The following is a 56049-nucleotide window of genomic DNA, read 5'->3' as shown; positions in this document are numbered from 1 at the left end:
GGAAGCTTAGGGTTTTGACGCAATTCGATCGCACTCCCGGTCGAGCCGTTAAAGATTTCTGGGGATTGGATGATCGGAGTGTGCTGCTGGTTGCAGACCCTAGGGGCGGTAATTTGCTCAGCTTCAGCGTTGGCGACGCCCTCTATGAGCTGCTGCCCCGCACCTTCTGGATTGAGCTACAAACTCGATACGGCAACCAGTTTTACGTCCGTGACAATGGCGAAGATGCCTCAATTATTGACACGCTTGGTTCGCTGAAAACCTGCCTACGTCGGGGCGGCTGCCTCGTTGTGCCAGGTCTACCTAGAGAGCAGTGGATTTTAACCTTGATCACTTCGGCGATCGGCGGCTTGGTGTTTGGGTTTGCAGCTCAGCCACGGGACGGCAAAGGCTTTTCGTGGCAGTGGGCGCTGATTTTTTCGCCGCTGTGGGGCATCCTGTTCATTGCTTTTGGCGTAGGACCTGTGGTTACTCGCACTTCGGACTGGTTGCCTCTGGCACGCAACTTTGCAGGCTTTGCGCTAGGGGCGATCGTTGCTTACCTATCGCCTATGCTGAGTTCTAAGCCAACCTCTGAAACTTAGGAATTCTAAATCTCAGGCGTTTTAAAATTTAGCCACCCTGAAACCAGCAATTCTTCTTTTGCCCCAAAGCCCGAAAAAGCCCGCCGCAGGCGGGCTTTTTCGGGCTTTGGGGGGAGTTCGCACTCTGCGGGCGCGAACTCCCCGATATAAAGATTCCGATACAAAAATAATGAGAACTACTGCCCTGAAACTAGATATTACTATCCGATGCTCTAGGAAAGCTATGATGTCCAGTAGCATTCAAGTACTTGGGGTATTCAGTTGGGGTGGTCATGGAGTGGCATGTAACAGACGCTCAGAGTTTGAGGATTATTGACAGCGAAATTGGCGACCACACCTTCTCACCCTCTGAATATGAGATTGTGCGTCGCGCTGTTTACGCAACGGCTGACTTTGAGTACAAATCCCTGATTTGTTTTTCAGACCAGGCTCTACAAGCAGGGGCAGCGGCATTAGCCGCTCGCAGCACGATCGTAGTCGATGTGCCGATGGTTCAGGTAGGCATTGCGCCGACGATTCAAAGCACGTTTGCTAACCCAGTCTATTGCAGCATGGAGGCGCTGACCCGCCCCCAGCGAGACAAAACCCGTGTAGCTTGGGGCATGGAGACGTTAGCTCGGCGCTATCCTGAGGGCATTTTTGTGGTCGGTCAGGCTCAGACAGCGCTGATAGCTCTAGTAGAGCTGATTGAAGCTGATGAAATTAAACCTGCTCTGGTGATTGGTACCCCTGCTGGCTTTGTAGGGGTCGATGTGGCGGTAGAGCGACTTAAAGACTCTCAAATTCCTCATATTCGGATTGAGGGACGCAAGGGCAGTGCCGTTGTAGCGGCGGCGATCGTCAATGGTTTAGCGGATCTGGCGTGGCAAGCCTATGGTCAAGAGGCAAGCGGTTTATAAGTCTTGTCGAAGCGACGAGCGCTTGACTAAACGCCCAACCTCAGCGTCCAACTCATTAACCGTCCTGTATCGGACGGCACGCGATCGCTCACCTGAAGCTGCCACTTACCCTTTGCAGACTGGTAAAGCAGCTTTCTAAGCAATGGCGTTGTCTCCAGAGAATAGGTTTTTGTGAGACTACCTACCCTTCCTAAACTGCGATTTTGCAGCAAGACCGTCTCGCCATTGGGCGCAGTTAGATAAATATGCAGATCGCTAGCAAAACTGTGTTCCAAACTCAGGCTAACCTCAATCTCTAGTACCGAGTCTGGCGCTGAGCGATCGCCTTCCACTGGAATAGTGCTAACCGCGCCCTGAGCCTGAGTTGCCTGAGCCTGAGTTGCCTGAGCCTGAGCGACCTGTGCATCTGGAATCTCGATCGGCTGTGAGTTCTGTAGCTCAATCCACTGAGCAACGAGCGATCGTCTCACCTGTTTCTGAGCCATCTGTAACGCACTGAGGGCATCCCACTCTCCACATTTGGACGAGCTAGACTGAGTGCCCAAAGCGGGAGCAGCAGCAGTTTCTTGCAAAATTTGCTTGACCTCCTCTGCCGTTAAATCGGGATTGACCGACAGCATGAGGGCGGCAACTTCGGCAACGATCGGCTTGATATCGGTAGCTATAGCCATTACGTCCGGATGAACCGCAAAGCCGTTAAGCCAACTTGCCTCAGATAGGGTGTCCTTGGCTGGAGTGCCAGTAGAGAAGACAATCACGCATCCTTTGCCTTGTCTCCCTTGGGTGGCAGCCCTGGCGATCGCTATCCGCTGACGCAAAGACAGCGGAAAGTAGTCTGCTGCCCTCCAATCGCAAGAGATGATATCTGCTCCCTGCTGTGCTGCCCACTCAAACATTTCTTCAACCGACTGATCGTCCAAAAATCCATCCATTTCGATCGGCATCAGCGCACACTTGGGCGCGATTTCTAGACGACTTTTTTTAGTGACAACTTTTTTCTTAGCAGCTGGCGTAAGCAATCGAGACAAATGCGGCAGAGACTGACGCAGCCGGAAAGGTGCAACAATCTTGCCACCGCCCAATTCAGCAGGATTACTGAACTCAGCAGGGCTAAGGGCGGTTGCCTCATCCATAATCGCGATCACAGTTGAGCGATCGCCCTGCGTGATCTGCCAGACTGCCTCTAGATCAATCGGCAAATTTTCTCTAGCGGATCGCTCGTCCAAATGACCGGAGCGCTGAAACGATCGCATGGCGGTCACAATATTCGGCTCAGCCAACCAAACTGCCAAACCTAATTCTGGATCTTGCAGGAGCCGTTCAGTCAGCTTCAGAGGATTTGCCTGAGCCTGGGGCATTACCTGAAATACAAAGCCTTTAACCACGCCTGGGACAAGCTTAAGCACCTGTAGCCCCATAGCGGCAGCAATCTTGCCCATGCGATCGGCGCTAACCTCTTCTGCAAACTGAAGAGTAATCTGATCGGTCAAGTAGAGCAGCGCATCTGAGCTTTTCTCCATTTGGTAAACATGGCTAGCAAAAGCGATCGCCGAATTCGATCGGGCAATCTGCATGGCGACTTCCAGGTGAGAGGCTTCCACCTGAAGTTCTGCCAACTGGACAAAAGGCATGAGCTTGAGGGATTTCACCGCGATCGAGTGTGTCGCCAGCTCTTGAGCCAGACAAGAGAGCAGCCCAACCGCAAAATTAGAAAGCTGAATTGTGAAGCGATCGCCTATTTTTTGCAGCGCTAAAGCTTCTCCGCCTCGCCAAAGTATTCGACCTTCTGGTGTTTTGCCCAGCGTTTTACCTTCTGTCATTCGATTCTGCACGTCCTGCACACTTTGCGCCTTATTTTCGCCTTATTGATTGAGCAGCTCCAGACTCTTTGAAACACGATCTTTCACAAAGATTTCACTTTAATCAAGAGTGCAATGGTAATATACCCCAAGGTTAGAATTGTTTGTTACACAACGTTTCAGAAGTCTTTCATGCTATTGTTCGGCATTAAACGTTCTTTGTCTTTTGTGGGCTTGTTGTCACTTTCAGCAGCCGCAACCCTGATTATGCTTCGCCCAGCGGCGGTTCAAGCACAAACTCCTCCTCCTCCTTCGGAACCAGCGCCCGACAACGCTGATTTGCGCCCTCTGTCTCAAGACGGCACTGTTCTTAGCGTTCAAGGTGGGCAACGCCTGATGCAGGAAGCGGGTACAGCAGCTTCAGCTCAAAACTATGATCTGGCAGTGCAGAAGCTCCAAGATGCTCGTCAGGTCTTTAACCAGCTCTCTAACTTCTATCAAGATCTGGGGGCTAGCTTCGCGGGTATCGATCTTCGGATTGCTGATGCTCAGCGTCAGCAGGCCATTGCCACAGCTCAGCTCCGGGACGAGGCAACCTATCAACTGGCACTGGTTCATAGGGCACAAAATAAGCCTGAACTATCGGTGCCGCTACTGATTCAAATTGTTCGGAGCCAAAATCCAACCCGCGATCTCGGCAAAAAAGCTTATCAGCAACTGTACGAACTGGGATTTGTAGATGCGCCCTACCCCAGAGATCAGGATGCTCCAGCGCCACGTTAGGCGATCGCCTGAACGCTTAACCCAATAACGGTCAACCGTTGAAACTGCTAAATTAGAGCTACGATCTGGCGCAACAGCAAATTTGAGGAGAACAGATGGTTAGCTCAGAGCAAGTCGAGACAATGATCAGGGAAGGGCTACCCGATGCTCAGGTTCAAGTTCAGGATCTGACGGGAACCATGGATCACTATAAGGTTGTGGTGGTTTCTTCTCAATTTGAGGGCAAGCGCTTGGTACAGCGGCATCAATTGGTTTATGGTGCCCTGCATCAGGCGCTTTCTTCAGATGCGATTCATGCGCTAACCATGGAGACCTATACTCCAAAAGACTGGGCAGAACTAGGTCAGGCTTAGCTAGAATCAGCGAAATCAATCTGAAATCTAAAGCCTAGAATTAAGGTAAAACTAGACAGCTATTGTGGTGACTCCTATGACTCCAGAAGTGCAGCAACGCATCGATGATTTGGTTCAGAAGAATAAAATCATGGTTTTTATGAAGGGCAACAAGCTAATGCCCCAGTGCGGTTTCTCCAACAACGTAGTACAGATTCTCAACGTGTTGGGCGTACCCTATGAAACGGCTGACGTGCTTGCAGATGCTGAAATTCGTCAAGGCATTAAGGAGTATTCCAACTGGCCGACGATTCCTCAAGTCTATGTCAACGGCGAGTTTTTGGGTGGGTCAGATATTCTGATTGAGCTTTATCAAAAAGGTGAGCTTCAGGAACTGGTTGAGGTCGCTCTTGCTTCATAGAACTATCTTCATAGAGCTATCTTCATAGAGCTATGGAGTTTCTCTATCTGCAAACCCCAACTTGAGCCTAAAAGTTTTACGCCTTAAAAAATTTCCCTCCATAGCAAGATCTTCTAATGCATGGAGGGAAATTTTTATTGGTGAAGCGTAAACTTTGCGAAGCGTAAACCTGCGGAAGCGTTAGCGGTAGTCAGGTTCGGGCTGAGGTAGAGGTACCTCAAAATTTGACTGATCGTAGAGGAAGCGGGTAACTTCTTCTTCTAGCCTATGGATCAAGTAAGGCTCGATCGCATTAGAATGCCGGAGTGCAGACATATAGCCATCAATGTAGTGCCGGAGTTCATCAAAACGATACCCGCGACTCCATTGCTCCACTAGAGCGTCCGTTACCCTTTGGTAATAACGGATAGTTTGGGCATCTTGCAACATAGATGATTTCCTAAGAATTCGCCTTTGAAGTTGCTACAGCATCCTGAACCAAAGATTGGGCAGTCAGTCACTATAGCTTGTCCTTCAATTATAACTTCAAATTATTAGGGGGTTTACTCATCCTTAAGGAGTCTCTTAATGTACGTTATCTTTTGGGCGTAATTCTGGATGCATTTCTGGGCATTTGTAGCGCGATCGTCCAATTTTGGTGTTGACGCAACAAGTGGGGTTCAAGTAACAGGAGTTACAAAAGCCTGACAAATGCTCTGTTAGGGTGTTGATATCAAAAACTGAACGCGAAGCCGTGATCTCTGTCTGCATCCAAATTGTTGAGGGTAATCCCCATTTGCGATCGCTGCTAGGTTGGCACCTACAGCAGGTTGGTCATTGGGTTCATCAGTCGGTCGATCTTCTGCAAGCGCGTGAGATTTTTCTGGCTCGGCAGCCCAGCCTAGTGATTTTAGACTCTGAGCTGCCGGAAGGCAACGGACTAGAGTTCTGCTACTGGCTGCAACAGCAGCGTCAGGTGATGATTTTGATGCTGTCGTCACGCAGCACTGAGTCGGACATTGTAGCCGGGTTGCGGGCGGGTGCGGATGATTATTTGACAAAGCCTTTTGGGATGCAGGAATTTCTGGCGAGGGTAGAAGCCCTAGCAAGACGCAATCGATCGATCGTCGCTCCAGCCTCGCTAGATTATGGTGACCTCAAGATTGACTTAGTTCAGCGCCGGGTGCGTCTGAAGGAAACCTACATTGACCTGACTCCGCAAGAATTTAGCTTGCTCTATGTGCTAGCCCAGTCGGGAGGTGTTCCTCTTAACCGCACGGAGCTTTTGCGTCGGGCTTGGCCCGATGCGATCGACAATCACCGCACGGTAGATACCCACGTTCTTTCGCTCCGAAAAAAAATTGAGGTCGATCCGCGTCAGCCCAGCCTGATTCAGACCGTACGCAATGTGGGCTATCGCTTCAATATTGAGGTCGTGAATGTGAAGCCATCTGCCACCGATTATGCTAACCAAAAGCTCAATATCAGGAAGCCGCTTCGCCCTTTCTCTCAGGTGGCAGAGAGTTAGCGATAGTTTTTCAAATGTGTTGTTGATTTTTTGAAAGGGGCGCGGAGCGCCCCTTTCAAAAAATCAACAACATGTCTAGAACATCACCAAAGTTAGCCATACCCAGTAGGTCGCAAATTAGGGTTTTGTGGCGCGCGAAGCGCGCCACAAAACCCCAGAAGCTGGATTTCAAAGGCGCTCTGCGCCTTTGAAATCCAGCTTCTGGGGAAAATAGGAAGACTTGCGATCTACTGATACCGCAAGTTATTTTGGGTTGCTGGATCGAAGACAACTAGATGATCAAGGTTTAAATAAAGCGGTAAACGATCGCCCACCTTTAGCCGCATCTCTGGTGCAACTTGAACGTTGACTTGAATAGCTTGGGATTCTGGCATAGCCAGACGAGTACGAACTAAGGTTTCTCGCCCCAGAGGCTCTATGACCGTAATTTCTGCGAGAAGAGACCAAGGGCGATCGCCAGCAATTTCGATATGCTCCGGACGAATCCCTAAATTCAAGCGCTGACCTGAAGTGAGGTGCGATCGCAGCCATTCAGGACAAGGAATCATAGATTCTGCCTGTTCTAGAAGATGACCCGTCAGACAAAAAGATAACCCGTTATAGGTAACTGGCAAAATATTCATGGGCGGATTTCCCAAAAATGTTGCCACCATTTGATTTGTCGGTTGGGCATACATAGTTTGCGGATCGGCAATCTGCTGAATTCTGCCCTGATTTAGCACCACGATGCGATCGGCAAGGGTCATTGCCTCAACCTGATCGTGGGTGACGTAAAGCGTGGTGATGCCAAACTGCTGATGAAGCTGCTTCAGCTCAGCGCGGGTGTCATCTCGCAGTTGGGCATCCAGGTTGGACAGAGGTTCATCCAGCAGAAAAACTTGGGGCTGTCGGGCGATCGCTCGTCCTAGCGCTACTCGCTGCTGTTGTCCGCCAGACAGCTGGCGAGGCTTGCGATCGAGCAGATGGGCAATGTTGAGAGATTGGGCAACCGTTTCTACGCGCGTCTGAATGACCTTGGGTTCAGCCTGACGCATCCTCAAGCCAAATGCCAAATTTTCGGCAACCGTCATGTGCGGATAGAGCGCATAGTTTTGGAAAACCATCGCCACGTCTCGCTGACGAGCTGGAACTTGGTTCACTCGACGATCGCCAATGTACAAATTCCCAGAAGTGGCGCTGTCTAGTCCAGCGATCGTCCTCAGGATAGTGGATTTGCCGCAGCCCGACGGCCCCACCAATACCCAAAACTCTCCGTCAGGTACTTCAAAGGTGATATGGGCGATCGCCGTTGTGGTGCCAAACCGCCGGGAAATATCTTCCAGATAGACTCTTGCCACGGCTGCTGTCTTAATTCATTAGTATCATCTTAAAGGCTGCTCTTGGAGACGAGCTAATATCAGGCTACTTTCTGTCAAGCTACATCTTTGCCAGTGATGCAACCTTGGAGAGTTTCCCTTTCTCCAACCCCTCCAGATCGCTGAGGTGCAGCCATCCCTCTTTGACTAATCCAGCAAAGACAAAGAGCAGACCCGAATATTCGTAGTCGTACTTTCCCTCTACTTCATGTCTTCTGGCACTCAAGAAGTCGTGTAGTCGCCAGAGATCGCCCAATTCCACTAGCGAACTTGCTTCTGCTCGAACTTGCTGAATCAAAGCCTCAATCTCTCGCATATAGGCTTGATCAAAGGCAGTCTTGGCTATATTTTTTTCTACTTCAGTCCACTCAGCTTCACTCACTTGCATGACTCAATCTAAGACTTGTATTAGTAATGAATTGGGTTAATATTATTGCGTTTTCTGAGGGGGCGATCGCCCTAGATTAAAAGAGCGCTCGCCCCGGTCGTGATTCGATTGCCCTAGGCTGCTTATAACAAACCTAGCCCTGGCGAACTCAGCTTTAGCGAACCAGATTCAAAAGCTCTTTAGGGGAAGCCAACAGGTCAATAGCGACGAAAAAGATTTTGCCTTCGGGGTTGATCAAAAACCGCCAAGCCATATTCATACCCACGGCTGCGCCAAACCAGGGGGTCTGAACCTTACCCGTGACCTTGACCTGCGTGTAGCCATCGTCGGCAGGTTCAGCCACACCGCGCTCAGGAATCAAGTTGAGATTCTGGCACTCTTCCCGGAAGAATCGCATGATTGCCTCTTTGCCGATGATCGGTCTTTTGAAGGGAGGCTGTAAAGCACCGTCTTCAACAAAAAGTTTAATCAACTCATCAAAGTCATTGGCATTCAGGTTGTTCATGTAGCTCAGCACCGTTGGGTTGTCGATGCCCTCAATGGTGACTTGAGTACGCTGAGACATCTCTTTGGGCACGACCACAGGTTCAGCGATTGTGGTGTAGCCGCCTAACTTAGCAGTATCAAACCCCATGTCCACCACAGAGTTCCGCAACACGGTAATTTGCTGACCTTGATCGAGTGTTTTAAGAGTTTCCAATACGGCGTTGGCGTTGGCTGAAAGCTTGTAGCCTGTGGGAATAGGCGCAACGATGCCTTGCTCCATCCATTCTCCTAGCTGATTCCAGAAACCTAGCTTGATGTTGGGCGACCAGGTAGCATAGGTGCGGCAAATGGGCGTATCTGCATGATTTGCTAGATCGCACATTACCTGAGTTTGCTCTTCGAAAGACATTTTCTTGACTTGATTCAGCGTTTCTTCAGCAAACTGCATATTGGCTGCGCCCGGAGCGGCAACCGTGATGGTTTTGCCCATTTCCAAGAAAGCGAACCATGTCCATGCCAGCTGATCTTCAGCACTGAGCTGATTGAAACGCGCAGTTAAAGCCGGAACAGCATCAGCAGACAGGGTGCTGGGGAAAATACCGCGTGCGGAATCGATCGTGATTGCCATATAAAAAGTTACCTCACTAAGTTTATAACTAGCTCAAGGCGAAGCAAGATAATCTGGGGATACAAAACTGCCCCGGTCACTAAATTATCACGAAGTGTTGCAAAGATTAGAAAATATTTATGTTCGTCTCAGAAACAGAGTTCTCTCGGCAGATGCTAAGCCTAAAGAATCTACCTCACGCTGAGAAAGATTAAACCTGAAATGCCTATTAGCTGGTCGTCTCAGCCCTCTCAAAATAATTTTCACTAAAGTTTCATTACCTAATCCCTCTCTTAAGAAACACTTTTAGAGGTGAGGGTCGAGGGACTGCGTCAAGAGAGACTAGACTGTTTTCTTGAGAGCTAGTTACAGAACAGATATTTTTTGAGAGCTGCACGAAGGGCAGCTCTCAAAAAATATCTGTTCTGTTTAGAATTTTAAGCGGTACAACCACTGCAATGGCTCGACTGCTGCCGACACTTCAGAGTTCGTGTTCGATCGCTTCATTGAGGAGCAAACGCCTCCTGACGGCGGATTCTCCATACGGGTTTCAAAATGGGGGCGGTGGGACTTGAACCCACACGACTTATAAGGTCAACGGATTTTAAGTCCGCAGCGTCTACCATTCCGCCACGCCCCCGTGACTAAGTTGAAACTGAGTTAAAACCTGCAAATCATTACAAACAGATAAAAACATTGCAGACATCACATTATATCTGCATATGTTCCCTTACAGCCTTAAAGCTTATACTGCATCACTCCTTCACTGAAGTATAAAGATTAGAGCCAGCGTCATGCCCACAAACCAGACTCTATCTTTAACTCGCCCCTTCGTTGACTCAATATGGCCGTAACAGACCATGCCCATAACAGACCGAATTGTGCGTAGCTTAGAATCTTACGCCCAACCCACCTTGAACTGAAGCAGCTGTGCCCCCACCATCTTTGTAAGCGTCAAAAGCAATGATGGCATTTCCAAACAGCACGAGGTTGCTGTAGGGAAAGTTGTAGTCAATGCCGGGTTGAACGACGAAGGCAGTTTGATTGCCCAGCGGTGAAGCGCTGTCGCTGTCCCCTCCTTGAAAGGCAACCCCTGCGCCAATGTAGGCATCGGTCTGCCAATTGAGCGGCACATCATAGGAAACAGTAGGAACGATCGCCGTTCTGTCGCTAATTAATGCCTGAGCGCGAATCGACAGCGGCACCTCTAGCAAACGATAGCGCACAGCCACGACACCACCCGCATTAGTACCTTCGTCGTTTGGGCCACTGGTCAAACCTGCGGAACCGCCTACGCCAATGTAGCTACCGTAGGCAGCTTGAGCAAAGGCTGAAGGTGCAGCCGCTAAACCACCCAAGAGAGAAAACCCACAAAGGGCGATCGCCCTTAAGCCCAAGCTCACAGACTTTTGATATCTGGGGCTATTCATTACAGAAACTCCTCAAAGATTACAGAATGAAACTCAATAATCTCCAAACGATAGCTTAATCGCCAGCAAAATTCCACTGACAACAGTAATCTGATGTTAATAATTCAGCGCTAATTGCGATGATGATTTTAGGAGTGCAATTAGATAACGCTGATAAACCTAGTGGCGATTGGGGCACTCTGAGATAAAAGGAAGTATGCCTTTAAGATAAAAGCTGCCTGATGACTATAGATTTCCACCTCTTTCACCTGCCTGTCATGCTGAAACTGTTTCGACTTGCTTTACTTTTGCCAAGCCTATTTTTGCCAAGCTTAATCTTGCCTTTGATCAGTAGCAGTATTGCACCAGCGATCGCCCAAGAGCGACAGGGTTGCTATATGGTCAATGCCACGGGTCGTTTAATTGATCTGTCAGAGATTTGCCCCTCAGCCGTTCAAGCTCAAGCAAGTCCGCCACAGCTCGGAACAGGAGATATTCAAGTCACGTTGCGGTGGGCAACAACAGATGATTTAGATGTGGCAGTTACCGATCCTAGCGGAGATACTGTCACCTTCGCTAATCCTAATATTGCTTCTAGAGGGCAGCTCGATTTAGATGCCAACGCCAACTGCGTTAATCCGATTCAGGCTCCGATCGAAAACATCTTTTGGCCTCCCTCTCTGGCTCCTCAGGGCGATTATTCAATTACGGTAAATCTTTATGCTCGCTGCCAAGGAGCAGCTCCTGTTTCTTTTACCATAACCCTACTGGTTCAAGGCACGACTCAGACCTTAAACGGCACGGTTGATGAGCAAAATCCTGTTGCAACCTTTCCCTTTTCTCTACCTCAACGACAGCCTTAGTAGTCATCTCAGGAGCCATATTGTTGATTTTCAAGGATGAACCCTTAAAAATTGAACTATCCTTAGAAGCAGGAACATCTTTTGCAGCAGCTGATAGCTTAATTGAGTGTTTGAGCAGTCTGTTTTTAGAGCGATTGGCAAATCTCAGCTACAAAGTTTTGCATCTTGATAAAGACCCATTGAAATCTAGTTGAAAATCAGTTTTTGGAGAAGGAGAATGCGCCAAGTTTCACGTCAAGTTTCATGGATTGCCCTGACCATGGGTTTGGCTTTGGTCGCCACAGGATGCGGTGGGGACGGCAGCACAACCGCCACAAGCCCTACCACTACTGCATCATCACCTGTTCCGGTGGCTTCTCCAACGATCGCCGCCTCTCCCTCTCCAGGACAGCCAGGTAATCCCGCCTTCACAAATCCCACGGTTAGCCCGCAGAATGTCGCACCTAGAGGCATTTTGCCACCCGATCTAATCAGCTCCACAGATCCCAATCAGCGAGTGCGGCAGGTGCAGAGCAGCCGCTCTGACCCCTTTGCCCTACTGCCAACTTCACCCACAGTAAGGCTCCCGCCGCCCCTACCTACGGTTGCTGTAGCGCCACCGAGTGGAGCAGCAGCTAATCCTTTCCCTACCGTAAGACAGACTAGCCCAAATCGCACTACTTCATCAGGTGGGTCAGGCGGGTCTTCGGCGGTTTCTAGGCAGAGCGGTGGCTCTAGCGGATCAGGCGCGTTAGCTCCTATTCCTACGTTGGTGCCTCGTGCGACTCCTATTTTGCCTCCTGCGCCACAGCCTGACCTTGCTAGAGCGGTCATGGTGACAGGCGTTGTACAAGTGGGCGAAACTTTGTATGCGATTGTCAATGCCCCCAACGAACCCAGCAGTCGCTATGTGCAGGCAGGTCAGCGCTTGTCTAATGGACAGATCCTGGTAAGACGAATCGATGCCAATGGAGCAGAGCCTCAGGTTGTGTTTGAGCAGTTTGGGATTGAGGTGGTCAGAGCCGTGGGCGAAGGTGGTGCCCCAACCAGCTCGACTCCAGCGGCTTCGGTGCCGACAGCTGCTACCCGTGGCTAGATCTCGCGCGATCGGCAGCAATAAAACTTAAAGCGCTAAATCAACCGATCGCCCCGCTAGGGTAGTACGCTGAGAAGCGATCATAGTTCTGATCACAGTTCTAAAGCATCCTATTGCAGCCTGCGTAGCGACTTTGGATGGCGAATCCAGAGCTTTGGATTGAGGCAACATATCAGTCTGAGAATCTAGATCTGAAATCTAAAATTGCTCAAGCCGGGTCGCAACAGGGCTGGATTTATAAAATCAGTATCCCTGAAGGAAAATACTCATGGTTCAACGCGGTTCTAAAGTCCGAATTCTCCGGAAGGAATCCTATTGGTTTCAAGACGTAGGAACAGTCGCCTCTGTTGATCAAAGCGGCATCAAATATCCCGTGATTGTGCGTTTTGATAAGGTGAACTACGCAGGTGTAAACGCCAACAACTTCTCTATGGCTGAAGTCGTAGAAGTCGCTCCTCCGACTAAGAAGTCTGCGGCTTCTACAGCAGCTCCAGGCGGCAAGCAAACCACTGTTCAGGAAAGCACTCGCCAGACGGGACAGGGTTCAGCTCAAAAAACTGCCGAGTCTCCCGGCGGAAGCCCCACCTCTCAAGGCGACCCCAACCAAGGAACCGAAGCTCGTTAGAATAGATGTCTTAAATAAGTAATTTATGCTTTGTGCTGGGTGAACGCTCATCACAAAACATAAATTGCAAGTTTAGAACATTATTTCTAAAATTGTGCCGGAATTACCTGAGGTTGAGACTGTTTGTCGTGGCTTAAATCAGGTCACGCTTCATCAAGTCATTTGGGGTGGGCAGGTGCTACTCGATCGCACCATTGCCTACCCCTTTTGCACGGCTGACTTCTTGACAGAGCTAAAGGAATGCGCGATCGCGCAATGGCATCGGCGCGGCAAATATTTGTTAGCAGAGCTAGTCAAGCCCGATCAAAAGCAGGCAGGATGGCTAGGCGTGCATCTGCGGATGACGGGTCAGCTTTTGTGGCAGGGTCAAGAGGAGCCGCTGCAAAAACACTGTCGAGTGCGGCTGTTTTTCCCAAAGGGGCGCGAGCTAAGGTTTGTTGATCAGCGCACGTTTGGGCAGATGTGGTTTGTGCCGTTCGATCGCTTGCCTCAAGAAATTATGTCTGGATTGGCGCGGCTGGGAGTTGAGCCGTTTTCGCCAGAATTTTCGGTGGCGTATCTGGCGGAGTGGCTAAAGAAGCGCCAGCGCCCGATCAAAAATGCCCTGCTGGATCAAACCTTGGTCGCAGGTATTGGCAATATCTATGCCGATGAAGCGCTGTTTCTCAGCCAAATTCGCCCTCAGACCCTATGTTCTACCTTAAGTCTTGAGCAGGTTCAGCGCCTTCATACCGCCATTTTGCGTGTGCTGCAAGAGTCGATCGATGCCAGAGGCACCACCTTCAGCGATTTCCGGGATGTGTCGGGCGTCAACGGCAACTATGGCGGCATCGCCTGGGTGTATAGTCGCGAAGGGCAGGCTTGCCGTACCTGTGGAGAGCAGATTCAGCGGCTAAAGATGGCAGGACGATCGGCGCATTTTTGCCCAACTTGCCAGGTATAGTGCTTCACGGCAATAGCCTTTTGCAATCCAAAATCTAGAATAATGCGGGTTATTGCTGCGTTACCTGCTGCACGATTTCTAAAAAGCGCTGCACCGTTGCAGAAGCGTCCTTACGCCAGGTGACAGCGATCGCCGCCCTTGGAGTTACTTCTACTAAGGGTCGATAGACCACTCCCGTGCGCTGTAAGTTTTGTAAAGAGATGGGGACGATCGCCACACCCATTTCAGCAGCCACCAGGCTAATAATGGTCTGCATCTGGATGGCTTCTTGCACGACATTGGGGCTGAATCCGCCCTGCTGACACAGACTGATAATCTGGTCATAGAGTCCCGGAGCCAGCAAGCGAGGGAAGAGAATAAACGGCTCGCCCGCCAGGGTACACAAAGCCACCTGAGATTGTAGAGCCAGGGTATGGGCTTGGGGCAGGGCAACCACCAGCGGCTCCTGAAAAATCGTGGTGCAGCCAAATTCTTCCGCTTCGATCGGCGGACGGACAAAGCCTACGTCAATGCGCCCTTCTCGCAGCCATCGGATTTGCTGATCGGTCGTCAACTCATGTAGCTCTAAGCTGACCTGCGGCAGGGTAGAGCGAAACGATCGCAAGATCTGAGGCAAAACGCTGTAGGCGGCAGAGCTGACAAAGGCGATCGCCAACTGCCCCAATTCACCCCGGCTGACCTGCTGCCCTGTGCGAACGGCTTGCTCTAGCTGCCAAAAAATCTTTCGGCATTCTCCCCAAAAAATTTGCCCTGCTTCCGTAAGCACCACGCTGCGTTTGGTGCGGTAAAAAAGCTGAAATCCTAGCTCAGCCTCTAACTGGCGAATCTGCTGACTCAGCGGTGGTTGTGCCATGTGCAGTCGCTCGGCAGCGCGACCAAAGTGCAGCTCCTCAGCCACCATCATGAAATAGCGCAAGTGTCGAAGTTCAATCATTCGCACCCCTGCGGTATTAGTATGGGCAAGGATAGAGTCTTCTTATCGCCACTGAATTTATGGTAGTCCTTAAGGGGTAGGGATTTTTTGTTGCGTGGGCTTTGCCCACGCAACAAAAAATCCCTACCCAAATACCAATACCGAATTTATTATGCGATCGTTCTGGTCTGATCCCTACCTCTGGGTACATTTGGCGGGGGCTGCTGCCGTACCGCTCCTTCTAGAGTTTTGCTTGCTAGGTTTGGGCGTGGGGAGTCCGCTACTCCCCGTAGGTCTTGAATTTGCGTTGGTAGGAACGATCGGTGTAGCTCCAGTTCTTTGGATGCAGTGGCAAAAACCCTTCTCCATTTTTAGCTTAGTCGCCCTAGCGCTGAAGCCAGACCGACTAACGATCGATCAGCGACGAATCTTGAAGCTATTCAAAGCGCCTCTAGAGAGAGTCGTGGCGGTGCTAACGGCGATCGCCCTGCTTGCCGTGCTGTGGCAGCTTTACCAAATTGCGCCGATTGCCTCAGAAGTAACGCCGTTTGGGCAGTTTGGACGGTTGGGCGGAGTGTTGGTGGCAGCGATCGCGTTTCTGGGCTGCAACCTGTTTTTGCAGATTCCGGTTAGCGTTTTGCGGGTGCTGTTCACGTCCGAAAAGCAATTTTTTGCTACCGAGCCTTATTCTGTTGAGAAAATAGCGCAGGACTTCACGCTGTTGGGTTTGCAAATTCAGCAAATTTTGCCCAGTATTCAGGCTCAAGCTGAAATTAAGGCTGAAGCCAAGCCAGAAGTTACGCCAGAAGAAGCTACGCCAGAAACCAAGCCAGAAACCAAGCCAAAAGAAGTTACGCCAGAAATCGAAGCGGCTGCACTGTTGGAAGAATTGGCGATCGCTGAGGCAACTCCAACTATGACTTCAGTTGAGCCTGCGGTGGATTTGGAAGACTCTCTAGAAGACCCGTTAGATGAATTTGGAGATGCCCAAGACTTCTCTGAACCTCTCGCCGAGACTATCCCTGAAATTATTCCAGAGATTATCCCTGAAATCACTTCTGAAATCATTCCTGAAGCAATCTCTGAACCTGTTTCTGAGACCATTCACATTATTGAACTTGAGCTAATCGATGACTCAGAAGCGCCCTACGTGGAAGTGATGGCGGCTGAAGAAGAAATAATTGTTGTAGAAGAGCCGATCGAGGAAAAAACGATCGAGATCGAAATTCAATATATCCCTGATGAAATAACGATCGACTCGGCTGAAGGTGCGATCGAAGAATCGAACTGGGAAGAGGATGATTGGGAAGAGTAAAGCCAATTATTCGGTGCCTGTATTCTGAGCGCGCCTGGCAGACAAACTGCAAGACACCCGCCTATCTGGGTGGCGGTTCAACAAAAGGTGGTTGGTGCATAGGGTTTCCCGCTGACTCAATTGCCATCGACCTCACCCATTCCGCTTTGCTGGTTTAGCCTTCCAGCAGAGAAAATTAAAAGCAAACTAAAAAAGATTTGCACACCGCGTTAAGTGGTTTTTCATCCCCTATTAGAGAGGGAACACTCTATGTGATAATCCGTAATAGAGTTTCTAATATTTGAGCTTTTAAGAGATTCCTTATGGATGGGAGCCGCCAGTGAGTACGGAAGCGATCGATCCCAAAACCCTTGATAGCTATGAGTGTGGAGCCTGTGGTTACGTTTACGAACCGAATCGGGGAGACAACACTCAGGATGTTGCAGCAGGTACAGCTTTTGAAGACTTGTCTGAAAATTGGCGATGTCCTGTCTGCAATGCGCGGAAGCCTCGGTTTAGCAATATCGGTTCTATCAACAGTCCTTCAGGATTTAAGGAAAATCTGAAGTACGGTTTTGGAGTCAACACCCTAACCCCAGGTCAGAAGAATCTGCTGATTTTTGGAGCTTTGGGGCTAGGTGTCTTGTTTTTTCTGAGCCTTTACGGGCTGCATTAGGTTTCATTTAGAGTTGCTGTCTTTGTTAAACGCGGGTTTATCAGAAACAGCCTCCATCAAATATTTTGCTCATCAAAGTTTTAGCTAAGTCACCGATCAAAATCCCATGCACCCGATTCTGAAGCCGCTCCGGCAAATTGTTCTTGTTTTAGCGGCAGTCCTGCTGTGTAGCAGCTGCGCCAGAGGCTATCTGCCCTCCGTCAGTGACAACCCCTGGGAGCTTGTGCCTGTTCCGACAGAAGAAACTCTGTCTGATGTGGCATTTATGGACACTCAGCGTGGCTGGATTGTCGGCAAAAACTCGACGCTCCTGGCAACTCAGGACGGGGGTAAAACCTGGGAAGAGCGCAAGCTGGATTTGGGAGACAGTCGCTATACTTTCAACTCCGTCAGCTTTTCGGGTAACGAGGGCTGGGTCGTGGGTCGCCCTAGCATTCTGCTGCATACGACAGATGCGGGTAAATCCTGGTCGCGAATTCCGTTAAGCGAAAAGCTGCCGGGTTCGCCCTATCTGGTGACGGCTTTGGGGAGAAAGTCTGCTGAGATGACAACTGACGTGGGCGCAATTTACCGCACCCAGGACGACGGCAAAACCTGGCAGGCTTTGGTGCAGGAGGCAGTGGGCGTGTCGAGGGACATTGAGCGATCGCCCGACGGCAAGTATGTCGCAGTCTCGGCGCGAGGCAGCTTCTATTCCACTTGGGAACCAGGTCAGACGGCATGGCAGCCCTATAATCGCAATAACTCTCGACGCTTACAGAGCATGGGGTTCAGCAAAGATGGCGATCTTTGGCTACTGGCACGAGGCGGGGTTCTTCAGTTTGGTGCTTTCAAGGACGACGCAGCTCCCCCAGATGCCGAAGCTGAAGTCAAAGAGGTTGAAGATAAGGCTTCTGGTAAGTGGGGAGAAGCGATTACGCCAGAGTTTGCCACAAGCTGGGGGCTGCTAGATTTGGCTTTCCGTACGCCTGAAGAAATTTGGGTGTCTGGCGGCAGCGGCAATCTGCTAGCTAGCTTTGATGGCGGACAAACCTGGCAAAAAGATAGAGCGATCGAAAACGTTCCCTCCAATCTTTACAGGATTGTTTTTGTCACTCCCGAACAGGGATTTGTCTTAGGTCAGAGAGGCACATTATTGAAATATAATGCTGCCTGAGTTGTAGTCAGAAAGCGGCAGAAATGAATGGCAAAATTGCAGCATCTTAGCCCATAGAATTCAAAAAATTCGATTGAAGAAAATAGACCTCTTGCAAATTAGGTTTAGTGGGGGCGCAGACCCCACTAAACCTAATCCTAAAGCTTTAATCTGCAAGAGATCTAATAGAAAAATTGATCATGGCTTGTGATGCCTGACTCATTCTCATATGATGTAAGGTAAAGGCTAAAGTTGTCGTTTCTGAGAGGGGATTAAATGGCTGGTACCACTGGAGAACGTCCGTTTACAGATATTGTTACAAGCATTCGCTATTGGGTGATTCATAGCATCACCATCCCGGCTTTGTTTGTTGCAGGTTGGCTGTTTGTCAGCACGGGTTTGGCTTATGACATCTTTGGTACACCTCGTCCTAACGAGTACTTTACCCAAGAGCGTCAAGAAGTGCCGATCGTCATGGATCGTGACTCTGCTAAACAGCAAATCGACGACTTCATCGGCAAGTAAAATTGACAAGTGAATTGACAAGTAAATTGGCACGCAAGTTGAGCGCAAAGCTATGACTAATTCCACAAATCAGCCCGTTTCCTATCCCATTTTTACTGTTCGTTGGGCGGCAGTTCACACCTTGGCGGTTCCCACCGTGTTTTTCTTGGGGGCGATCGCATCTATGCAATTTATTCATCGCTAGGAGAATCCTGTGGCACCTTTAGATCGGAGTCCTAACCCTAACAATCAGCCCGTAGAGTTAAACCGTACTTCTCTCTACCTTGGCTTGTTGCTTATTTTCGTTCTGGGTATTTTGTTTTCAAGCTATTTCTTCAACTAGAAATTTGGGTCAGGTTTACCGCCTGACTCAATTTGAATTCATTTGAGTTAGGTATTAGGAGATTAAAAAAAATGTTTCAATCTGGCAGAATTCCACTTTGGATGGTTGGTACTGTCGCAGGTATCGGCGTACTGGTGGTTGTGGGTCTATTTTTCTACGGTGCTTACGCGGGTATTGGCTCTTCGGTTTAGGCTGGCGATCGATTGAGAATAAGTTTCTGAAAAAGCCGTTTATTTCTAGCTCTCTGTTTAGCAAAAAAGCCGCGCTGTACACAGCGCGGCTTTTTTATAGGACTTTCATGGAACTTTCGTAAGCGCCTATCTAGAATCTGTTAGCTAATGCCGCTTAGCTAATATTGCCAAAGGTTTGTAGCACCCCTGATTTAACCACCTCGTACACCAAGTAAGCGAACCCAGCGCCGCCAATGCCGCCTACCAGGAAACTGCCCGCAAACTCGCTCCAACCTTCTGAAGTCTCCAAACCTACGGGCGGTTTGGGAGTCGTCACGGTTTTAATGGGTTTGTTGGGTTGTGATCCGGCATAGAGTGACAGGCAAACTGTCAAAATCACGACCAGAATGACGGCTTCAATCAGACCGACAATGTCGCCAACGCCCGTGTCTCGAAACTGGCTGGTGAAGGCAAAAGGCCCAAACAGCAGGTAGCCATGAGCCATACCAATTTCTAGACCTCGGCGTTGAGGAGACAAACCAGCTCGATAGGCGGGCAGGTTGTTGATCAACGCTTTTGTGAAGTCTGAGGAATTAATCGGGGTGGCAAGGTTGCCAATTTGCGGATCTCCAGCGGCTTTAATCACATCTGACATGTTGTTTTATCTCCAAAGTTGTTTTCACCTGTTGCCACCCAATTAGAAGGCTTTGAGGATGAAATGTACCAACACAAGCGATCGCACCTTATAAAGATGCGCAATCTCAAACAGCTCGATCTCAAACAGCTTAATCTCAAGAATAAGAGCTTTGCGAAAGAGTTAAGTCTTGTCTCAAACTCTCCAGACAGCCTTTAGAAGCGATACTGAAATGGCTTAAAGCCCCGCAGCGTCATCACGCTCGATGTAAATGAACAAAAACGCCATTGCCACGGCAGGAAAAACCCATCCGACAATAGGAACAAGAATTGACGGCAAAAATGAAGCTGCCATATTTTGGCTCTCCCTCGCTAAATTAACGAACCTTCAGAGCCAAATTTACTGTGAATTGGGGACTGATTTCTAACTGCTAAGAAATTTTAACAACTGTGTGGCTAGGATCTGCCGATGGCATTGCTCAATCGGGGCACAATTTTTTGTTGGAGAGGGGCGCGGAGCGCCCTTCTCCAACAAAAAAATCCCAGAGATCAGCAACACCCTGCCGACTACAACACCCCTTTAGAGCTAGGAATCAGGTGTGCCCGACGGGGATCAATCTCGATCGCCATCCGAAGCGCACGCGCAAATGCCTTAAAGGTAGCCTCAATAATGTGGTGAGAGTTGATGCCGTCCAGTTGGCGAATGTGCAGCGTCATTTGCGAATGGTTGACCACTGCGACAAAGAACTCGCGCACGAGCTGAGTATCGTAGGTGCCGACCCGCTCCGTCGGAATTTGCAGCCCGTAACTGAGGTGCGGACGACCCGAAAAATCTAGCGTCACCTGCACCAGAGCCTCATCTAGCGGTGCAAAGAAGTGTCCAAAGCGGACGATGCCCTTGCGATCGCCCAGTGCCTTCGACAACGCCTGCCCTAGGGTAATGCCCACATCTTCGTTGGTGTGGTGGTCGTCAATTTCAATATCTCCCGTGGCGTGAACATCCAGATCAACTAGCCCATGAGAAGAAATCTGGTGCAGCATGTGATCGAGAAATGGAATGCCTGTTTGGGTGCTGCATTGTCCCTGCCCATCTAAATTAAGGCTAACCTGCACGTCTGTTTCTCCAGTCGCGCGGTGAACTGAGGCGATCCGCGCCGGAAATTCTAGATTAAGCGGTGAAAATCCGGTGGCTAAATCACGAGTTTGCATGAAGGTATGCGCAAAGACAGCAAAACCATTATCGCTCATCTGCTCTATGGTCGTTTCAAAAAATAGACAGTTCCAGTAGATTGCAAAGTCTTCCAGCTTTTAAGGTTTTGTGGCGCGCGGAGCGCGCCACAAAACCCTAATTTGCGATCTTGCGATCTGCTGAGTCCGGCTAGAACGTCTTAAAACACTGCCGAAACAGCCGTGAGATCAGGCGGAATGACCGATCGCATTACAGAAACTTTGTCGCTCTCAAACTGGGTCGTCATGTCAATGGCGATCGCCTCAAGCTGAACTTCGAGACAGCCAAACGGCACCATGATTTGAGTTTTGCTCACCAGATTACCGAAGCCATCTGGGCTAAACTCCATCAGCCAGTGGGGGCCATCTAGCAGGGAGCGGCTTTGGCGATCGTGAGTCCACAGCTTCACAGAGATGCGGCTATAGGTATCTGGAATTTTGACGGTGATATCGATCGTCTGTCCTGAGACGAGTTCTCCGGTGGGTACGTCGAGTTGGGGGGTCGAGATTGTTTCGGTTGGTGCCAGCACCGTTGTGGAGGAAATAGGCTCTGGAGCAGACTGATAACCCGATCTAGCACCAGCGTGTTGATCTGACGGAGAACGATCGCCCGTAAAAAACGGTTCATCCACAACGATTTCCTGCGCTGCCAAGTCAGCATCTAGCCCGATTGCTCGGTTGTGGCTACGGCGCACAAATAAACCTGCCTCACCTGCCGAACTAGAGTTTTCAGTCGCTTCGGGATCGGCTATGGTGCTGAGCCAGTCAGCTAAATCCGGATCAGAGGCTAATGCCTGCAACCGCTCTAAGAATCGCTCTTGCAGATTGAGGGCGCGAAAAGCACTGTCTTCTGGAGTTTGGGGCAAAGGCAGCCCACCTGGCGATTGCCTTTGCCAAGATATCTGTGGCTCCGCTCTCTGCCAGTCGATCGCCGGATCTCCCGCTTCCTCTATTAGCTCTAGCTGAGGCTGTAGCTGAGGGGATGATTCTGCATCTTGTAGCTCCACAGCTTGTGGCTCCACAGCTTGTGGCTCCACAGCTTGTGGCTCCACAGCTTGTGGCTCCACAGCTTGTGGCTCTGCATTTTGTGACCCTGTATCTTGTAGCTCTACAATTTCTGGATCTGCAACTTCTGTCACAACTAGCTGCTCGCTCCCAGAATCAGCCGAAGCCTCGCTAGCTGGACGATCGGTAACGTCTGGTTCAGCCTCCATAGCGGGGTCTATCAGCGTGGGCAACTGGAGCGATCGCGGCTCCTTCTCAGGGTCAGGGAGACGCAGCAAGGGCGGCAGAGACGGCTGGGACGGACGGAATTGTAGGGCTGGCACCGTTGTAGAGCTGGGAGATACAGCAGGCTTTGCAACTGGCTCAGGTTCAGGTTCAGAAAAATCGTTGGCGATCGCCTCTAGCAGCTCCAGCAGGTCAGTTGTGACGTTAAAAGATTGGGTTGCAAGAACAGGAGGCAACTGTCCCTCTGCGGCACCGTAGAGCGCCAGTTCTCCCAAAATGAGGTGGGTTTCGCGATCGGCTGGCAGCGTCAGGGGAATGGAAAATTGCAGAGGGAGGGAGCGATCGGACTGAAGCGGCTGAGAGTCAGGCACTTGAGAGTCAGATCCTTGAAATAAAAGCTGAGTTTCATCAACTAACATTCGTGAGGTTTGCGGATCAAACAAGCGCACCCGCAGCTTGCCGCCAGAAACGGCTGTTTCTTCTAAAAGCGGGCTTTCCTCGCCTGAAGTTGGTGCCCTGAGAACTTGTCCCCTAAGAACCAGAGGCAGACCGCGCTTCACCACATAAGTCTGTTGCTCTAGCGTGATCTGGAGAGAGGAAGGGCGATCGACCCGCATACCCGGCAGTTGTTCCGCATCGGCTTGGCTGATGGGCAGGTATTCTGGCTGGGATTCTGGTTGGGATTGCAAAAAATCTTTATTTTGGGCAAGCTCTTGATCCTGGCTAATTTGTGAAGCTTCAGCCGTAGGAGATGCTTCAGAAGGAAAAGTTTCAGAAGGAGCGATCGCCAATTCTTTATCCCAGTCAGGCTCCCAATCGTCATCTGTTTCGAGATCGATCGGCAAGACTTGAAGCTGCACTCGATACAGCCAACCCTCTCCCATCATGTCTGACATGACATCGCTGCCGCAACGTAGCTCCCACTCTCCAGGCACTAGACGGGTAAAGGGAATAACCACCATCAAGCCATCTTGGTTGGTTTGGCTGAGGCGTTTTTGAGTGCGGCGCACGGGCGGCGTTTCGGCGGCGGCGTTTTGGATGACGCGGATCTCGACGGGTGTACGCACGCGGTCAGAACGAGCCACCACGCGGTACCGTCCCTCCAAAATCTCAACGGTGGGAGATTCCAGAGGGAGCCAGGAGCGATCGCCCTCTTTCTGGATGAGAAATTCCCAAAACGCCATCTAAAACCTCTAAATTAAGTCAGAACTACGAATTTCAGGACTATAAAATACGGAAACCTGCATAGGTAATAAATCGTATGCAACACCGGATCTAGCGGCGTAGGCGAATTATAAAGCATCCACTCAAACATCTAGCCTGTGAAGCCGGAATCTAGCCCAAGATGTGATGAATCAGAATAAATGCAGGACAAGTATCGTACCGTTCACGAGGCACACTTTACCACAGGATCGATTGAGGGCTACAGGATTCAGTTGAGGTTAGTAGACTCTGCTGAGGACTGTAGAGTCTGTAAGGCGGTAGAGTCTGTGAGGCATCGCCCCACGACCTAGCTCATTGTGGCTCTCAAAACTTTCCCTTTCAGAGTTTGACCCAGCCAGGGCGTGTTGCTAGACAGAGAATGGAGGGTTTGGGACGAAACCTGCCACTCTATCTGAGGATCAAAAAGTGTCAGCTCAGCAGGTTGACCCGGAGCAATTGTGGCGGGTATTTGTCCCAAGCAGCGAGCCGGATGACTGCTGAGCGATCGCCACAGGGTCAGCGCCTCCCAAGTGCCCGTTGCCACAAAGGTTTGCCACAGCAGCGGTAGAGCCAGCTCTAGGCCGATCGCGCCCGGAGGAGCTTCGGCAAAGGCGACAGTCTTTTCTTCGTAAGTGTAGGGGCTATGATCGATCGCGATTGCGTCAATTGTGCCGTCCTGAATGCCCTGAATCAGCGCTTGGCGATCGCTCGGATTGCCCAACGGTGGATCAAGCCGCAGATTGGGGTCATAGCTTTGCACATCCAGAACATCCAGCAGGAGATGCATCCAGGTCACGCTAGCGGTAATGGGCAAGCCCTGCTCCTTTGCCGAGCGAATCAGCTCAACACTACGAGCGGTAGAAACTCGCATGACGTGAATTGGCACTCCTAGCTCGGCAACAAATTCCAGGAGAGTCGCTAGAGGAGCCGTTTCAGCGATCGCCGGACTTCCCGCCAGACCCAGCCGCAGAGCTGCTACCCCGTCACGGATTACACCATTGCCCGTGATGGCAAGATCGCAGCACCAAAGGGCGATCGGCTTACCAAAAGGCTGCCCATATTCCAGAACTCGCCGGAGCAGCGCCCCATTTTGAATAGGCGAACCGTCTGCAAATCCGACGACTCCGACGGCAGCCAGTTCTGCCAGTTCTGCCATCTGTTCGCCTTTTGTCTTAGCGGTCAGCGCTCCCCAGGTATAGAGGTTAGGACTATTACCTAGCTGCAACTGGCTGTGCGATTGGCTGTGCGATCGCAGCCATTCCACGCCAGCGGGACTGTCCATAGGCGGATGGGTATCGGGCAGCAGCACCAATCGAGTAAAGCCTCCCGCGATCGCTGCCGCCCTGAGCGATGCCAAAGTCTCCCGCGACTCGAAGCCCGGTTCCCCCGAATGGCTGTAAAGATCGACCAGCCCAGTTCCCAAAACTAGCCCAGCACCCTCCTGAATGTGAGTGTGGGCGGGCAAATCTGATTCTGGAATGGCATCGGCAACGGCTGCAACCTTCCCATCTACCGCTAAAACATCGGCGATGCGATCGCAGTGGGCAGCCGGATCGAGAACTCGGATTTGTCGAAACAGTACGCTCGTCATTTCCCTCTCGTCACCCTAAAGCGCTCCTGCGGCTGTTTTGTCCAGTACGCCGCCTAGATGAGTGGTGATGTTCATGGCTTGCAGCATGGGTTTCCCGATCGTCCCCTCCTGACTCCGCGCATAGTCAATCACGCTGACGGCACCATTCCCCTGCTTGAATGTCCAGAACTGCGCTGGGCTTTGCCCCACCACATGACAGAGGATAGCTTTATTGACGGCATCATGGGCAACAACTAGGACGGTCGTGGGGCGATCGCTTCCCGTCGCTGCGCTTGCCGTAGAAGAGACGATCGCATCCCACGCGGCAGTGGCGCGTTCCCAGACCTGCTGAAGATTTTCGCCCTCTGGCATTTGCACCGTTTCAGGCGCGTCCTGCCACTGTTTCAGCAAGCCGGGATAGCCCTGCTCAATTTCTTCCTCTAGCTTGCCTTCCCATAGCCCATGGCTGATTTCCTGAAGTTCTGGCTCAAGCTCCAGAGTCAAATTGGGATGCAGCTCTAGAATAGCTTCGGCGGTTTGCTTAGGGCGCAGCATTGGGCTGGTGACAGCGCGATCGATCGGGATGGATTTCAGAAACTCAGCGACCTGCTGCGCCTGAACCTTGCCCTGGGCGTTTAGCGGCACATCAATTTGACCCTGAAAGCGCTTATCACGGTTCCAATCGGTTTCGCCATGCCGCACCAACAGCAGCCGAATACCGCAGTTTTTGCGGGGGGTAGGCAATGGCTGTCCCAAATGCCCCGTCAAATTCATGGATTCAAGCTGCACCAGTTCACCCAAGCCACCCGAAAAGTTGAGGACGCTGATGCCGCAGTTCGACTGATAGAGCGACCCATATTGCTCAATGCCCAGCCCCAGAGCCGTACTGATGAGGCAGCGGTTGATACCGCTATGGGCAATAACTAGGATGGTTTGATCTGAGTGGTGGGGCAAGACCGACTGCCAAAACTGTCGCGCCTGCTCCTGTAGCTCAACCAGCGGGTAAAGATCTATGCCGTCAGCAGCGCCCATGGTGAGTTCGTGGGGGCGATCGTTCCAGCAGCGATACTGGTCGGGGAACTGCTGCTCGACTTCCTCGAAGGTCATCCCCTCCCATTCAGACAGATTAATTTCCTTCAGCGTATCCCTAAGCTGAAGCTTGGGCGGCTGTCCCAACTGTGCCAAAATCAGCTCGGCGGTCTGCTTCGCTCTCTGCAATGGGCTACCGTAGGCGGCAGCAAACGACAAATCCTTGAGGGCAATCCCGACTTGGGTTGCTCCTGCCTGTCCAGTCTCGGTCAGATTAGACTGATCGCAGTGCCCCTGCACTCGACGCTGAACATTAAAAGTGCTTTCACCATGACGCACGAGAATAACGCGAGTAACCAGGGCTTTGTCCTCCCGATCGGCTGAATATCGGCTGAATACCGACTAAATACAGTCAGTTAAGTAAACAGTTGCAGTAAGTTGCAGTAAATTCACCAGCATTCTACCGTAGATGATCCCCATCCTTGCGCCCATTTCTCTCTATCTCGCACAAGGGCAGCTTTCCAAGCGATAATGCCAAACAGGGCAGTTTGCGGCAATAAACTTTGTGGGAAACGGGATGACTGGACAGACGATTAGACGGCTAATTCTTGGGGCAATTACGCTAGTTGTAGTAGCGCTATTGGGCACTTCTCTATTGGGCAGCCTTGGCGAGCCGCAAATCACCGATCGCTTGGAGCTATACCAGACCGACTTGCTGCTTCATGCCACGGAGCTGGGCAAAGTTGAGCCGAGAGATCCGTCGATCGCTAACGCCCCTTCAGCCAATACCTACAAGGCGCTCTTGGGGAACGATCCGCTGGGCGAAGCCGTGAAGCAGTATCAGAAAGTTCGACAATCGGCAGCGACAAACTTGAAGCAGTTTGAAACCCGACTTCAGCAGTCGAAGCCTGACTCTGCGCCCGATGTACCCGCTACTCCCGTACCTAATCGCTCCAGAAGAATTACTGATCCTCAGCAGCAGGTCAAAACTGCTATTCAGCAGCAGCGCAGCTTAATCAATCAGCTCGATTTGCGGCTAGGCATCCTGCAAGCCGAACAGGGCAAAACCTCAGAGGCGCTGACCACCTGGAAAGAGTTGGTGAATCGCTTGGGCGATCGCTCAGAACTACAGCCGCTCTCTGAAACGGCTAGAGTGCTAGACGGCGTTTGGAGCGATCCGCCCAGGCTCTTGCCCGACGCCGAACCGCTGATCCAAAAAAATTTAGAGGGCTGGTTTCGCTACAAGGGCTTGTCACGGCTGTATGAATTGCAGCAGCGATCGGATGTGCTAGCCACGCTGAAGACAGCCGAGCAAGAGGTGGCACAGCAGACGCTCATTAAGCTGGCGCTAGTTGGCACTCTGCCAGCTTTGGGAGGAGTCGCAGGACTAATTTTGCTGATTATTATGGGTATTCGCGCCTTTCGCAGTCGCTCGGCAGCACCAGAGAATCTATCCTGGGAAGTTCCCTGGACTTGGGAAACGATCGTGCAGGTGCTAGTCGTCGGCTTTTTCTTCATGGGGCAGATTGTGATTCCCCTGGTCGTGGGAGCCTTTGGCATTAGCTTTACTGCCTTTGGCACTCGCGCCAAGGCAGTTTACACCCTCACTTACTATCTGCTGATGGCGGGTTCTGGCTTAGCCGTGCTGTATTTCTCCATCAAGCCGTTCTTTCCCTTACCCGAAGGCTGGTTTCGCCTCACCGGAAAACGCAGCTGGGTTGCCTGGGGAGTCGGCGGCTATTTTGCTGCTCTGCCGCTGATGTTGATCATTTCCATTCTCAACCAGCAAATCTGGCAAGGACAGGGCGGTAGCAATCCCCTCCTGCAAATTGTGCTAGAGGAAGGCGACCCGATCGCCCTTAGCATGTTTTTCATCACAGCATCGATCGCCGCTCCTGTCTTCGAGGAAATCTTTTTTCGCGGCTTTCTGTTGCCCTCGCTGACGCGCTATATGCCTGTGGGAGGGGCGATCGGTCTTAGCGCCCTAATTTTTGCTACGGCGCACCTTAGTCTCTCGGAAGTGCTGCCCCTCACTGTTTTAGGTTCGGTGCTGGGGTTTGCCTACACGCGATCGCGCGGCTTGCTGGCTCCCATTTTGCTCCATAGTCTTTGGAATAGCGTGACGATGCTGGGCCTGTTTTTGCTGGGTAGCGGCGTGAAGTGAGGAGAAACAGAACAAGGTAGAATGCAAAGATATCCTGGTTCAAACATTCCGGTTAAAACAGCGCTATGACGATCGCCTATCCCAACGCTCCTGAACTTTCTGCTGATGACTACATTGTGGTGGGTCTAGCGACCTGCTTCATCAAGGGCGATGGCGAAGTGCATCAAGTCAAAGTGATAGAGCCAATTCCCTCTGCGGCGCTGGAGGCGATCGTCCAGGGAATCACCACCTCTTACGAGTGCGCTTGTGGTACGACGCTGGGTGCAGTTTTGCAGGGTGAAACAGCTCAGCTACCGCCTGATTTTCCGCCCGAAACGCAGTTTTGTGACGAGTTTGCCTTCCGAGCCATTGCCGCTGCCCGCACCTACAAGACTCGCCCGATCGCCACGACCCATATTCCCTTGGGCACGACCAAGACAGACCTGAATTTTTCCACCGATCGCAAGCGGGTCTTAAACTCTGAGCGCATCATTAAGACCGAAGATAACGTCAAGCAACACGCCTACACGCACCAAAATCTCTGATCTGACCAAACCCTATGCTGAAACTTTATGGCAGTGCCCGGAGTCGAGCGGCGATCGTCCAGTGGTATCTCGAAGAGCTGGGCTTGCCCTACGAGATTGTGCTGATGGATATGCAGGCAGCGGAACATCGCCAGCCGTCCTATCTTGCCATTAATCCTATGGGCAAGGTACCTGCTATTACCGAAGGTGACTTTAAGCTGTGGGAGTCAGGCGCGATTTTGCTCTATCTCTCCGAAAAGCATGATCCCTTGCTGGCAACTCCTGAGCAGCGTGCCGAAGCCGCTCAGTGGGTGCTGTTTGCCAATGCCACCCTGTCTAACGTCTTTGTCGAATCTACCAGAGAGAAGGAAACGCCGCGCCTGTTTTCGGCGTTAGATCAGATTTTTGAGCAGAAGCCTTTTCTGATGGGCGATCGCTTCACGGTTGCCGACGTGGCGGTTGGCTCAACGCTGGCATACATCCCGATGATGCTCAAGATCGGTTATGAGGGTTATGGGGCGATCGCCGAGTACGTGAAGAAAATTGTCGAGCGTCCCGCTTTTCAAAAGACGATCGGCGCAGGATTTAAGTGAGGATGTCAGGAGCTTGCTGCTAACTCCAACACTTCTGTCTCAACATAAGAATAGCCTCCCGCTGTCGTCCTTGCAGTGGACAACGGCTCACCGTCGCTCAATTTCCGCAACTGCGCCACGCTAAAAGGAGAACTCACCTTCTGCAAGCGACGAACGTACAGCAGGTTAACGTTCTCACCTGTGCTGCTTGGGGCATCGTTGTATAGCTCTCGCTCCCCTTTCTGGAGAGCTGCAATCACGCGATTAATAGACTGCTTTTCATCTTGAGACAAGTCTCTTTTGTCTCGCCAACCGACGATCTCTGCCTGGTAACGAATGGTTGCCAGATCATCTGTGATAGACAGGAATAGACGCATCGGAGATTCAACAGAGGGGACATCATCCCGCAATTTTTTGATGACGTAGCCAGAGTAAGGCTGAAGAAACAGGATCTGCTCTGGCAAGGCAGATTGTGTTTCAAGAATTTCATCCAGCACTGACGCAAAAACGCCATTAATGAACAAAGCAATAGGCTTGAGCATTCCTACATCTCCATGCTTTTAAACTTGAGAACCGAGGCGTAACCGCACTCTGATAGAATGCCCAATTCTGAACGACACTACAGCCCAATACCGAAACAGGACAGATGTTTCATCTGTCCTGTCGGTAGATTAAGAACCTATGGGAAATTGCGCTGAGTCGATCGCCTATAGCTTAGTGCCGCACTCCGGACAGAACTTGTGATCCGGCGCGTTTTCTGAACTGCAATTGCTGCAAATCACCGCTTCAGCTTGCTGCCCATGGGTTAGCTCAGGGGGTTTAGGCAATCCCACCATCTGGGCATTGCTCTTACCCGGAACCACCATGGGGTAACAGTTTTCGTCTCGCTTAACCCGGACATCCATGAGCACAGGGCCATCATGGGCTAGCATGGTGGCGATCGCATCCTGGAGCTGATCCCGGCTGCGTACTATCATGCCCTTCACGCCAAAGGCTTGAGCCAACAGCTCAAAGTTGGGCATTCCTGGCTGCATATCAGACGAAGAATAGCGTTCGCCATAGAAAGCCTGCTGCCATTGGCGCACCATCCCCTGCCAGCCATTGTTAATAATGACCGTTTTAACGGCAATCCCGTACTGCGCCAGCGTGCCCAACTCCTGGCAATTCATCTGAAAGCTAGAGTCGCCGCTAATGCAGATCACCTGCTCATCGGGAACCGCCACCTTCGCGCCCATAGCCGCAGGCATACCGTAGCCCATGGTGCCCAGACCTGCGCTAGAGATCCAGCGACGGGGGCCGTTTTTGAGAAATTGCGCTGCCCACATTTGATGCTGTCCCACATCTGTGGTGTAAAAGGCATGAGGAGCCTGACGACCCACTTCAGAAATAACTTCTTGGGGAGAGAGTTCGTCTGGGTAAATGGGCGCAACCATGGGATAGTCGTGTTTCCAGCGATCGATCCTCTTTAGCCATCCCTGCGTCTGCATAGGATCAGCACTCTTATGGTTTTCTCGATCGCGCTTCAGCATTTCAGTGAGCACCTGACGTACGTCACCCACAATCGGCACATCAGGAATGCGGTTTTTGCCCACCTCAGCCGGGTCAATATCAATATGAATGACTTTAGCGTGGGCGGCAAACTCATCTAGCTTACCCGTAACGCGATCGTCAAAACGTGCCCCCACCGCGATCAGCAGATCGCACTCAGTAACGGCAAAGTTGGCGTATGCCGTGCCGTGCATTCCCAACATGCCGACTGCCAAAGGATGATGCTCATCGAATGCGCCGATTCCCATCAGCGTCGTGGTAACGGGAATCTGATAGCGCTCCGCCAAGTCTTTAATTTCGGCGTGAGCATCGGCAGAGATAGCGCCACCACCCACATAGAGCAACGGACGCTGCGCCTGACGAATCAGCTTGAGCGCCTGCACCAGCTGCCGGGGGTTGCCCTTAACCGTCGGGCGATATCCCGGCAGTTTCACGGTTCCTGGCTCAACGGGCACATAGTCAAACTCTTCCAAGCCCACGTCTTTGGGAATATCAATTAGCACGGGGCCAGGGCGACCTGATCTAGCAATGTGAAACGCCTCTGCGACAATTCGCGCCATGTCCGCCGGGTTGCGCACGACGTAGGAATGCTTGACGATCGGCAGAGTGATTCCATAAATATCGGTTTCCTGAAAGGCATCGCTGCCGATCGCCGCACGGGGCACCTGTCCCGTAATCACCACCATGGGAATCGAGTCCATTTGAGCAGTAGCGATGCCTGTCACCAAGTTGGTCGCTCCAGGCCCAGAGGTAGCAAAACAAACCCCGACCTTGCCCGTGGCGCGCGCATAGCCATCGGCTGCGTGAGCCGCTCCCTGCTCATGACGCGCCAGAATATGCTTGACGTGCCCCGCCGCCTCCGATCGGTAGATTTCGTCATAAATCGGCAAAATGGCTCCGCCGGGATAGCCAAAAATGTGCTTCACTCCCTGCAACCGTAAGCTATCCATTAGAGCAAAGGCACCCGTTGCCCGAATGGAAGTTACAGTATGGGGAAGGGAGCCATTCTGAGTCTGTGAGCCGTTTTGAGTCAGCACACGAGCTTGAGCCGGGGCAGGAAAGACTTTACGCATAGAAGTACGCAGAGGTGAAGTACGCAGAAATGAAAAGTATGCAGAGGGCTGAATTTGTATCTATTTGCACAAATGCTTGAATACTTCAGTCTAGTGCTGAAGCAGCCGTTCTGTCTAGAATGTAGCGATCGCTGCCCTTGCTGAAGATGCAGAACAATTTCCTCAAACTCAGCTCAGAGAATGCTTTTGACAGTCTATTCTGTAAACTATTACGATATGCTCCATGTCAGGGTTTCATCATGGACAAAAGCTGGCTTACTACAGCGCTTTTTTCCTGAAGCGGTTTGCTTCTTTGGAAGCATTTTTTCAGAGTCAGGTATCTTAATGCTTTCTGTCTCCCCATCTCCTCATTCCTGCCTGTAGCATTGAGTAACTGGTTGCAAACCAGCGACTCACCCTTGATGCCTTTACTAGACACCTTAACTCAATGAGTGATCTGGAGCGCTACTACACAGTTTTAGGATTAGAGCCGGGTGCTTCTTTAGAGGAAGTCAATCAGGCCTATCGAGACTTGGCGTTTATTTGGCATCCCGATCGTATGCCTAAAGACAACGTGCGGTTGCAGGAAAAAGCTCAGGAGAAGCTCAAAGATTTAAATGAAGCGCGGGAGAAGTTGCGATCGCACCGCAGCACCAAAGCAGCGCCTCAATCTCGTCCTGCTGCTAAACCTCCTGCTGCTAAGCCTCCTGCTGCTAAGCCTCCTGCGCCATCCAGTCAGACTCATTCGCGCTCCAGCTCACAGTCCTACAATTCACAGTCCTACAATTCACAGGCTCATAATTCACAGTCTTCACAGGCTCATAATTCACAGTCTTCACAGGCTCATAATTCACAGTCTTCACAAGCCCATAATTCACAGGCTCACGGTTCATCCCACACAGTGCCACCGCGCTATCACTACTATCAACCTTCACAGCAATCTGCCTATACCTATCCCTCTGCTCAGTCGGGACAGCCACAAAGACCCTACGAATCACAGCGTCCGCCGTCGGTCAAAAAATCTCCCTCAGATTTGACAGGTGCTAACCTTAGCGGCGTTGACCTGCGCGAAAAAGACTTGTCGGGTCGGAATCTTAGTCAGGCTAACTTGAGTGGGGCAAACCTCAGCGACGCTTTTTTGCACAGGGTTAACCTGTCAGAGGCGAACCTGTCTAACGTCAACCTGTTTCGCGCCAACTTGCTGCAAGCCAATCTGACTCAGGCTAACCTGCAAGAAGCCAACCTCATTGGGGCAGATCTGAGCGGTGCCGATCTCAGCGGCGCAAATCTTAAGGGAGCCAAAATTGCGGTGGGCGATCGCCTTATGGTGAAGCTCACGGGCACCATTCTTGCGGGTGCAACAATGCCAGACGGCACGGTTCATAGTTAGATAATTGTGAATTTTGGACTCAATCCAAAATTCACAATCTATTACGCCGCTGAGGCAAACTGTGCAGCCAGAACCGATCGATAAAAGTCCTGAAGCTGTCGAGTAGCCGCCGCCCAGCCCCAGCGTTCTGCCTCCTGGCGAGCATGAGTTCGCAAGGTTTCGCGCTCTTGTGGGTTCGCCAAAAGACGACGTGTAGCAACGATCGCTCCCATCTCGTCTGTCGGGTCAAACAGGTAGCCATTGACGCTGTCTGTGACAATATCGGGGATGCCACCTGCGTTCGCAGCGATTACCGGACATCCAGCTGCCATCGCTTCCAGCAGCACTAGCCCTAGGGTTTCAGTCCGGGATGGGAAAATGAAGGCATCAGCAGATGCAAATGCCGCGCCTAAGTCTGTGCCCGTCAGATAGCCGACAAAATGAGTGGGCGTACCCGCAAAATGTTTCTCTAGCTCCGATCGATAAGGTCCATCGCCCACCAGCGCCAGTCGAGCGTTGGGAATGGCTTCTAGAACGGGCTTAATCCGATCGATCTCTTTTTCAGCCGAGAGCCGACCGACATAGAGCAGCAGCGGACTGTCTGGACTGCCTTGAGTAAGACGCGATCGCATCTCTAAACTCGCCAAATCCGGCTGAAACAGCTCAGTATCCACGCCGCGCTGCCAGACCTTCACACGTTCGATACCATGCTCCGTTAGCTCTTGCCGCATTGCTGTCGAGGTGCAAAGGTTGACCTGTGCCTGATTGTGAACCGCCTTCAGCAGTTCCCACATTACGCCCTCCAGCATTCCCAAGCCATAATGCTCCAGATACTTCGGTAAATGCGTGTGATAAGACGCAACCAGCGGCACATCCAGAGATTTGGCATAGTAGAGTCCGCCCAGCCCCAAGACCGCTGGATTAACCAGGTGAATCAAGTCGGGCTTAAACTCCTCTAGCGCCTGTCGCATGGAAGGACGCGGTAAAGCCAGCTTTAGCTCTGGATAAAGAGGAAGCGGAAACCCAGGGATACCGCAGATTTTTGCCCCCTTATACTCGCGCAGCCCGCCATCTGGTGAAAACACTAACACCTGATCGCCCAGACGCTGGAGGTGATCGACTGAATGGCTTAGCCTTGTGACAATGCCATCAACCTTGGGCAAAAAAGTTTCGGTAAAGAGGGCAATTCGCATAGGTCAAAGCGATTCCTAACTTTCTAAGGATTCTTGGATGATCGATTGGTTGAATGTTCTGATGCAAGTTTTGACGCAGGTTTGGGCAGAGTGCAGATGCCGTGAACCCCAATGGATAAAATGACGCTTCCCAGCAAAATGCCAAGCCCTTCTGCAAAACAGTTGATGCGATGGCGACTTTCGGCAGCTTCAGCGATCGCCAGATCGCGCAAAGTCGAATTGGGATCTTGCGCCAACTTTTGATAATTTCGATGGCTAGCATCCAAAGCTGCCCAGTCAGGGAATAGATAGTAGGCACTACTGCTGCCCAGAGCAATACCGGGTAGAACCACTAAAAGTAGAAGCATCCAAAGGCGTAAGTCCACGCAGATCTATTCCCCGACGTATTCTTGAGAGCCTGAATTACCCTTTCCACTTCACCTTGGGCAGGATCTGACTCTTATCCACCCGATCTTTGTACTTCATGCTGAAATTTAGCAGGGAGTCGATCAGAGAATCAGACAAGAAGTGCGGCTCCAGGCCTAAGCTCAGCAGGTTCGTGTTTTTGGCGTTAAAGTAGTGCTCTTCTTTCTCGATTCTGGGGTTTTCGATCGCGCTAATTTCAACGCCCAGCCCTAGAGAATTTCCGGCATTCTTCACCATCCGCGCCAAATCACCGACGTTAAACATTTCGGTGAACTGGTTGAAGACGCGGAATTCGCCAGAGGCTGCCGGGTTGGCGATCGCAATTTCCACGCACCGCACGGTATCCCGAATGTCGAGGAAGGCGCGAGTTTGACCACCAGAGCCGTAAACCGTGAGCGGATGCCCGATTGCTGCCTGAACGCAGAAGCGGTTCAGCGCCGTGCCGAATACGCCATCGTAATCTAGGCGATTAATCAACAGCTCATCCATGCCCGTCTCATCCGTCAACACGCCATAGACTACGCCCTGATTTAGGTCAGTGGCGCGCAGCCCCCAGATTTTGCAGGCAAAATGGATATTGTGGGAGTCGTGAACTTTGCTGAGGTGATAGAACGATCCGGGCTGCTTAGGATAAGGCAGCGTGTCTTTGCGTCCGTTGTGCTCGATCGTGATGTAGCCTTCTTCGATGTCGATGTTGGGCGTACCATATTCGCCCATGGTGCCTAGCTTCACCAGATGGCAGTCGGGGAAATGCTCATGCATGGCGTAGAGCAGGTTTAGCGTCCCCACGACGTTATTCACCTGAGTCAACACCGCGTGTTCCCGATCGATCATCGAGAAAGGAGCCGATCGCTGTTCGCCAAAATGTACCACCGCTTCGGGGGCAAATTGCAGCATGGCAGTTTTCAGAAAATCGTAATTGTTGATATCGCCCACAAACAGGTCAATGGTTTTGCCCGTCAGGTCTTTCCAGCGCTGAAGACGCGTTTGAATCGGGGCGATCGGGGTCAGTGTTTCCACACAGAGTTCCGCATCCCAATGCCGCCGAACCAAGTTGTCTAGAATACCAACTTCGTAGCCTTTATTTGACAGGTAAAGTGCGGTCGCCCACCCGCAGTAACCATCACCACCAATAACGAGGACTTTCATCAGAGTTCCGTCTGTGTACAGATTACAGATACTCAGCTCAATCTACCATTCTTGGCGACCGATTCAACCGTAAAAAGAAATAGATTAAATACTGCCTCTACTTAGGTTAATCAGGGCTTAATCTCTTGAGCCAGTGCAGCTTTCACTTCAGCATCAAAATCTGTGCTCAGAACCCTAGATAAACGCTTCAAAGTTTCACGAGAGACGGACTTTGTTTCCTCGCCCATAATTACGCTAGAGGTTTGCAACGCTCATCTCTGCCAGTGCTGCGATCGCGGTCGGTGATTTACTGCTACTCTCCACAGCCGCCTTAATTTGCTTCCCTAAATGCAGGACATCAACGCTGAGTGTTACCTACATTCATAAGATCCATGCTTGCCTCTCCGAGCAGTTCATTCCATGGGAAATGGAAGTTTCCAGCATCTGGTCATCTGAGTTTGATTAAAATTAGGATAACGTTTGTCAGGAAAGCGGCATGGCTCAGGCTCAGGCAAAATTCACAACCTTTGAGGCGTATTTGTCCTGTAGCAACGACATGGACATAGAAGGACGCTACGAGCTAATTAATGGAGAGCTAGTCGAGTTGCCACCAGAATCTAGATTGAACAGTACCATTGCTGTTCGCATTCTGCTCCTCCTTGTGGCAGCAGGTATCTCTGTTGAACTGATCCATCCCGGCAAATGCGAAGTGCAGGTGCCGATCTTACGCTCCAATGATGCCGCTAATCGCTTTCCCGATTTAGTTGTGCTACGACCAGAGCATCTGGAACTTACTCAACGGCGACTCACCATTACGCTGGATATGCCGCCCCCGCGACTAATTGCCGAAGTGGTCAGCCCTGGTAAGACCAATCGCGATCGAGATTACATCCATAAACGCGCCCAATATGCGGCGATCGGCGTTCCTGAATATTGGCTCATTGATCCGGTCGCTCAAACGGTGATGGTGCTGTCGCTGGAGGGCGAGGACTACCGAGAAATTGGCGTATTTAGTGGAGAGGACGCGATCGCCTCCCTCGAATTTACAGAGCTAAAGTTGACGGCTGGGCAGATTTTTGAGACAGAAATCTAGAACAATTGCTCTCCAAGTGGCGATCGTTTGTCTCAAAAATTGCGATCGCTGACCCAAAAGTCGTAATCGAGTACCCAGTAATCGTAATCAGGTACTCAAGAGCAGTTTTCGTCTGCCCAAGAGCCGCGATCGTTATCTCAAGAGCAATTGCCCAAAGTCTTCTACTGCTTGCCCTCTTGCTTCTTAGCACTTGAGTCTTGTTTTAGATCCTCTAAGCGCTCAGAAATCAATCGCCGCAATTTTTGAGAGAGCGAAAGTTCAGCCCAGAGGGGATTGCTTGCGTATGCCGTCTCAATCTCATCTCGCAATCCTTCAATATCAACCGTTACCCGATCGGCCACCGCTCTACTCTGCCTTTCAAAACTCTCCATAAGCTTACCCCCAGAACTCTGCATTGAGTTTAACTGATGTAGTGTGATTCATATTGCATTAGTATTAATCACACTGTAGAATCTGATGCATTAGACGGCTTGCAGCCCGCCCAGAACTTCTACAAGGAGCATTACCCATGTGGTCAGTTTGGTTATACACGCCCAGCGGAGGGCGTAAATTTATCGATCGCTTTAATACTCGCAATGAAGCAGAACACTACCGACAAAGACTGGGACGGCTGATCGGCGCACCTGAAGATGTGATTGTTTGTTTTGATCCAAATTGACGGTTGGCGCGATCGCCACCCACAATATCTGGGGATTGCCTGAGAGGGGCGATCGCTCCCTAAGCTCCAATGCTCAATTTCCCTCGTTTGCTAATTTCAGCACAGCCGCAGCGGTAGACTGAGCAACCCGAAAGTTGAGTGCATTTAGTTGGTCAAGAATAGGCGCGATCGACTCTACATGCCCTAACTGTTTTGCTTTTAGAAGCACGCCCAATGTACCTGTAAATGCGAGGTCAAGTTGACGAGCGTAATTTCTAGCAAGGGCATCGTCCAAGATAACCAAAGCATCTGGCATCATAAGGGCTAAACTCAAGACTTCGCGTTCACCTTTACCAATATTAGGAAGATCTGGCACCAAAATTGGTTCAGAGACCTGACGCAAAGTTATCCAGGAAAGAGAATCTGGATCGGGGAGAAGGACACCTTGCGATCGACCTTCAGCCAGTTCATCTGCAACAGCTTGGGGCATGATGATTTGCCCATACAAGGCTGGCAGCAGGTTGAGAAAATTGGTTTGGTGGAGGTATTGAATGGGAGAGGTGTCAGTAATGACTTCAGACACTGGCAAGATCCTCTGCCAGTTCTGCCTCCGTCAGGTGAAAGGTCTCAACGCCATAGTCAGCCAACCTGGACAAGAAGACGGTTCGCGGGATGCCCGCCAGGTTTGCAGCCGCACCGGAAGACAACCGACCGAGTTCATAGAGTTTGACAGCCGCAATGAGGAGCATCTCGCGGCTGAGGTTTTCAGGGGCAACTTGGAGGGCTTCAACAGTTTCTTCTGAAATCGATAGGGTGATGGTGTACATGGATGATTCCCTGGCAAACTCCCTTTGAACCCTAGCATAGCGTTATGAGCGGCTGCCGGAGAATTCAGATCAGTTGCTAAGGGTTGAGCAGTTCAATCAGTCCTGCCAAAGCGGAAGCGATCGCCCCTCCGCAACAGACCTCTGAGGTTTTGACAACCTTAGAGGTCTAGAGCCTGAAGAGATGGCAAGGATATAATCGATCGCAAGCCCTATTCAGACCTTGCCGGAGGAGTTGGTGTCAGAGGAAATCATCAAGCTCTTTTACTCTTATTCGCGCAAAGATCTGGATATGCGGAATGCGTTAGAAGATCACCTAGCTGCTCTCAGAGAAGCAAACAGAATTCAGACCTGGCACGATCTTGAGCTGGAAGCGGGAACAGAGTGGGAGCCAGCCATCCTCAACAAGCTCAATACGGCAGATATTATTTTGCTCTTGGTGAGTCGCAACTTTATTGCCTCTAAATACTGCTACGGCACAGAACTGAAGCGGGCGATCGCACGGCACAATGAGGGAACAGCGCGAGTGATTCCGATCATTCTCAGCTCATGCGATTGGAATCAGCCCTATGTGCCCTTTAGTAAGTTAAATGTTCTCCCCACTCATGCTAAACCCATTAAGAGCTGGGCAGATCCAGATGATGCATTCACGATCGTGGCTCAAAAAATCCGAGAAACGGTAGATCAGCTAATAGCCAAAAAACAGGCTGAGCAACAGGCTTTGGGACAGGAAAGACTGCGCCAAGAGCAACTGAGACAACAGCAGGCAGCAGAGGCAGAGAGGTCAGAGCAGCAAGAACTGGAGCGACAGCGGCTCGCCGCCGATGACCTGAAATCCGATCGCAGCATCGACTACAAGCCATTACGAGATCTGCTGAAGACAGGTAAGTGGAAAGAGGCAGACGAGGAAACGGCGAAGCGGATGTTGGAAGTCGCGGGGCGACAAGGCTGGCTGCGAGTCGAAGATATCCAGCAGTTTCCCTGTACTGATCTCCGCACTATCGATCAACTCTGGGTGAAGTATGGCGATGGTAAGTTTGGCTTCAGCGTCCAGAAGAAAATTTGGCAAAGGTGCGGTAGCCCACAAGAGGACAATAAACAGTGGAAGAAGTTTGGAGTAGAGGTGGGATGGCGATCGAGAGGAATAATGGGTATGGGGTCGAGTTGGATCAGATACAGTGATGTAACTTTTGACACCTCTGCCCCAGAGGGTCACCTCCCGTTGTGGGCTAATGTTGGGAATGATGGGGTTTTGTTTGGGTTTTGTTTGGGTGGAAGGCTGGCGTGGGTAGGGTGTAGGGTGGTGGGATACCTCTTCTCGCGCACAGACTTGTAGGCTTTAGCACGAGCCAGTCCTAGGCATTTCTGAAGATTTGTAACTACGCTTCTTTTACACGTCAATCCTCCTTTTCAGCGTTCGCGTAGCGTGTCTTGACTCTCCGATACCTGGCACTGCTCTCTTTTTTCTACCCTGGCGAAAATTCTGGTATATCCAATTTGGCACTCATAAATTCTGGATTCAAGCAGTTTGCCAAAATGAAGGTTCGGGCGACGGCTTGAATCTCGCCACTAGCTCACATATGGCAATATCTCTCGACACTGCGATCGCGTTAGGCGAAACTTGCTACTGTTGCAGCGCATAATGATCCCCCCTAACCCCCCTTAAAAAAGGGGGGAACCGAGCTGAAATTCTCAAAATTCTCCCTTCTATACTCAAAATCCCCCTTTTACACTTAAAGTCCCCCTTTTTAAGGGGGATTTAGGGGGATCATCTCCCAAAGTTGCCGACACACATCCTCAAAATTGTCCATCACCTGATCATTGGTGAACCGTACAACTCTCAACCCATAGCCTTCTAAAACTCGCGATCGCTCTTCATCATAGGCTTGACCTTCCTCCGTAAAGTGACCTGCACCATCCACCTCGATCACAAGTTTCAAGGCTGCGCAATAGAAGTCCACAATAAATCGATCGATGGGGCGTTGACGCAATACTCGTAGTGGAAAAGTTCTAAGACAGCTTTGCCAGAGTTTTTTCTCTGCAGGGGTAGGGTTTTGACGCAATTCTTTTGCTTTAGCAATCAGTTGAGGATGATAAGGAAGATGAAAGTTAGCGATGTTGGGGTTTTGCATAGAGTCCCTTCACTCTTTGTTGAAAAGCTAGTGCTGTTAGAATTCCATCCGATCCCCCCTACCCCCCCTTAAAAAAGGGGGGAACCGAGCTGCAATACTCAGAATTCCCCTTTTTGCAACTAAAATTCCCTCTTTTACACTCAGAACCCCCTCTTTACACTCAAAGTTCCCCTTCTTAAGGGGGATTTAGGGGGATCATTCCCAAGACTCCTATACAACCTAGGTTCACAGAAACCTCAAACTTCAGTCTAAAAGATGATCCGAGAAGCACTAAATTCCCTGCAACTTGAAAAAATGCCCAATTAAATAGAGCGATCCACAAAGAACGATCGCCGATTCAGCTTGCCTATCTAACGCAGCCGCATTCAACCCCGCCAGTACATCTGGGTAAATCTCACAATGCTTCAGATTAGGACAAACTTCCTGTGCCAAAGTCGCCAGCTTTTCCAAATCCACAGGCAAATGCTCCGGTACAGGCACCAAGTAAAGAAAATCTCCTGGACGCAGCAGTGCGGCAAAGACATCGGCATGATCTTTGTTGGCGATCATGCCCATCACCCAATGAACTGAAGCTTTGCCCTGCCGATCGAGATACTCCCGCAACACCTCAGCCCCCGCTGGATTATGTGCGCCATCAATCAGAATCTTTTGCCCTTGCCAGTCATACCATTGCAGCCGACCTGCCCAGCGCGTTTTCGCCATGCCTGCCGCAATCTGCGCCTCTGAGATCGACCAGCCTTGGGCTTGCAAGATCTGAAGCGTGGCGATCGCCACCGCCGAGTTAATGAGCTGATGCGCTCCTAACAGCGGTAGCGGATACCGGATTGTCTCTGAGCCGCTGCCGTACTCAGCCCAGCCCTCATCTGCCTCCTGCGAAGGCTGCACCCAAACGGCAGGACAGTCCAATTCTGCGAGGCGCTGATGCAGCATGGTGGCAGCGATCGGCGGCTGGGGTGCAATCACTGCCGGACAGCCCGGTTTCAAAATTCCTGCTTTCTCGTAGGCAATTTTGTCTAGCGTTGGACCGAGCCGCTGCCAGTGCTCAAGGCTAAGGGAGGTGATGACGCTGACGAGAGGGCGATCGCACACATTCGTGGCATCTAGCCGACCGCCCAAACCCACCTCCATCACGGCAATATCTATCTGCTGTTGGGCAAAGTACAGCCAAGCCGCCGCCGTGATCACCTCAAATTGAGTGGGGGAAGAATGGTTGGGATCGATCGCTCCAATCACCTTTTGCAGCAGCTCCTCTAGCTCAACGGCAGCAATATCTTGACCGTTCAGGTTGATTCGCTCACACCAGCTCACCAGATGGGGCGAGGTGTAGCGTCCCACCCGATAGCCCGCCTCCGCCAGCACAGACGACAGGTAGGCGCAAACCGAGCCTTTGCCGTTGCTCCCGGCAACATGCAGAATTGGCACCTGGCGCTGCGGATTACCCAACGCCTCTAGAAGCCGTGTGATGCGCTCTAGACCTAGCTCTACGCCGAAATGGGTAAAGCGATCGAGCAAATCATCCACGCCCGTCAAGACAGGATTTTTAGAGGCATCGGGCAGGTTCACCATGCTACAAGTTCACTAGGCTACAAGTTCACCAAGCTACAGGTTCAAGTCCGTCACGGCTCCCAAGCTGCTCGAAGAAACCAGCTTGGCGTATTTTGCCAACACACCTCGATTGTAGCGAGGCTGCGGCGGCTGCCACTGGGCACGGCGTTGAGACAGCTCTGCATCAGGCACATTGAGCTGGAGCAGACGGGCATCGGCATCGATCGTCACAGAATCTCCTTCTTGCACAAGGGCGATCGTTCCTCCCACAAAGGCTTCGGGGGCAACGTGCCCTACCACCATGCCGTAGGTGCCGCCTGAGAAACGTCCGTCTGTAATGAGTCCCACGGAGTCGCCCAGCCCCGCGCCGATAATTGCCGAAGTGGGAGCCAGCATTTCCCGCATTCCGGGGCCGCCTTTAGGGCCTTCGTAGCGGATCACCAACACATCTCCGGCTTTGATCCGTCCAGCGAGAATGGCATCTAGACAGGCTTCTTCCGATTCAAACACCCGTGCAGGACCCGTGATCTTGCGGATCTTGATGCCCGTCAGCTTGGCAACAGAGCCTTCTTCGGCAAGGTTGCCCCGCAGAATGCCCAAGTGCCCTTGAGGATACATGGGGTTGCTCCAGGGGCGAATTACGTCCTGGTCGGCAGAGGGCTGCTCTGGTACAGGCGCCAGCAGTTCGGCGATCGTCTGTCCTGTAATCGTCAGCGCATCGCCATGCAGCAAGCCATGCGCCAACAGCATTTTCATCACCTGGGGAATGCCGCCCGCTTTATGCAAATCAGTTGCCACATAGCGTCCAGAAGGCTTTAGGTCACACAAAACCGGAACTCTGGCTCGAATGGTTTCAAAGTCGTCCAGCGTCAGGGGTACGCCGACAGAATGGGCGATCGCCAGCAGGTGCAAGACAGCGTTTGTCGAGCCTCCCACCGCCATGATCACCGAAATGGCATTCTCAAACGCCTTGCGGGTAATGATGTCTCGCGGCAAGATCTGCTTGCGAATTGCATCCACCAGCACCTCGCCCGATTTTGCTGCGCTGATGGTTTTCTCCTCATCTTCTGCCGCCATCGTCGAAGAATACATCAGGCTCATGCCCATTGCCTCAAAGGCAGAGGACATGGTATTTGCCGTGAACATGCCGCCGCAGGAACCCGCCCCCGGACAGGCGTTTTGCTCAACGGCAGTCAGCTCCGTTTCATCAATTTTGCCCGCGCTGAACTGACCGACTGCCTCAAAGGAACTCACCACCGTCAGGTCACGCCCATTGTAATGTCCTGGCTTGATGGTGCCGCCGTACACGAAGATTGCCGGAATGTTCATTCGCGCCATGGCAATCATTGCCCCCGGCATGTTTTTGTCGCAACCGCCGATCGCCAGTACGCCATCCATGCTCTGTCCGGTGCAAGCCGTCTCGATCGAGTCAGCAATCACATCCCGCGACACCAGGGAGAACTTCATGCCCTCAGTGCCCATCGAGATACCGTCGCTGATGGTGATGGTGCCAAACATTTGCGGCATTCCTCCCGCTGCTCGGACGCTGGCTTCTGCCCGTTTTGCCAGTCCATCAATGCCCATGTTGCAAGGCGTAATCGTGCTGTAGCCGTTGGCAATGCCGACGATAGGCTTGGTAAAGTCTTCATCCCGGAACCCGACGGCTCTAAGCATGGCTCGGTTGGGCGATCGTTGTACGCCTTGAGTCACCGCTCGGCTCTTGAGATTTTCAGACTTGTTCGACCCATCAGACCGATCAGACATGAGTGTTCCTTCCTATCGCGCTAAACTCACCATTCTTGGCAGGGGATGCTATTCATTATTCTGCGATCGCGCCCCCTTCTCACCTTACAATTTAATCTTCTCAGAATCCGATCGCTCAAACTCAAGTAATGTTTGCAGCCTATTGCCTGCTCTACCTATTGCCTGCTCTATTTGTGAGAAGACCTGCCTCTGAATACCTTGAAGTAAATATCTTGAAGGTTTATCCATCCACAACTCTAAGATGAATACACATCAAGAGCAATTCTCTTAATCTAGGGCAATCTAAGCTCACATCAGATTTTTCGCTGCAATCGCGATTGCGGCAGTTCTGGATTAGCCATCGTTACCCATCCTGAATCAGTCGTTCACCCAAAGAGTTGACAACCCATGTATGTTGAGGAGCTGCTAAGCCGCTATGCCGCAGGAGAAAGAGAGTTTCAAGAGATCGCTTTAGTCGGCGTCAACTTAAGCGGCAAAGACTTAAGGGGCATTAGCTTTCGCCGAGCCGACTTAAGCCAAGCTATTTTGAGAGGGGCAGATTTAAGTTCGGCAAACTTGCGTGAGGCGAAGCTCGTAGGCACAGATCTAAGCCAATCGACCTTGGTGGAAATCAACCTCATTAGCGCTGATTTAAGTCATGCCAATCTCTATGAATCAGATCTCAGTCGGGCTGGACTGCGTAGCGCTCGGTTAATTGCTGCTAATCTGAATCGCGCCCATCTGCCAGAAGCAAATCTGGGCGAGGCGAACTTTAGTCAAGCAAACCTGTATGAAGCCAACCTCAGCTATGCCAGCCTCCACCGCGCTAAGCTAATCGGCGCAGATCTGACTAGAGCTATTTTAGAAGGGGTAAATCTCTCCAACGCCATCATGACGGGTGCTATTCTAGAGGGCGCAAATTTGATGGGTGCCGTCATTCATGGTACCAACCTAGAAGCAGCCGATCTGCGGGAAGCAGACTTAAGCCGTGCGCGAATCATCAGCTCTAGTCTAGTGAATGCCAACTTGGGGCGAGTCAACGGCAGAAACGTTAACTTAAGCTGGACTTCTCTACGGGGCGCAAATCTGCGGCGGGCAAACCTCTATCGGGCAAACTTAAGCTGGGCAAACCTGAGCGAGTGCGACTTGAGCGAAGCCGTTTTGATTAGCGCCAACATTAACCAAACGAACTTAAGCAAAGCGGATTTGACGGGGACAATCATGCCCAGCGGCGCAACTCACGAGTAGTTGAGTCATAGCCTCAAAGTGTAATGATTTTCTGTTGCTGGGGTTTTGCCCCAGCAACAGAAAATCATTACACGAGTACAAGCTATAAAAATGGGTTGCCTGGGATTCGAACCCAGGACCGATCGGTTAAAAGCCGAGTGCTCTACCACTGAGCTAGCAACCCAAAGCATTTAGTCAGGCTGAATCAATCAGACCGAATATCAAGTTAACACATGAAACGCCTCCTGTGATAAAAACGGCAGAAGAAATTCTTTGAGCTTTTTAATCAGCGATCGTTCAAGCCTATTCTTTTGCCTAATTTTGGCAATTTTTGCCTAATTTCGGTGGTTATTGTTGTAATGCACCAGCGCCCCTGCCCATTGCAGCTTTTCCCGCAGGGTTTGGTAGTACGAGTAGTTCTCTCGCAGCAAGATAAACTCAGCCGATCGCTCGGCAGTGCGAATATCCACCCGCTGTCCGGGCCAGATGGCAGTTGCCAGCACCCCATCCATCCACAGCTTTGTGTTTAGCTCTTGATCGGCAAGGGGCCAGATGCTGACGACTGAACCGGGCGGCAAGACGATCGGGCGGCTAGAAAGGCTGAGGGGGCAGATGGGGGTAATAATCAGGGCATCCATGCCGGGATGGACGATCGGGCCGCTTGCCGACATGGTGTAGCAGGTAGAGCCTGTGGGGGTTGCCACCAGCAAACCGTCGCCTTGATATTGATCTACGACCTCTCCGTCAATCTCCATTTCCAGAAACGAGGTGATCATGCGATCGGCTGAGGCGGGCTTGATGCACATTTCGTTGAGCGCCAGGTAGCGATCGCTCATCGGCTCCCGGTTCTCCCGAATGCCCTCAAACGTCATGGCTTGTAGCATCATCCGGCGCTGAATGGCAAAACGATCTTCGGCTAGGCGATCCCATACCTGCTGGGAATCTTTTAGAGCTTCGGCTGGCTCCGTCAAAAAGCCCAAATGTCCGCCCACATTCACGGCCAGAATCGGAATGCCCTCTGGTGCCAGATGCCGCGCTGCTGCTAATGCCGTGCCGTCTCCCCCCAACACCAGCGCAAAGTCGATTGGCTCATGCACCGAAGCCAGAAAAACCGGGTAAGGGTTGTCTTTTGCTCCGCTAGGTCCCAGCAGAACTCGACAGTTGCGGCTTTCTAGCTCTGTGGCATATTGCTCAGCGCAGCGACGGCTGTGAGCGTCCCCTGCTTTGTGAATGATGATGACTTGATTGAGGTTCACAGTTGAGAGGGTGGAGGACAAGAAAATAGTAAGGAGATGTCCGATCGCCAGACTTCTTACTACCATTTCACACCTAAATGTTACAAAGTTGCCACAGTTATAAAGTTGCCACAGTTATAAAGTTGCCACAAATAAAATGTCTGGAAAGGGCACGCTTAAGTTAACCGCTAACGCGATCGCTACCTTCAAGCTAGTTCATCGCTTCAGATGCAAGAATTGAGATCAATGCGATCGTCTCCTGTCGCTGTCCTTAAGCCGCCTGTCTATGAATGCCGAATTAACAGAGCCGCTCCTACAAAGATTTTTGGTCGTGGACGATCATGAAGCAATCCTGGCAGGCACGATCCCGGCACTTCAGGCAAGATACCCTACGGTTGAAATTCTGACGGCAAAACATCGCCAGTCGGCAGAGCAGCAGGTCGCTCTCTATCGTCCTGATTTGGCAATCATCGACCTTAGCTTGCCGGAACTGCCCCATGCTGTTCCCAACACTGAAGTGGGAATTCAGCTATTGCAGGCGTTGATGCATACTCATCCTGCCCCCAATCTCATGGTACTTAGCACCAATATTAAGCCGTTAGTGCGGCTGAAGCCCGCCATTAATGCTTACGAGGGAGGCTTTGCGGCGATCGATAAGTCTCTACCCATTCGGGAAATGTTGAAATATGTGGATTTGGCGCTCAGAGGCTCCATTTATCTTCCCTCAGAGGTGCGATCGCGTCCCGAATTCGATCGCCGCTGGCTGGAGGTGCTGAGACTGAAGTTTCAGGAGGGTCTATCGGAGAAAGCGATCGCAGAACAGATGAAAATTAGCGATCGCACCGTTCGCAATTACTGGATCAGAATTCAGGATGCGCTGAATGTGTATGATCATCCCCATAAGGATCTGCGCGTTCAAATTGAGATTGCTGCTCGAAAAGCAGGTCTGCTGAACTGAGCTGCCTGACTAGCTTGCCTACTGAGTCAAAAATTGTGCAAGTCATTTGGAGAAAATTTAGACAGCAAGCCATCCTTTGGCGGGAAGTGGTTTTGCCCGGTGTTTTGATCGTTGCCTTTGTCGTTCTCGCTCGCTTGACAGGGTTATTGCAAGTTCAAGAGTGGATGGCGCTAGACCTATTCTCTCGACTGTGCCCCGCTGCAACCGCCGAATCGCAGGTCGCGATCGTGGGCATTGATGAAGCTAATCTCAGGGCGGTGGGAGAGTTTCCAGTCTCAGATGAAAAGTTAGCCAGAGTGCTTAGCATTCTCTCTGAATATCAGCCTAGCGTTATTGGTCTTGACCTCTATCGAGATGTGCCTGTCGCGCCGGGACACGATTCACTGATTCAGGCTTTTCAAACGATTCCTAACATTATTGGGGTTGAAACCGCACTGAACTCGCAGGCAAGTATGAATATGCGACCTCCGGCACAGCTGCCGCCCGATCGCGTTGGCTTTACTGATGTAATTGTGGATGACGATGGCAAGCTGCGTCGGATTATCCTCTCCAGTCCAGTCACAGGAGCAAATTCAACACAGGTAAAATATTCGTTTGCTTTCCGTTTGGTGCAGCGATCGCTAGCAGCCCAAGGCATTGACTTTAAGCCCAGCACTCAGCTAGGTTCAGTTCAGCTCCAGCGTTTTCGACCCAATTCAGGCAGCTACATTCAGGCGAACGCCAGCGGCAATCAGCGAATGCTGAATTTCTGCGCTAGTCAAAAGCTGTTCCGTAGCCTTTCCTTAACGGATGTGTTGCAGCGAAACTTTAAGCCCGAATGGGTGCGCGATCGCATCCTCATTATCGGCATGGCGGCTTCCAGCGTTAAAGATATCTTTTTCACTTCAGCATTACGAGAAACGCTCTCGTCCCGTGCATCCGGCAACCCCTTTCCTGCAACCCAACTCATTTATGGAGCAGAGGTTCAAGCCTATGGTGCCGATCAGTTAATGCGCGAGGTGTTAGAACAGCGATCGGCGCTGAGATACTGGGGGGATGGCTGGGAGTATCTTTGGATAATGAGCTGGGGATGCCTGGGTATTGCGCTGGGTCTGGTCTTGCAATCTCCTTGGAAAAGCCTTCTGAACATTGTGATCGCGATCGCGGGTCTGATCGGCGTTTGTTTTCTCGGCTTGCTAATGGGCTGGTGGATTCCAGTCGTGCCCGCTGGAATAGCTTTAGGCAGCGCGGGGCTAGTGACGGCTTTTTTCGATCGCGATCTCAGGTTTGAGCTAGTCCAACGCCGTAAAACAATCGATCGAACTTACGAATCGGTTCATAACGGCCCTTTGCAACACCTTGCCGTGATTTTGAGGGAACTAGGAGAGGACGTTTCATCCCTGCGATTACGGCAAGAGCTGCAATCTTTGAATCAAGAGTTGCGCAGTATTTTTGAACATATGCGCGAGGAGGCATTGACTCGAAGCGATCGCTTTTATCTTAATGACAACCGGATTCTCGATCTGCAAGCTCCTATTGCTGAGCTGCTTTATCAGGTTTATGATCACACGCTGAAGCTAGAAGCTCCTGGATTTGCAGAGATTCAGACCTATATTCCCCCTGATTTTGATATGTTGAAAACCCATCACTTCAGCGCTGAGCAAAAGCGCGGACTCTGCCTCTTTCTGCAAGAGGCACTCTGGAATGTGGGCAAACATGCGATGGGAGCAACTCGGCTAGATGTCATGTGCCTTGTAGAAGCAGAGACTTATGTTCTGCGAATTACTGATAATGGGTTTGGCACTAACTCGACTCACGAAGGTCAGGGAACTCGACAGGCAAAGGCGATCGCTTGGGAATTAAGGGGATACTATCGTCGATATCACAATTCACCTCAAGGGATTAGCTGCGAACTAATTTTTCCTGTAAAAAGAGGCTGGTTTAGATAATTTTATTAAATGTAAAAGTTAGATTTAGGATGACATTAGTTCACCCTTAACTTAGAGACTATCTTTTCCCCCTAAAAGAGTGAGGAGAAATATAGTGGGTATCACAGAGCAACTCTGTAATACCTTTTCTAGTGGGAGTCATTAACTCATGAAACGATTGTTGCTGTTTGGCTTGTCTGCATTTGTGGCAGCAAGCGCTATGATTTCTCCTGCGAATGCTCAGATGACTGGAGTAAACGCTGAATTTCCAGATACATCGGCTGCTTTAGGTATGCAGGTAACGCCTTTTAATCTCGTGTTCTTAGCGTATCAAGGTTTCTTTGAAAGTGAAGGAATTTCGATGGCAGCTAATTTAATCAATGGGTATGATGCAGGTCAAATTACTGCACAGGATTTGGTTGAAGCCGCTATTAAAATGAATCGATTGTCTACAGAAACGCTGAGCGATCGAGGCTATTTATCTGCCGTCACAAGACAGTTGAATGCGCTGAGCGAAGACTCAGACTAGCTCCATTCGCGGCGTTACCCAAAGCATATTCTAGATACCAGCCTAAAAGGATATATTCACAAAAAGGATATATTCACAAAGCGGTTAGTATTTGCGGTGTTTTGGCAGACGCGTCTGGCGAAACGCAAACGACTCAAAATCTGCTGCCTGTGATGCGTGGGTTAGGATTAGTCCTACGATCTTTTACGGTCAATTTCAGCAACGTTCAGACCCTGTTTGATGGATCTGGTGCGTCAGCTGACGAATAAACTCAGATGATGAACAAACTCAGATGCGTCGTTTCGATCGCTTCCTGCAAGAGCTAATTTGGATGTTGGCAGTCCCCATGGGGTAATGATTTTTTGTGGTGTGGGCTTTGCCCACACCACAAAAAATCATTACCCCAATACCACCACCTGGATGTCAACAACACTCCGATCCAGGCGGAGAAAAGTCAACCTGAATCAGTAGAGACAGCATTCCTGTACAAAGAAACGTAGAATTCTTGTGCAGGAATGCTTTTCTAATTTCTTCCTCATTATTTACTCATTAATTGATGCCAAGATTAACGGGTATAAATGCGAGCCTTATCGGGAGCAAAAGATAGTGAACATGCGTTTTGGCTTTATTCTAGGCTTATTTTCTTTGGCGATCGTTAGCTGCACAAGCAATGCTGCTGTAGAACAGTCCAGTAGCCCTGTAGAGCAGATGAGTCCAATTGCTTCGAGTCCTGCATCCTCACCGATCGCCCTTGATTCTGAGTCATCTCAGGTACTGAAGACGGGCATGTTTGCTTCTGGAGAACATCCTACTCAAGGCGCTGTTCGTCTGGTGAGCCAGGATGGTAAGTTTTTTCTAGAGCTGGATCAAGCATTTACAACTTCCAGTAATGGCCCTGATTTAGTCGTTATATTGCACCGCTCTAGCGATGTTTTAGGTTCTACCCAGCCTCCTGCCTTTCCTATTCAAGAGGGAGAGTATGTGGTGCTTGCTCCGTTAGAAAAGTTTAGCGGTGCGCAGCGCTACGCCATTCCTGACACTGTCGATCTGGCAGACTACGCATCTGCGGCGATCTGGTGTCGCCAGTTTAATGCGACGTTCGGTGCCGCATTGCTGCAATAGTGGAAGTGCAAAAATACGCAGTATGGGTGACTTCAAGGACAAATCTGTTCCGAAAGGTGGACTCTCACACTTTCTTAAAGTTAATTTGTCCCTCAATTGAGCAATACTGAATCGAGTAGAAATCCAGTATAAAAGTCTAGCAGCGTGAAGTTTGCGAGAATCTGCCATGACCCTTCCTGCCGTATTTAATCCGTCAACCACTCACTTGAGTTGGAGCGATCGCTATCAGCAAGTCCGATCGTGGAGTGAAAAGATCTGTCAACCTTTGGAGACAGAAGATTATGTGATCCAGACTATGCCGGATGTGAGTCCTCCGAAGTGGCATCTAGCACATACCACCTGGTTTTTTGAAACATTTCTGCTGGTGCCCCATCTCCCAGGCTATGAGGTCTTTCATCCTCGGTATGGCTACTTGTTTAACTCTTACTATGAAACGATCGGACAGCGCCATCCTCGTCCACAGCGAGGTTTGCTTTCTCGTCCGACTGTGCCAGAAGTCTACCAATATCGGGCTTATGTGGATGAAGCCATGAAAGCGCTTTTGAAGGAGATAGGCGATCGTCCAGATCTGAAGCCACTTGTGGAGCTGGGTCTGCACCATGAGCAGCAGCATCAAGAACTATTGCTGACTGACATCAAGCACATTCTTGCCCTCAATCCCCTGCGCCCGACCTACCGAGCTGACTTGCCAGACTCCCCTCCGCCTACTGCCATCACCGATCGCTGGTTAGATTATCCGGGTGGGCTGTATGCGATCGGTCACGATGCAGAGGGTGAAGACTTTGCTTTTGATAATGAAAGTCCGCGTCATTCGGTCTACCTGCAAGATTTTTGGCTGGCGGCTCGGCTGGTGACTAATGGAGAATATCTGGAGTTTATGCAGGCTGGCGGCTATTCTCAGCCAGAATACTGGTTGGCAGAAGGCTGGGCGCTGGTTCAGGCTCAAACCATTCAGGCTCAAACCATTCAGGCTCCTCTTTACTGGGAGTTAATTGAGGGTCACTGGTGGGTTATGACGTTGGCAGGGTTACGTCCTCTTAACGAGCATGAACCCGTTTGCCATGTCAGCTTTTACGAAGCAGATGCCTACGCCCGTTGGGCAGGAAAACGGCTCCCAACGGAGGCAGAATGGGAGGTGGCAGCAGCGCAGGTGCCCCTAAACGGCGACTTTCCAAACGGCAATTTATTGGAAAAGGAACGGCTGCATCCGGCGGCGGCGATCGCTACTACAAGACCCGATCAGCTTTTTGGTGATGTTTGGGAATGGACGCAAAGCGCCTATCTGCCCTATCCCGGCTTTAAACCTGCTGCGGGAGCAGTGGGGGAATACAATGGCAAGTTTATGTGCAATCAAATGGTGCTGCGCGGGGGATCTTGTGTTACCCCTGCTGATCACGTTCGCGTGACCTACCGCAACTTTTTTCCACCTGCGACCCGATGGCAGTTCAGCGGCATTCGCTTAGCGCATTCCTGAGCCTTGCAACTTTAGCCCTTTAAAAAAGCCCCTCAAAAAGTGGTAGTCCCCCAAAGGTAATGATTTTTTATGGTGTGGGCAAAGCCCACACCATAAAAAATCATTACCTGAATACCATCCAAGAAGCAAACAATACCTCACCGCTGAGAACGCGCAAATGACTCTAACTTTTGATCCCATTATTCAGTTCTATGACCTGCAACCGGAAATAGATGACTTTCGTACCTCTGTGTTGCAAGGTTTGACCCAGCCACAGAAGGCGATCGCCCCTCAGTTTCTCTATGACAAGCGCGGCTCAGAACTCTTTGATGCCATTTGCACCTTGGAGGAGTACTATCTCACCCGCACTGAAGTCAGGATTTTGCAAGAGAATGCTGCCGAAATTGCTAAGCTGATTGGCGATGGCGTACTGATTGAGTTTGGCAGCGGCAGTAGTCAGAAGGTGAGGATTCTTTTGAATGCCGCGCCTCAAATCAAAACCTATGTGGCGTTGGATATTTCTAAGCAGCATTTGTGTGAATCCTGCACGAACTTAATGCAGGACTACCGCCAGCTAGAGACGATCGCTATTTGTACTGACTATATGCGATCGCTTCATCTCCCTCATCTTCCCTCTCTGCAAAACCAATACAAAGTTGGGTTCTTTCCCGGTTCCTCGATCGGTAACTTAGAACCGGATGAAGCCCTTACATTCCTTAAAAAAACGGCTGCTATTCTGGAGTCTGGGGGCTTGCTGATTGGCGTAGACCTGAAAAAAAGCAGGGAAATTTTAGAACCTGCCTATGATGACGCTCAAGGTATCTCTGCTGAGTTTGCTTTAAACCTGCTGGCGCGTATTAATAGTGAGCTAGGAGCTGATTTCAATCTGGATCAGTTTAGCTATCAGGCGCACTATAACCCGATCGGTCGAATCGAAATGCACATTGTCAGCCTTAAGGAACAGGTGGTACACCTCGACGGCGTTGAAATTCATTTCTACGAGGGAGAAAGGTTGCGAACGGAATATTCCTACAAGTACACGATCGCAGAATTCCAGACACTTGCTACCCAAGCAGGCTTTCAGCCCAAGTGCGTCTGGACGGACACAGAGCAGCTTTTTAGCGTTCATTACTTAACGTTGTAGCTATTTCAGCATTGCTGATTTCATAGCCAGATCAAGCACTGCCTGATTCTTAATCGCCTAGGCGATTACCTCTAGTTCTACTTACGCTTAAGCCTTTCTTGTTTCTGCTTAAGCGTAAGTTGGTTTTGCTGAAGCATTCATAAGTTTCACTTACGCATTTCCGGCTTTTGCTTAAGCATTGTTGGATATTATTAGAGCGTTTATCGATCTCGCTGAAGTATTCATAAGTTTCGCTTAAGCGTTTCTGGCTTTTGCTTGAGCGTCTGCGGCTTTTACTTAAGCATTTGCAGCTTTTGCTGAAATATTGACCTTAGCTCGACTTTATCCAATTTTAAGGTAAGACCTTATCTAACTCTAACGGAATACCTGGAACATAGACGATCGATTGCACCCTACGCAATTAATACCAATTTGAATAGGAACCGCGACAGATCCCGGTACGGGCTTGGCAATGCCAAGCCCCTTCTGAGGTTCGATGTGCCCACAAATTCGTTTAAATCGGTATAGCTTCTGATTGTTTTTCTACAAATTAACAAGATGTAGGGTGCGTTGCGATCGAGTAAACGCACCGTCAAGATTCGTACCGCCCATTCTTCCTGTCATTGTTGCCACTCCCAGTCTGACTGATAGATCCCCTGGTTTATAAATCGATGCACCGTCGAAAATTTCCATTCTGTGGGTTTTTGGCATAGTTGATGCCGCACGGGATTGTAGTGAATATAGTTGCAACGCCTCGTTACATAGGTTTTTATTAAACGCAGACGGGTTGATAGATCGTGGTCATCGGGTAGCAAGGTCAACAGACAGTGGAAATGTTCCGGTAATACGACAAAGGCATCGATCTGGAAGGGATGCTTTTCTCTCACTTGGTTGATGGCGGTGCGTAAGGAGTGGCGAGCAATGTCACGACACAACCCAGGATAGCGTTGATAGGTGATTTGAGTGATGAAGTAGGTTCCGCCACTCCCGGTCTTCGATAATTGGACATGAGGACTTCTACGCGCGAGGGATGGCGTTAGAATTCCCATAAAAATGGTGCGTTTACTATGCAGCAACGCACCCTACTGAACTGCTTTGAGTGAACTTTTATTTAGCTTGACAACTTAGGATTTCTTGGTAAGCAATGTAAGTAATTCTTTAATGATAGTGCTAACATCATCTTTCGATATATCAAGGCTACTTTCAGAATTTCCCTCCACTGAAACAGGTGCATTAATGAATTTAGATATGATTTGTCCTCTGGTTGAAATATCTGATTCAGCACCTTTATAAGCAACATAAAAACGTCTTACTGCAAGATCATCTTGTTGTGCCCGCAGCATTTCTTGATAGTTGTTACGATAAAGGCTAGCTGCATATCGCAGTAATGCCAAAAAGAAAGATGAAACAATAAGACTCAGTCCAAGTCGCTTTAAAACCTCTGCTGTTTGAGCCTCAGATTTTCCTAGAGATTCATTAACATCTATCATCAAATTATTTAATTTTCCCAAAGAAGCTTTTAGGTTTGGAATAGCTGCTTGCTGCTTATCTAGAAAAAGCGAAAGCCTGAAATTTAAATCTTCTAGAGCCTTATGATATCCTTTGTCGTTATCATCTTGTGAAGTAAAGTTATTTTTTGTTTCTTTAAGTTGATTAGAAAAAGCTACAATATCTCCCGTTTCTCTAAGCTCACTAATCAACACTTTTACCCTTTCTGCAATATTCTGATTTGGTTCACTAGTTTTTGTACTTTCCAAATCAGCAATTGATTTTCCGATAATCTCTTTAAAAGTAGCATTGTCATAATAGGCTGGAAGCAGTAAGTTAATGTCACGAGAGATTTGTGCTGTCTCAGTGTTTATTTGAGCAAGGGTACGTGGAGTTCCAGCAGCTTCTTCGTTGAGAAGAACATACCCAAAAAAAACTACAACGGCAGAGAGAATAATACCAATAAAAACAGTGGTTTGAAGAAATGTTCGCGATGATTTCTCAAAATGTTTTCGTCGGTCTTCAATGTTATGCAACATATATGGAATATAGTCCAACCCATGCTCAGCATCTTTTTCCCCTTTAGGAAGGGTTGTCCGCAGAGCAGTTAAAAAGCTCTCAGAATTAAGAATTTTTTCCACTGCTTGCTTGAGAGTAGAAGCATTCTCTACTTCTAAATCAACTTCGGTTGTTTTTGGGGAGAATGGTAGAACTTGAAATACAAGCCATAAAGCCACCATCGTTGGCAGCATACGCTGGAGAAAATATAGTGGAGCTACGAGTAAGTTGCTAAAATCAAAAAATGGAAAAAAGCTCAATGGTAGTCGAGATATTAAACTTGATATTAAACTTGCAACGAGATCGAGGATAGCAAATAGAGCAACAAAGTTACGAAGAATACGTTCACTTTTTTCTGTCAAAAAACCCCGGCGTTTAATATATCGGATTGCATAAATTAAAGCTCCGTAAGACAGAAGAGAAAGAGCAATTGGCAGAAAAATAAAAATGATTATTGGAACAAGATTATCCATAAATGTCATCCTCTTTAAAGTCCTTTTTCATTAGACCTGTCCGAAATATAAATAGTGGTAAAGAAAGATGGTAGAACGGAGTTTTA

At 50.4% G+C, this 56049-nt stretch carries 57 protein-coding genes, 2 tRNA genes and 1 pseudogene (1 of these 60 only partly in view); 31 read left to right on the top strand and 29 right to left on the bottom strand.

Translation table 11 applies throughout. The annotated features are described in order from the left end of the window. Both AC5JMP_RS00730 and AC5JMP_RS00725 read left to right on the top strand, forming a co-directional pair. On the top strand, positions 1–584 hold the 3' portion of the coding sequence (locus tag AC5JMP_RS00730; protein ID WP_495849495.1) for a TPM domain-containing protein. The gene continues 214 nt to the left of window position 1, outside the view; only the last 584 of its 798 coding nucleotides appear in the window; its start codon lies off the left edge, out of view; its stop codon occupies positions 582–584. A gap of 272 nt (positions 585–856) precedes the next feature. Further along, the gene (locus tag AC5JMP_RS00725) at positions 857–1483 is read left to right on the top strand and encodes a precorrin-8X methylmutase (protein ID WP_495849494.1); all 627 of its coding nucleotides are present in this window, start codon (positions 857–859) and stop codon (positions 1481–1483) included. Between the two features lie 26 nt (positions 1484–1509). Here AC5JMP_RS00725 and AC5JMP_RS00720 read toward each other — a convergent pair whose 3' ends face one another. Then, a complete protein-coding gene (locus AC5JMP_RS00720) occupies positions 1510–3303 on the bottom strand; it encodes a proprotein convertase P-domain-containing protein (RefSeq protein WP_495849493.1) in 1794 nt (597 codons plus the stop codon). 171 nt (positions 3304–3474) lie between these two features. Here AC5JMP_RS00720 and AC5JMP_RS00715 point away from each other — a divergent pair, with 171 nt between their 5' ends. From AC5JMP_RS00715 to grxD, 3 genes are all read left to right on the top strand, one after another. Then, the gene (locus tag AC5JMP_RS00715; RefSeq protein ID WP_495849492.1) at positions 3475–4065 is read left to right on the top strand and encodes a hypothetical protein; all 591 of its coding nucleotides are present in this window, start codon (positions 3475–3477) and stop codon (positions 4063–4065) included. 95 nt (positions 4066–4160) lie between these two features. Then, positions 4161–4418 (top strand): BolA family protein, encoded by a 258-nt coding sequence (locus tag AC5JMP_RS00710; RefSeq protein WP_495849491.1) that lies wholly within the window; start codon positions 4161–4163, stop codon positions 4416–4418. Between the two features lie 76 nt (positions 4419–4494). Beyond that, positions 4495–4818, top strand: a complete 324-nt coding sequence (gene grxD / locus AC5JMP_RS00705) for a Grx4 family monothiol glutaredoxin (RefSeq protein WP_495849528.1) — start codon at positions 4495–4497, stop codon at positions 4816–4818. A gap of 180 nt (positions 4819–4998) precedes the next feature. Here grxD and AC5JMP_RS00700 read toward each other — a convergent pair whose 3' ends face one another. Beyond that, positions 4999–5247: a DUF6761 family protein gene (locus tag AC5JMP_RS00700; RefSeq protein WP_495849490.1), complete on the bottom strand. Its 249-nt coding sequence runs from the start codon at positions 5245–5247 to the stop codon at positions 4999–5001. Between the two features lie 304 nt (positions 5248–5551). Between AC5JMP_RS00700 and AC5JMP_RS00695 the strand changes: the two genes are divergently transcribed. Continuing rightward, positions 5552–6325, top strand: coding sequence for a response regulator transcription factor (locus AC5JMP_RS00695; protein ID WP_495849527.1), 774 nt, complete (start codon positions 5552–5554; stop codon positions 6323–6325). Between the two features lie 227 nt (positions 6326–6552). Here the strand turns inward: AC5JMP_RS00695 and AC5JMP_RS00690 are convergent, their stop codons facing one another. From AC5JMP_RS00690 to AC5JMP_RS00670, 5 genes are all read right to left on the bottom strand, one after another. Next, on the bottom strand, positions 6553–7662 hold the full coding sequence (locus tag AC5JMP_RS00690) for an ABC transporter ATP-binding protein (protein WP_495849489.1): 1110 nt from the start codon (positions 7660–7662) through the stop codon (positions 6553–6555). A gap of 79 nt (positions 7663–7741) precedes the next feature. Then, positions 7742–8068 (bottom strand): fluorescence recovery protein, encoded by a 327-nt coding sequence (gene frp / locus AC5JMP_RS00685; RefSeq protein ID WP_495849488.1) that lies wholly within the window; start codon positions 8066–8068, stop codon positions 7742–7744. Between the two features lie 154 nt (positions 8069–8222). Next, positions 8223–9182: an orange carotenoid-binding protein gene (locus AC5JMP_RS00680; protein WP_495849487.1), complete on the bottom strand. Its 960-nt coding sequence runs from the start codon at positions 9180–9182 to the stop codon at positions 8223–8225. A gap of 535 nt (positions 9183–9717) precedes the next feature. Further along, positions 9718–9801: transfer RNA gene (locus tag AC5JMP_RS00675), tRNA-Leu, on the bottom strand. Positions 9802–10051: 250 nt separating this feature from the next. Next, entirely contained in the window at positions 10052–10591 is a 540-nt protein-coding gene (locus AC5JMP_RS00670; RefSeq protein WP_495849486.1) for a hypothetical protein, read from the bottom strand. A 221-nt stretch (positions 10592–10812) separates the two neighbouring features. On the opposite strand from AC5JMP_RS00670, the gene AC5JMP_RS00665 reads away from it, so the two are divergent. From AC5JMP_RS00665 to AC5JMP_RS00650, 4 genes are all read left to right on the top strand, one after another. Continuing rightward, positions 10813–11433: a DUF2135 domain-containing protein gene (locus AC5JMP_RS00665; protein WP_495849485.1), complete on the top strand. Its 621-nt coding sequence runs from the start codon at positions 10813–10815 to the stop codon at positions 11431–11433. Between the two features lie 217 nt (positions 11434–11650). Then, entirely contained in the window at positions 11651–12508 is an 858-nt protein-coding gene (locus AC5JMP_RS00660) for a hypothetical protein (protein WP_495849484.1), read from the top strand. A gap of 268 nt (positions 12509–12776) precedes the next feature. After that, complete coding sequence (locus tag AC5JMP_RS00655) at positions 12777–13133, top strand: photosystem I reaction center subunit IV (protein ID WP_495849483.1); 357 nt, start codon at positions 12777–12779, stop codon at positions 13131–13133. 94 nt (positions 13134–13227) lie between these two features. Beyond that, positions 13228–14076, top strand: a complete 849-nt coding sequence (locus AC5JMP_RS00650) for a DNA-formamidopyrimidine glycosylase (protein ID WP_495849482.1) — start codon at positions 13228–13230, stop codon at positions 14074–14076. Positions 14077–14125: 49 nt separating this feature from the next. Here the strand turns inward: AC5JMP_RS00650 and AC5JMP_RS00645 are convergent, their stop codons facing one another. Beyond that, positions 14126–15007: a LysR family transcriptional regulator gene (locus AC5JMP_RS00645; RefSeq protein ID WP_495849526.1), complete on the bottom strand. Its 882-nt coding sequence runs from the start codon at positions 15005–15007 to the stop codon at positions 14126–14128. Between the two features lie 154 nt (positions 15008–15161). On the opposite strand from AC5JMP_RS00645, the gene AC5JMP_RS00640 reads away from it, so the two are divergent. The 7 genes from AC5JMP_RS00640 to AC5JMP_RS00610 all read left to right on the top strand — a co-directional run bounded on the left by AC5JMP_RS00640 (position 15162) and on the right by AC5JMP_RS00610 (position 19132). After that, a complete protein-coding gene (locus AC5JMP_RS00640) occupies positions 15162–16304 on the top strand; it encodes a low-complexity tail membrane protein (RefSeq protein ID WP_495849481.1) in 1143 nt (380 codons plus the stop codon). Between the two features lie 319 nt (positions 16305–16623). After that, positions 16624–16959, top strand: a complete 336-nt coding sequence (locus AC5JMP_RS00635; RefSeq protein WP_495849480.1) for a rubredoxin — start codon at positions 16624–16626, stop codon at positions 16957–16959. A gap of 106 nt (positions 16960–17065) precedes the next feature. After that, on the top strand, positions 17066–18115 hold the full coding sequence (locus tag AC5JMP_RS00630; protein WP_495849479.1) for a photosynthesis system II assembly factor Ycf48: 1050 nt from the start codon (positions 17066–17068) through the stop codon (positions 18113–18115). A 255-nt stretch (positions 18116–18370) separates the two neighbouring features. Continuing rightward, complete coding sequence (psbE, locus tag AC5JMP_RS00625) at positions 18371–18619, top strand: cytochrome b559 subunit alpha (protein WP_495849478.1); 249 nt, start codon at positions 18371–18373, stop codon at positions 18617–18619. Between the two features lie 52 nt (positions 18620–18671). After that, positions 18672–18803 (top strand): cytochrome b559 subunit beta, encoded by a 132-nt coding sequence (gene psbF, locus AC5JMP_RS00620; RefSeq protein WP_495849477.1) that lies wholly within the window; start codon positions 18672–18674, stop codon positions 18801–18803. Between the two features lie 9 nt (positions 18804–18812). Then, positions 18813–18941 (top strand): photosystem II reaction center protein PsbL, encoded by a 129-nt coding sequence (psbL, locus tag AC5JMP_RS00615; RefSeq protein ID WP_495849476.1) that lies wholly within the window; start codon positions 18813–18815, stop codon positions 18939–18941. 71 nt (positions 18942–19012) lie between these two features. Continuing rightward, positions 19013–19132, top strand: a complete 120-nt coding sequence (locus AC5JMP_RS00610) for a photosystem II reaction center protein J (RefSeq protein ID WP_495849475.1) — start codon at positions 19013–19015, stop codon at positions 19130–19132. Positions 19133–19286: 154 nt separating this feature from the next. Here AC5JMP_RS00610 and AC5JMP_RS00605 read toward each other — a convergent pair whose 3' ends face one another. From AC5JMP_RS00605 to AC5JMP_RS00580, 6 genes are all read right to left on the bottom strand, one after another. Further along, a complete protein-coding gene (locus AC5JMP_RS00605) occupies positions 19287–19766 on the bottom strand; it encodes a photosystem I reaction center subunit XI (RefSeq protein WP_495849474.1) in 480 nt (159 codons plus the stop codon). 216 nt (positions 19767–19982) lie between these two features. Continuing rightward, positions 19983–20099 (bottom strand): photosystem I reaction center subunit VIII, encoded by a 117-nt coding sequence (gene psaI, locus AC5JMP_RS00600; RefSeq protein ID WP_495849473.1) that lies wholly within the window; start codon positions 20097–20099, stop codon positions 19983–19985. 212 nt (positions 20100–20311) lie between these two features. Continuing rightward, a complete protein-coding gene (gene hisB, locus AC5JMP_RS00595; RefSeq protein ID WP_495849472.1) occupies positions 20312–20953 on the bottom strand; it encodes an imidazoleglycerol-phosphate dehydratase HisB in 642 nt (213 codons plus the stop codon). 179 nt (positions 20954–21132) lie between these two features. Further along, a complete protein-coding gene (locus AC5JMP_RS00590) occupies positions 21133–23385 on the bottom strand; it encodes a hypothetical protein (protein ID WP_495849471.1) in 2253 nt (750 codons plus the stop codon). A gap of 326 nt (positions 23386–23711) precedes the next feature. Further along, positions 23712–24995, bottom strand: a complete 1284-nt coding sequence (locus AC5JMP_RS00585; protein WP_495849470.1) for a dihydroorotase — start codon at positions 24993–24995, stop codon at positions 23712–23714. A 15-nt stretch (positions 24996–25010) separates the two neighbouring features. Continuing rightward, on the bottom strand, positions 25011–26363 hold the full coding sequence (locus tag AC5JMP_RS00580; RefSeq protein WP_495849525.1) for a histidine phosphatase family protein: 1353 nt from the start codon (positions 26361–26363) through the stop codon (positions 25011–25013). 217 nt (positions 26364–26580) lie between these two features. On the opposite strand from AC5JMP_RS00580, the gene AC5JMP_RS00575 reads away from it, so the two are divergent. The 3 genes from AC5JMP_RS00575 to AC5JMP_RS00565 all read left to right on the top strand — a co-directional run bounded on the left by AC5JMP_RS00575 (position 26581) and on the right by AC5JMP_RS00565 (position 29263). Continuing rightward, entirely contained in the window at positions 26581–28167 is a 1587-nt protein-coding gene (locus AC5JMP_RS00575; RefSeq protein WP_495849469.1) for a CPBP family intramembrane glutamic endopeptidase, read from the top strand. A gap of 65 nt (positions 28168–28232) precedes the next feature. Then, complete coding sequence (locus tag AC5JMP_RS00570; RefSeq protein ID WP_495849468.1) at positions 28233–28691, top strand: hypothetical protein; 459 nt, start codon at positions 28233–28235, stop codon at positions 28689–28691. Between the two features lie 14 nt (positions 28692–28705). Beyond that, positions 28706–29263, top strand: coding sequence for a glutathione S-transferase family protein (locus AC5JMP_RS00565; RefSeq protein WP_495849467.1), 558 nt, complete (start codon positions 28706–28708; stop codon positions 29261–29263). 5 nt (positions 29264–29268) lie between these two features. Here AC5JMP_RS00565 and AC5JMP_RS00560 read toward each other — a convergent pair whose 3' ends face one another. Both AC5JMP_RS00560 and ilvB read right to left on the bottom strand, forming a co-directional pair. Further along, positions 29269–29784: a hypothetical protein gene (locus AC5JMP_RS00560; RefSeq protein WP_495849466.1), complete on the bottom strand. Its 516-nt coding sequence runs from the start codon at positions 29782–29784 to the stop codon at positions 29269–29271. 165 nt (positions 29785–29949) lie between these two features. Continuing rightward, positions 29950–31863, bottom strand: coding sequence for a biosynthetic-type acetolactate synthase large subunit (gene ilvB / locus AC5JMP_RS00555; RefSeq protein ID WP_495849465.1), 1914 nt, complete (start codon positions 31861–31863; stop codon positions 29950–29952). A gap of 427 nt (positions 31864–32290) precedes the next feature. Here ilvB and AC5JMP_RS00550 point away from each other — a divergent pair, with 427 nt between their 5' ends. Next, positions 32291–33232 carry a pentapeptide repeat-containing protein gene (locus AC5JMP_RS00550; RefSeq protein ID WP_495849464.1) on the top strand — a complete coding sequence of 314 codons (942 nt, stop codon included), beginning with the start codon at positions 32291–32293 and terminating at the stop codon, positions 33230–33232. Positions 33233–33273: 41 nt separating this feature from the next. On the opposite strand, the gene AC5JMP_RS00545 is transcribed toward AC5JMP_RS00550, so the two are convergent. Genes AC5JMP_RS00545 through AC5JMP_RS00535 form a run of 3 tightly spaced genes read right to left on the bottom strand, consistent with a single transcriptional unit; the run spans position 33274 to position 35958 of the window. Next, positions 33274–34404: a glycosyltransferase family 4 protein gene (locus AC5JMP_RS00545; RefSeq protein WP_495849463.1), complete on the bottom strand. Its 1131-nt coding sequence runs from the start codon at positions 34402–34404 to the stop codon at positions 33274–33276. A gap of 23 nt (positions 34405–34427) precedes the next feature. Then, the gene (locus tag AC5JMP_RS00540) at positions 34428–34769 is read right to left on the bottom strand and encodes a hypothetical protein (RefSeq protein ID WP_495849462.1); all 342 of its coding nucleotides are present in this window, start codon (positions 34767–34769) and stop codon (positions 34428–34430) included. Positions 34770–34806: 37 nt separating this feature from the next. Then, positions 34807–35958, bottom strand: coding sequence for a UDP-sulfoquinovose synthase (locus AC5JMP_RS00535; RefSeq protein WP_495849461.1), 1152 nt, complete (start codon positions 35956–35958; stop codon positions 34807–34809). A gap of 475 nt (positions 35959–36433) precedes the next feature. Between AC5JMP_RS00535 and AC5JMP_RS00530 the strand changes: the two genes are divergently transcribed. Then, on the top strand, positions 36434–37030 hold the full coding sequence (locus AC5JMP_RS00530; protein WP_495849460.1) for a Uma2 family endonuclease: 597 nt from the start codon (positions 36434–36436) through the stop codon (positions 37028–37030). Positions 37031–37191: 161 nt separating this feature from the next. On the opposite strand, the gene AC5JMP_RS00525 is transcribed toward AC5JMP_RS00530, so the two are convergent. Beyond that, positions 37192–37401, bottom strand: coding sequence for a hypothetical protein (locus AC5JMP_RS00525; RefSeq protein WP_495849459.1), 210 nt, complete (start codon positions 37399–37401; stop codon positions 37192–37194). Positions 37402–37538: 137 nt separating this feature from the next. Here AC5JMP_RS00525 and AC5JMP_RS00520 point away from each other — a divergent pair, with 137 nt between their 5' ends. Beyond that, positions 37539–37688, top strand: coding sequence for a hypothetical protein (locus AC5JMP_RS00520; RefSeq protein ID WP_495849458.1), 150 nt, complete (start codon positions 37539–37541; stop codon positions 37686–37688). A 73-nt stretch (positions 37689–37761) separates the two neighbouring features. Here AC5JMP_RS00520 and AC5JMP_RS00515 read toward each other — a convergent pair whose 3' ends face one another. Both AC5JMP_RS00515 and AC5JMP_RS00510 read right to left on the bottom strand, forming a co-directional pair. Continuing rightward, positions 37762–38250 carry a PIN domain-containing protein gene (locus AC5JMP_RS00515; protein WP_495849457.1) on the bottom strand — a complete coding sequence of 163 codons (489 nt, stop codon included), beginning with the start codon at positions 38248–38250 and terminating at the stop codon, positions 37762–37764. Continuing rightward, the gene (locus AC5JMP_RS00510; RefSeq protein WP_495849456.1) at positions 38243–38494 is read right to left on the bottom strand and encodes a UPF0175 family protein; all 252 of its coding nucleotides are present in this window, start codon (positions 38492–38494) and stop codon (positions 38243–38245) included. Before AC5JMP_RS00510 ends, AC5JMP_RS00515 begins: the two co-directional genes overlap by 8 nt. A 235-nt stretch (positions 38495–38729) precedes the next feature. Here AC5JMP_RS00510 and AC5JMP_RS00505 point away from each other — a divergent pair, with 235 nt between their 5' ends. Beyond that, positions 38730–39827: a GUN4 domain-containing protein gene (locus AC5JMP_RS00505; RefSeq protein ID WP_495849455.1), complete on the top strand. Its 1098-nt coding sequence runs from the start codon at positions 38730–38732 to the stop codon at positions 39825–39827. A gap of 412 nt (positions 39828–40239) precedes the next feature. Here AC5JMP_RS00505 and AC5JMP_RS00500 read toward each other — a convergent pair whose 3' ends face one another. From AC5JMP_RS00500 to ilvD, 3 genes are all read right to left on the bottom strand, one after another. Next, positions 40240–40623: an endonuclease domain-containing protein gene (locus tag AC5JMP_RS00500; protein WP_495849454.1), complete on the bottom strand. Its 384-nt coding sequence runs from the start codon at positions 40621–40623 to the stop codon at positions 40240–40242. A gap of 270 nt (positions 40624–40893) precedes the next feature. Next, the gene (locus AC5JMP_RS00495) at positions 40894–42189 is read right to left on the bottom strand and encodes a bifunctional folylpolyglutamate synthase/dihydrofolate synthase (RefSeq protein WP_495849453.1); all 1296 of its coding nucleotides are present in this window, start codon (positions 42187–42189) and stop codon (positions 40894–40896) included. A gap of 33 nt (positions 42190–42222) precedes the next feature. Then, entirely contained in the window at positions 42223–43932 is a 1710-nt protein-coding gene (gene ilvD, locus AC5JMP_RS00490) for a dihydroxy-acid dehydratase (RefSeq protein WP_495849452.1), read from the bottom strand. A 387-nt stretch (positions 43933–44319) separates the two neighbouring features. Between ilvD and AC5JMP_RS00485 the strand changes: the two genes are divergently transcribed. Beyond that, on the top strand, positions 44320–45159 hold the full coding sequence (locus AC5JMP_RS00485; RefSeq protein ID WP_495849451.1) for a pentapeptide repeat-containing protein: 840 nt from the start codon (positions 44320–44322) through the stop codon (positions 45157–45159). A gap of 91 nt (positions 45160–45250) precedes the next feature. Here AC5JMP_RS00485 and AC5JMP_RS00480 read toward each other — a convergent pair. Both AC5JMP_RS00480 and AC5JMP_RS00475 read right to left on the bottom strand, forming a co-directional pair. After that, positions 45251–45322, bottom strand: a tRNA-Lys gene (locus AC5JMP_RS00480). A 151-nt stretch (positions 45323–45473) separates the two neighbouring features. Further along, complete coding sequence (locus tag AC5JMP_RS00475) at positions 45474–46394, bottom strand: NAD(+) kinase (RefSeq protein WP_495849524.1); 921 nt, start codon at positions 46392–46394, stop codon at positions 45474–45476. A 265-nt stretch (positions 46395–46659) separates the two neighbouring features. Between AC5JMP_RS00475 and AC5JMP_RS00470 the strand changes: the two genes are divergently transcribed. The 6 genes from AC5JMP_RS00470 (at position 46660) to egtD (ending at position 53465) form a co-directional block, all read left to right on the top strand. Continuing rightward, positions 46660–47331: a response regulator transcription factor gene (locus tag AC5JMP_RS00470; protein ID WP_495849450.1), complete on the top strand. Its 672-nt coding sequence runs from the start codon at positions 46660–46662 to the stop codon at positions 47329–47331. Between the two features lie 35 nt (positions 47332–47366). Next, the gene (locus AC5JMP_RS00465) at positions 47367–49259 is read left to right on the top strand and encodes a sensor histidine kinase (RefSeq protein ID WP_495849449.1); all 1893 of its coding nucleotides are present in this window, start codon (positions 47367–47369) and stop codon (positions 49257–49259) included. A 148-nt stretch (positions 49260–49407) separates the two neighbouring features. Further along, a complete protein-coding gene (locus AC5JMP_RS00460; RefSeq protein ID WP_495849448.1) occupies positions 49408–49767 on the top strand; it encodes a hypothetical protein in 360 nt (119 codons plus the stop codon). Between the two features lie 591 nt (positions 49768–50358). Continuing rightward, positions 50359–50868, top strand: coding sequence for a DM13 domain-containing protein (locus AC5JMP_RS00455; protein ID WP_495849523.1), 510 nt, complete (start codon positions 50359–50361; stop codon positions 50866–50868). A 166-nt stretch (positions 50869–51034) separates the two neighbouring features. Next, positions 51035–52342 (top strand): ergothioneine biosynthesis protein EgtB, encoded by a 1308-nt coding sequence (gene egtB / locus AC5JMP_RS00450; RefSeq protein WP_495849447.1) that lies wholly within the window; start codon positions 51035–51037, stop codon positions 52340–52342. 157 nt (positions 52343–52499) lie between these two features. Next, positions 52500–53465 carry an L-histidine N(alpha)-methyltransferase gene (gene egtD, locus AC5JMP_RS00445; RefSeq protein ID WP_495849446.1) on the top strand — a complete coding sequence of 322 codons (966 nt, stop codon included), beginning with the start codon at positions 52500–52502 and terminating at the stop codon, positions 53463–53465. A 599-nt stretch (positions 53466–54064) separates the two neighbouring features. Here the strand turns inward: egtD and AC5JMP_RS00440 are convergent. Next, positions 54065–54453: pseudogene (locus AC5JMP_RS00440) on the bottom strand (REP-associated tyrosine transposase). A gap of 115 nt (positions 54454–54568) precedes the next feature. Next, positions 54569–55963, bottom strand: a complete 1395-nt coding sequence (locus tag AC5JMP_RS00435; RefSeq protein ID WP_495849445.1) for a hypothetical protein — start codon at positions 55961–55963, stop codon at positions 54569–54571. Between the last annotated feature and the right edge of the window lie 86 nt (positions 55964–56049).

Source organism: Drouetiella sp. (genome assembly GCF_059504425.1).
Note: the sequence above shows the minus strand (reverse complement) of the source record. Positions and strands in the feature narration are given on the sequence as shown.

Bases quoted from the DNA above. Each gene is read 5' to 3' on its own strand.
- AC5JMP_RS00725 (WP_495849494.1), top strand. From the start codon at position 857: ATGGAGTGGCATGTAACAGACGCTCAGAGTTTGAGGATTATTGACAGC.
- AC5JMP_RS00720 (WP_495849493.1), bottom strand. From the start codon at position 3,303: ATGACAGAAGGTAAAACGCTGGGCAAAACACCAGAAGGTCGAATACTT.
- AC5JMP_RS00715 (WP_495849492.1), top strand. From the start codon at position 3,475: ATGCTATTGTTCGGCATTAAACGTTCTTTGTCTTTTGTGGGCTTGTTG.
- AC5JMP_RS00710 (WP_495849491.1), top strand. From the start codon at position 4,161: ATGGTTAGCTCAGAGCAAGTCGAGACAATGATCAGGGAAGGGCTACCC.
- grxD (WP_495849528.1), top strand. From the start codon at position 4,495: ATGACTCCAGAAGTGCAGCAACGCATCGATGATTTGGTTCAGAAGAAT.
- AC5JMP_RS00700 (WP_495849490.1), bottom strand. From the start codon at position 5,247: ATGTTGCAAGATGCCCAAACTATCCGTTATTACCAAAGGGTAACGGAC.
- frp (WP_495849488.1), bottom strand. From the start codon at position 8,068: ATGCAAGTGAGTGAAGCTGAGTGGACTGAAGTAGAAAAAAATATAGCC.
- AC5JMP_RS00680 (WP_495849487.1), bottom strand. From the start codon at position 9,182: ATGGCAATCACGATCGATTCCGCACGCGGTATTTTCCCCAGCACCCTG.
- AC5JMP_RS00670 (WP_495849486.1), bottom strand. From the start codon at position 10,591: ATGAATAGCCCCAGATATCAAAAGTCTGTGAGCTTGGGCTTAAGGGCG.
- AC5JMP_RS00665 (WP_495849485.1), top strand. From the start codon at position 10,813: ATGACTATAGATTTCCACCTCTTTCACCTGCCTGTCATGCTGAAACTG.
- AC5JMP_RS00660 (WP_495849484.1), top strand. From the start codon at position 11,651: ATGCGCCAAGTTTCACGTCAAGTTTCATGGATTGCCCTGACCATGGGT.
- AC5JMP_RS00655 (WP_495849483.1), top strand. From the start codon at position 12,777: ATGGTTCAACGCGGTTCTAAAGTCCGAATTCTCCGGAAGGAATCCTAT.
- AC5JMP_RS00640 (WP_495849481.1), top strand. From the start codon at position 15,162: ATGCGATCGTTCTGGTCTGATCCCTACCTCTGGGTACATTTGGCGGGG.
- AC5JMP_RS00630 (WP_495849479.1), top strand. From the start codon at position 17,066: ATGCACCCGATTCTGAAGCCGCTCCGGCAAATTGTTCTTGTTTTAGCG.
- psbE (WP_495849478.1), top strand. From the start codon at position 18,371: ATGGCTGGTACCACTGGAGAACGTCCGTTTACAGATATTGTTACAAGC.
- psbF (WP_495849477.1), top strand. From the start codon at position 18,672: ATGACTAATTCCACAAATCAGCCCGTTTCCTATCCCATTTTTACTGTT.
- AC5JMP_RS00610 (WP_495849475.1), top strand. From the start codon at position 19,013: ATGTTTCAATCTGGCAGAATTCCACTTTGGATGGTTGGTACTGTCGCA.
- AC5JMP_RS00605 (WP_495849474.1), bottom strand. From the start codon at position 19,766: ATGTCAGATGTGATTAAAGCCGCTGGAGATCCGCAAATTGGCAACCTT.
- psaI (WP_495849473.1), bottom strand. From the start codon at position 20,099: ATGGCAGCTTCATTTTTGCCGTCAATTCTTGTTCCTATTGTCGGATGG.
- hisB (WP_495849472.1), bottom strand. From the start codon at position 20,953: ATGCAAACTCGTGATTTAGCCACCGGATTTTCACCGCTTAATCTAGAA.
- AC5JMP_RS00590 (WP_495849471.1), bottom strand. From the start codon at position 23,385: ATGGCGTTTTGGGAATTTCTCATCCAGAAAGAGGGCGATCGCTCCTGG.
- AC5JMP_RS00585 (WP_495849470.1), bottom strand. From the start codon at position 24,995: ATGACGAGCGTACTGTTTCGACAAATCCGAGTTCTCGATCCGGCTGCC.
- AC5JMP_RS00575 (WP_495849469.1), top strand. From the start codon at position 26,581: ATGACTGGACAGACGATTAGACGGCTAATTCTTGGGGCAATTACGCTA.
- AC5JMP_RS00570 (WP_495849468.1), top strand. From the start codon at position 28,233: ATGACGATCGCCTATCCCAACGCTCCTGAACTTTCTGCTGATGACTAC.
- AC5JMP_RS00565 (WP_495849467.1), top strand. From the start codon at position 28,706: ATGCTGAAACTTTATGGCAGTGCCCGGAGTCGAGCGGCGATCGTCCAG.
- AC5JMP_RS00560 (WP_495849466.1), bottom strand. From the start codon at position 29,784: ATGCTCAAGCCTATTGCTTTGTTCATTAATGGCGTTTTTGCGTCAGTG.
- ilvB (WP_495849465.1), bottom strand. From the start codon at position 31,863: ATGCGTAAAGTCTTTCCTGCCCCGGCTCAAGCTCGTGTGCTGACTCAA.
- AC5JMP_RS00550 (WP_495849464.1), top strand. From the start codon at position 32,291: ATGAGTGATCTGGAGCGCTACTACACAGTTTTAGGATTAGAGCCGGGT.
- AC5JMP_RS00545 (WP_495849463.1), bottom strand. From the start codon at position 34,404: ATGCGAATTGCCCTCTTTACCGAAACTTTTTTGCCCAAGGTTGATGGC.
- AC5JMP_RS00535 (WP_495849461.1), bottom strand. From the start codon at position 35,958: ATGAAAGTCCTCGTTATTGGTGGTGATGGTTACTGCGGGTGGGCGACC.
- AC5JMP_RS00530 (WP_495849460.1), top strand. From the start codon at position 36,434: ATGGCTCAGGCTCAGGCAAAATTCACAACCTTTGAGGCGTATTTGTCC.
- AC5JMP_RS00525 (WP_495849459.1), bottom strand. From the start codon at position 37,401: ATGGAGAGTTTTGAAAGGCAGAGTAGAGCGGTGGCCGATCGGGTAACG.
- AC5JMP_RS00520 (WP_495849458.1), top strand. From the start codon at position 37,539: ATGTGGTCAGTTTGGTTATACACGCCCAGCGGAGGGCGTAAATTTATC.
- AC5JMP_RS00510 (WP_495849456.1), bottom strand. From the start codon at position 38,494: ATGTACACCATCACCCTATCGATTTCAGAAGAAACTGTTGAAGCCCTC.
- AC5JMP_RS00500 (WP_495849454.1), bottom strand. From the start codon at position 40,623: ATGCAAAACCCCAACATCGCTAACTTTCATCTTCCTTATCATCCTCAA.
- AC5JMP_RS00495 (WP_495849453.1), bottom strand. From the start codon at position 42,189: ATGGTGAACCTGCCCGATGCCTCTAAAAATCCTGTCTTGACGGGCGTG.
- ilvD (WP_495849452.1), bottom strand. From the start codon at position 43,932: ATGTCTGATCGGTCTGATGGGTCGAACAAGTCTGAAAATCTCAAGAGC.
- AC5JMP_RS00485 (WP_495849451.1), top strand. From the start codon at position 44,320: ATGTATGTTGAGGAGCTGCTAAGCCGCTATGCCGCAGGAGAAAGAGAG.
- AC5JMP_RS00470 (WP_495849450.1), top strand. From the start codon at position 46,660: ATGAATGCCGAATTAACAGAGCCGCTCCTACAAAGATTTTTGGTCGTG.
- AC5JMP_RS00460 (WP_495849448.1), top strand. From the start codon at position 49,408: ATGAAACGATTGTTGCTGTTTGGCTTGTCTGCATTTGTGGCAGCAAGC.
- AC5JMP_RS00455 (WP_495849523.1), top strand. From the start codon at position 50,359: ATGCGTTTTGGCTTTATTCTAGGCTTATTTTCTTTGGCGATCGTTAGC.
- egtB (WP_495849447.1), top strand. From the start codon at position 51,035: ATGACCCTTCCTGCCGTATTTAATCCGTCAACCACTCACTTGAGTTGG.
- egtD (WP_495849446.1), top strand. From the start codon at position 52,500: ATGACTCTAACTTTTGATCCCATTATTCAGTTCTATGACCTGCAACCG.
- AC5JMP_RS00435 (WP_495849445.1), bottom strand. From the start codon at position 55,963: ATGGATAATCTTGTTCCAATAATCATTTTTATTTTTCTGCCAATTGCT.